39 protein-coding genes and 5 pseudogenes (1 of these 44 running past the window's edge) are annotated in these 57,671 nt (G+C 68.8%); 14 read left to right on the forward strand and 30 right to left on the reverse strand.

What is annotated here, in order from left to right; all coding sequences use genetic code 11:
* The 5 genes from ACIQTP_RS26295 to ACIQTP_RS26315 all read right to left on the reverse strand — a co-directional run.
* Nucleotides 1-154: the beginning of an alpha/beta fold hydrolase gene (locus tag ACIQTP_RS26295; RefSeq protein WP_403403818.1), read on the reverse strand. The gene continues 569 nt to the left of window position 1, outside the view; only the first 154 of its 723 coding nucleotides appear in the window; its start codon is at nt 152-154; its stop codon lies beyond the left edge, outside the window.
* A 51-nt stretch (nt 155-205) separates the two neighbouring features.
* Nucleotides 206-958 (reverse strand): TetR/AcrR family transcriptional regulator, encoded by a 753-nt coding sequence (locus ACIQTP_RS26300; RefSeq protein WP_402046467.1) that lies wholly within the window; start codon nt 956-958, stop codon nt 206-208.
* A gap of 290 nt (nt 959-1,248) precedes the next feature.
* Nucleotides 1,249-1,578 (reverse strand): NIPSNAP family protein, encoded by a 330-nt coding sequence (locus ACIQTP_RS26305; protein ID WP_403403821.1) that lies wholly within the window; start codon nt 1,576-1,578, stop codon nt 1,249-1,251.
* 70 nt (nt 1,579-1,648) lie between these two features.
* Complete coding sequence (locus ACIQTP_RS26310; RefSeq protein ID WP_403403824.1) at nt 1,649-2,068, reverse strand: SsgA family sporulation/cell division regulator; 420 nt, start codon at nt 2,066-2,068, stop codon at nt 1,649-1,651.
* Nucleotides 2,069-2,096: 28 nt separating this feature from the next.
* Nucleotides 2,097-2,351, reverse strand: coding sequence for a hypothetical protein (locus ACIQTP_RS26315; RefSeq protein ID WP_403403827.1), 255 nt, complete (start codon nt 2,349-2,351; stop codon nt 2,097-2,099).
* Between the two features lie 483 nt (nt 2,352-2,834).
* On the opposite strand from ACIQTP_RS26315, the gene ACIQTP_RS26320 reads away from it, so the two are divergent.
* Together ACIQTP_RS26320 and ACIQTP_RS26325 are read left to right on the forward strand one after the other, a co-directional pair.
* The gene (locus tag ACIQTP_RS26320; RefSeq protein ID WP_403403829.1) at nt 2,835-5,297 is read left to right on the forward strand and encodes a SpoIIE family protein phosphatase; all 2,463 of its coding nucleotides are present in this window, start codon (nt 2,835-2,837) and stop codon (nt 5,295-5,297) included.
* Between the two features lie 81 nt (nt 5,298-5,378).
* On the forward strand, nt 5,379-7,853 hold the full coding sequence (locus ACIQTP_RS26325; RefSeq protein WP_403403832.1) for a SpoIIE family protein phosphatase: 2,475 nt from the start codon (nt 5,379-5,381) through the stop codon (nt 7,851-7,853).
* Nucleotides 7,854-8,320: 467 nt separating this feature from the next.
* Here the strand turns inward: ACIQTP_RS26325 and ACIQTP_RS26330 are convergent, their stop codons facing one another.
* Genes ACIQTP_RS26330 through ACIQTP_RS26380 form a run of 11 tightly spaced genes read right to left on the reverse strand, consistent with a single transcriptional unit; the run spans nt 8,321 to nt 20,478 of the window.
* The gene (locus ACIQTP_RS26330) at nt 8,321-10,135 is read right to left on the reverse strand and encodes an amino acid adenylation domain-containing protein (protein WP_403403835.1); all 1,815 of its coding nucleotides are present in this window, start codon (nt 10,133-10,135) and stop codon (nt 8,321-8,323) included.
* Nucleotides 10,136-10,151: 16 nt separating this feature from the next.
* Nucleotides 10,152-11,183, reverse strand: coding sequence for a TauD/TfdA family dioxygenase (locus ACIQTP_RS26335; protein WP_403403837.1), 1,032 nt, complete (start codon nt 11,181-11,183; stop codon nt 10,152-10,154).
* A gap of 32 nt (nt 11,184-11,215) precedes the next feature.
* A complete protein-coding gene (locus ACIQTP_RS26340; RefSeq protein ID WP_403403840.1) occupies nt 11,216-12,004 on the reverse strand; it encodes a thioesterase II family protein in 789 nt (262 codons plus the stop codon).
* Complete coding sequence (locus tag ACIQTP_RS26345) at nt 12,001-12,207, reverse strand: MbtH family protein (RefSeq protein WP_403403843.1); 207 nt, start codon at nt 12,205-12,207, stop codon at nt 12,001-12,003. Before ACIQTP_RS26345 ends, ACIQTP_RS26340 begins: the two co-directional genes overlap by 4 nt.
* A gap of 59 nt (nt 12,208-12,266) precedes the next feature.
* A complete protein-coding gene (locus tag ACIQTP_RS26350; protein ID WP_403403846.1) occupies nt 12,267-13,112 on the reverse strand; it encodes a phytanoyl-CoA dioxygenase family protein in 846 nt (281 codons plus the stop codon).
* A 53-nt stretch (nt 13,113-13,165) separates the two neighbouring features.
* Nucleotides 13,166-16,099: an amino acid adenylation domain-containing protein gene (locus ACIQTP_RS26355; RefSeq protein WP_403403849.1), complete on the reverse strand. Its 2,934-nt coding sequence runs from the start codon at nt 16,097-16,099 to the stop codon at nt 13,166-13,168.
* Nucleotides 16,100-16,102: 3 nt separating this feature from the next.
* Entirely contained in the window at nt 16,103-17,707 is a 1,605-nt protein-coding gene (locus ACIQTP_RS26360) for an amino acid adenylation domain-containing protein (RefSeq protein ID WP_403403852.1), read from the reverse strand.
* The gene (locus tag ACIQTP_RS26365) at nt 17,700-18,029 is read right to left on the reverse strand and encodes a phosphopantetheine-binding protein (protein WP_403403855.1); all 330 of its coding nucleotides are present in this window, start codon (nt 18,027-18,029) and stop codon (nt 17,700-17,702) included. The genes ACIQTP_RS26360 and ACIQTP_RS26365 overlap by 8 nt, the downstream gene beginning before the upstream one ends.
* The gene (locus ACIQTP_RS26370; RefSeq protein ID WP_403403858.1) at nt 18,026-18,292 is read right to left on the reverse strand and encodes an acyl carrier protein; all 267 of its coding nucleotides are present in this window, start codon (nt 18,290-18,292) and stop codon (nt 18,026-18,028) included. The genes ACIQTP_RS26365 and ACIQTP_RS26370 overlap by 4 nt, the downstream gene beginning before the upstream one ends.
* Before the next feature lie 30 nt (nt 18,293-18,322).
* Entirely contained in the window at nt 18,323-19,687 is a 1,365-nt protein-coding gene (locus tag ACIQTP_RS26375) for an MATE family efflux transporter (protein WP_403403861.1), read from the reverse strand.
* Nucleotides 19,684-20,478, reverse strand: a complete 795-nt coding sequence (locus ACIQTP_RS26380) for a thioesterase II family protein (protein WP_403403864.1) — start codon at nt 20,476-20,478, stop codon at nt 19,684-19,686. Before ACIQTP_RS26380 ends, ACIQTP_RS26375 begins: the two co-directional genes overlap by 4 nt.
* An 89-nt stretch (nt 20,479-20,567) precedes the next feature.
* Here ACIQTP_RS26380 and fabD point away from each other — a divergent pair, with 89 nt between their 5' ends.
* Nucleotides 20,568-21,524 carry an ACP S-malonyltransferase gene (gene fabD / locus ACIQTP_RS26385; protein WP_403403867.1) on the forward strand — a complete coding sequence of 319 codons (957 nt, stop codon included), beginning with the start codon at nt 20,568-20,570 and terminating at the stop codon, nt 21,522-21,524.
* 89 nt (nt 21,525-21,613) lie between these two features.
* Here fabD and ACIQTP_RS26390 read toward each other — a convergent pair whose 3' ends face one another.
* From ACIQTP_RS26390 to ACIQTP_RS26410, 5 genes and pseudogenes are all read right to left on the reverse strand, one after another.
* Nucleotides 21,614-28,690 (reverse strand): amino acid adenylation domain-containing protein, encoded by a 7,077-nt coding sequence (locus ACIQTP_RS26390; RefSeq protein ID WP_403403870.1) that lies wholly within the window; start codon nt 28,688-28,690, stop codon nt 21,614-21,616.
* Between the two features lie 68 nt (nt 28,691-28,758).
* Nucleotides 28,759-32,247: an amino acid adenylation domain-containing protein gene (locus ACIQTP_RS26395; protein WP_403403873.1), complete on the reverse strand. Its 3,489-nt coding sequence runs from the start codon at nt 32,245-32,247 to the stop codon at nt 28,759-28,761.
* A complete protein-coding gene (locus ACIQTP_RS26400; RefSeq protein ID WP_403403876.1) occupies nt 32,244-34,862 on the reverse strand; it encodes a beta-ketoacyl synthase N-terminal-like domain-containing protein in 2,619 nt (872 codons plus the stop codon). Before ACIQTP_RS26400 ends, ACIQTP_RS26395 begins: the two co-directional genes overlap by 4 nt.
* A complete protein-coding gene (locus ACIQTP_RS26405) occupies nt 34,859-37,975 on the reverse strand; it encodes an AMP-binding protein (RefSeq protein ID WP_403403879.1) in 3,117 nt (1,038 codons plus the stop codon). The genes ACIQTP_RS26400 and ACIQTP_RS26405 overlap by 4 nt, the downstream gene beginning before the upstream one ends.
* 1,023 nt (nt 37,976-38,998) lie before the next feature.
* A pseudogene (locus ACIQTP_RS26410) lies at nt 38,999-39,223 on the reverse strand (hypothetical protein); the annotation flags it as partial.
* Here ACIQTP_RS26410 and ACIQTP_RS26415 point away from each other — a divergent pair.
* Nucleotides 39,213-40,704: pseudogene (locus ACIQTP_RS26415) on the forward strand (transposase); the annotation flags it as partial. The pseudogenes ACIQTP_RS26410 and ACIQTP_RS26415 overlap by 11 nt on opposite strands.
* 223 nt (nt 40,705-40,927) lie before the next feature.
* Nucleotides 40,928-41,161 (forward strand): annotated as a pseudogene (locus tag ACIQTP_RS26420) (winged helix-turn-helix domain-containing protein); the annotation flags it as partial.
* 232 nt (nt 41,162-41,393) lie between these two features.
* Here ACIQTP_RS26420 and ACIQTP_RS26425 read toward each other — a convergent pair.
* The 5 genes from ACIQTP_RS26425 to ACIQTP_RS26445 all read right to left on the reverse strand — a co-directional run bounded on the left by ACIQTP_RS26425 (nt 41,394) and on the right by ACIQTP_RS26445 (nt 45,805).
* Nucleotides 41,394-41,672 carry a hypothetical protein gene (locus tag ACIQTP_RS26425; RefSeq protein ID WP_403403882.1) on the reverse strand — a complete coding sequence of 93 codons (279 nt, stop codon included), beginning with the start codon at nt 41,670-41,672 and terminating at the stop codon, nt 41,394-41,396.
* Nucleotides 41,673-41,726: 54 nt separating this feature from the next.
* Nucleotides 41,727-42,749 carry a LacI family DNA-binding transcriptional regulator gene (locus ACIQTP_RS26430; protein WP_403403884.1) on the reverse strand — a complete coding sequence of 341 codons (1,023 nt, stop codon included), beginning with the start codon at nt 42,747-42,749 and terminating at the stop codon, nt 41,727-41,729.
* Between the two features lie 75 nt (nt 42,750-42,824).
* A complete protein-coding gene (locus tag ACIQTP_RS26435; RefSeq protein WP_403403887.1) occupies nt 42,825-43,664 on the reverse strand; it encodes an ATP-binding cassette domain-containing protein in 840 nt (279 codons plus the stop codon).
* Nucleotides 43,661-44,656 carry an ABC transporter permease gene (locus ACIQTP_RS26440; protein ID WP_054228398.1) on the reverse strand — a complete coding sequence of 332 codons (996 nt, stop codon included), beginning with the start codon at nt 44,654-44,656 and terminating at the stop codon, nt 43,661-43,663. The genes ACIQTP_RS26435 and ACIQTP_RS26440 overlap by 4 nt, the downstream gene beginning before the upstream one ends.
* Nucleotides 44,657-44,788: 132 nt before the next feature.
* A complete protein-coding gene (locus ACIQTP_RS26445) occupies nt 44,789-45,805 on the reverse strand; it encodes a sugar ABC transporter substrate-binding protein (protein ID WP_181648624.1) in 1,017 nt (338 codons plus the stop codon).
* 248 nt (nt 45,806-46,053) lie between these two features.
* On the opposite strand from ACIQTP_RS26445, the gene ACIQTP_RS26450 reads away from it, so the two are divergent.
* From ACIQTP_RS26450 to ACIQTP_RS26480, 7 genes and pseudogenes are all read left to right on the forward strand, one after another.
* Entirely contained in the window at nt 46,054-47,061 is a 1,008-nt protein-coding gene (locus ACIQTP_RS26450) for a carbohydrate kinase (protein ID WP_403403891.1), read from the forward strand.
* A gap of 196 nt (nt 47,062-47,257) precedes the next feature.
* Nucleotides 47,258-49,819, forward strand: coding sequence for a GH32 C-terminal domain-containing protein (locus ACIQTP_RS26455; protein ID WP_403403894.1), 2,562 nt, complete (start codon nt 47,258-47,260; stop codon nt 49,817-49,819).
* Between the two features lie 45 nt (nt 49,820-49,864).
* Nucleotides 49,865-50,158 carry a putative quinol monooxygenase gene (locus ACIQTP_RS26460; protein WP_403403896.1) on the forward strand — a complete coding sequence of 98 codons (294 nt, stop codon included), beginning with the start codon at nt 49,865-49,867 and terminating at the stop codon, nt 50,156-50,158.
* 142 nt (nt 50,159-50,300) lie between these two features.
* Nucleotides 50,301-50,573 (forward strand): hypothetical protein, encoded by a 273-nt coding sequence (locus tag ACIQTP_RS26465; RefSeq protein WP_403403899.1) that lies wholly within the window; start codon nt 50,301-50,303, stop codon nt 50,571-50,573.
* A gap of 60 nt (nt 50,574-50,633) precedes the next feature.
* The gene (locus tag ACIQTP_RS26470; protein ID WP_403403902.1) at nt 50,634-50,894 is read left to right on the forward strand and encodes a hypothetical protein; all 261 of its coding nucleotides are present in this window, start codon (nt 50,634-50,636) and stop codon (nt 50,892-50,894) included.
* Nucleotides 50,891-51,157, forward strand: a pseudogene (locus ACIQTP_RS26475) (ATP-binding cassette domain-containing protein); the annotation flags it as partial. The gene ACIQTP_RS26470 and the pseudogene ACIQTP_RS26475, both read left to right, overlap by 4 nt.
* Nucleotides 51,158-51,379 (forward strand): hypothetical protein, encoded by a 222-nt coding sequence (locus tag ACIQTP_RS26480; RefSeq protein WP_403404159.1) that lies wholly within the window; start codon nt 51,158-51,160, stop codon nt 51,377-51,379.
* Between the two features lie 314 nt (nt 51,380-51,693).
* Here the strand turns inward: ACIQTP_RS26480 and ACIQTP_RS26485 are convergent, their stop codons facing one another.
* The gene (locus tag ACIQTP_RS26485) at nt 51,694-52,200 is read right to left on the reverse strand and encodes a hypothetical protein (protein WP_403403905.1); all 507 of its coding nucleotides are present in this window, start codon (nt 52,198-52,200) and stop codon (nt 51,694-51,696) included.
* Nucleotides 52,201-52,441: 241 nt separating this feature from the next.
* Between ACIQTP_RS26485 and ACIQTP_RS26490 the strand changes: the two genes are divergently transcribed.
* Nucleotides 52,442-52,675, forward strand: coding sequence for an FG-GAP repeat domain-containing protein (locus ACIQTP_RS26490; protein WP_403403907.1), 234 nt, complete (start codon nt 52,442-52,444; stop codon nt 52,673-52,675).
* A 574-nt stretch (nt 52,676-53,249) separates the two neighbouring features.
* Nucleotides 53,250-53,369 (forward strand): annotated as a pseudogene (locus ACIQTP_RS26495) (IS5/IS1182 family transposase); the annotation flags it as partial.
* 387 nt (nt 53,370-53,756) lie between these two features.
* Here ACIQTP_RS26495 and ACIQTP_RS26500 read toward each other — a convergent pair.
* The 3 genes from ACIQTP_RS26500 to ACIQTP_RS26510 are packed head-to-tail and all read right to left on the reverse strand — an operon-like array spanning nt 53,757 to nt 57,312.
* A complete protein-coding gene (locus tag ACIQTP_RS26500; protein WP_403403910.1) occupies nt 53,757-56,102 on the reverse strand; it encodes an ABC transporter permease in 2,346 nt (781 codons plus the stop codon).
* Nucleotides 56,099-56,791, reverse strand: coding sequence for an ABC transporter ATP-binding protein (locus tag ACIQTP_RS26505; protein ID WP_403403913.1), 693 nt, complete (start codon nt 56,789-56,791; stop codon nt 56,099-56,101). Before ACIQTP_RS26505 ends, ACIQTP_RS26500 begins: the two co-directional genes overlap by 4 nt.
* A complete protein-coding gene (locus ACIQTP_RS26510) occupies nt 56,788-57,312 on the reverse strand; it encodes a PadR family transcriptional regulator (protein WP_403403916.1) in 525 nt (174 codons plus the stop codon). Before ACIQTP_RS26510 ends, ACIQTP_RS26505 begins: the two co-directional genes overlap by 4 nt.
* Between the last annotated feature and the right edge of the window lie 359 nt (nt 57,313-57,671).

Consider the following 57,671-nt stretch of genomic DNA (forward strand, 5'->3'; position numbering starts at 1 on the left):
CGTACTCCTCTTTGGTGGAGCCGAAGCCGCGCGGCCGGGGCGTGCCGAAGCCGGGCAGATCCCAGGCCTCGACGTCGCTCCGGATCAGGTGTCGGCGCACGCCGTCCCACACACGGTGGGTGTCGGGGACGCCGTGGACCAGAATGGCGGGCATGACTGAACTCCCTTGTCACTGAAGAAAAACAGCATGTCTTGGCTTTGGTCCTCACTGCTCTTTCAGGTCGAAACCGGCCGCCAGGTCCGAGACGGGATTCTCCGGGGGCTCTCCTTCGCAGCGTGCGGCCGGTGGTCGGAGTTGACGGGGGATACGTCCGGAGGCGCGCGGGGAGCTCTGCGGGGGCCGGCCGTCGCGTCCACCGGCGGGATCGGCCGTGAGCCGGCTTTCCATGCCGCTGATGATCGTGTCCAGCACCAGGCGGAACATCCGGTCCTCGCCAAAACCCTCGTTCGTCGGGCCGCCCTCGCCGGAGGCGGGCGTGGCGGGCTGGAGGTTCGACCACCGGTGGAGCGCGCCGTTGAGCTCGGCGATCAACACGCCGATGACGACGGCGCACACGAGGGCGGCGAGCTGCGGGATATCCGACTGCGGAACCCCTGCGGCGTCCAGCACGGCGGTGAGCGCGACCCAGAAGGGATCTTCGGGCTGGATGAAGTCCGGCTGGCTGAACGAGTAGGCCATGAGGTTGGGATGGCGGTGTGCCAACGCCCGGAAATCCGTGGCAAGCAGGCGCATGCGCTCCTGCCAGGGGGCGTCCTCCAGTGTCACGGTGCGGAACCGGGCGCCGACCATGCTCGCCACGCCACGCACCAATGCCTCCTTGTTCGGCACGTGGTGGTACAGCGACATGGGGTTCGCGTCCAGCGCGGCTGCGAGTTTGCGCATGGTGAGCGCCTCGACCCCGTCGGCGTCGATGAGCCGCAGGGCGGAGGCGCAGATCCCTGCCTCGGTCAGAGGCACATCCCTCTTCCGAGTACCTCTGGGGGTACGCTTCGCTCTTTCCATACGGTGTATGTTATCAAGCCGTAGGCCGGCGAGGGGGGCTCGCCGGCCGTGGTGGCGGTCACTCCTGCGGCCCGATGTACGGGCACCCGAACGGGCGGGACGGGCCGTGATTCCCGTCCCTTGAGGTCGCCTGCGGTCCGTGGTCGGGCGGGCCGAGGCTGCGGCGCACGAGGAGGCACCCAACCCATCCGGGAAGGCCTCTCCCAGGACGCGAGAGCCGCAGACTTCGATGGGCTCGGTATCCGTCACCGCAAAGGCGAGTCGGCGGTGGGTGTCAGCACGGACTCGGCGACGCCGACGATCTGACTGATGTCGAAGCCCTCCATGTCCGCACGGAATTCGGGGCTGGAGAGGTACGCCTCCAGCCGCTCCTGAACGTCGTCGGCGTCGCGGTAGGAAACGAGGGCGTACAGCTGGGGCGCCTCACTCCCGGCGGCCGAAGGCACCGTCCAGACACCATGTGTGGCGATCCTGTGCTTGGCCATACCGGGAATGTGCTTGGCCCAGATGTTCTCGTAAGCGACGAGCGCCTCAGGGCCGCGCAGCGTGTAGACACGAAGCTGGTACTGGGACATGAATACTCTTTCCTTCTCTTCTGCCGCTGGGACAAAGGTCCCCAGCGGCACGGCGGTTGGGAGGCTTCTCTCAGCCTTTCGCGAACAGGTTTGCCAGTTCGGGCTCCCAGTCGATGTGCCCGGACTCGGTACCCCGTGGCACCAGCGCCTCCGTGTCCTCCAGGAAGGTCCTGACGTCCCGCACGGGCACCTCGAGCAGGGCGGTGCCCGCCGAAGACCCGAGGACGATGTACATCGCTTGGTCACCAGGGGCGACGCCAGGCCAGACCCGGACGTCCCCGCACCCGGCGGAGCCGGTCAGAGCATCGGCCAGAAGGTCACGCCCCAGAACCCATTCGACCGGCCCGCCGGTGTCGGCGAAGAAGACGGCACGGACGACATAGGGATCAGCGGGCTCGTACCGCAGGCTCATGCGCATGGACAGCGAATAGGTGCGCGAGATGACGAGTTCTACGGCCACCCCCTGCATGACGGTCTTCAAAGACTCCATCGATTTCCACTCCCGCGCGAGCGGGCGTTCAGCGACCGCTGATCTCGTCCGGGCCGTCGCAGTGCCAGCCATGGATCTCGTCCCAGGAGTAACCCAGTTCGAGCAGGAAGCCGACACCGTGGTCCCAGCGGTAGTCGCCGACATCGACACTGACGGCCGGACGCTGGACGTGCGCGGATGCGGAAGTCGCGGCCGAAGCCGTACCCCCGGCACCAAGAACAGCGGCACTCGCGACCGCCACGGAGCAAGCGGTGACGGCAACGCGCCTCGTGAGCTTCTTCATGATCTTCCCTTCCCGATGGGTGCGATCTGCACCGGGCGACCGCATCAGGCGATATGCGACACCTGGCATGGCCGGGCAACTTTTCCATACGGCGTACGGAACTACCCTCCCAGGTTTACCATACGTCGTATGGAAATGTCGAGGTGGCAAAAATGGTCCGCACGGCCTGCCCCACGCACGAGATCGGCAGCTCACCTCACGGTCACATCGGTGCGTTTGATCAGTTCCGGGGGGATTGACGATAAAGCCGTCGTATCTGACTATTCCATCAGAAGTGGACAAAGTGGTCCAAGGTCGGCGGACGTCGTGCCGATAGATCGCTGAACCGTCGACGAGGTCCGCGCCATGTCGCCCGCTCAGCGCGGCAGGTCCTCCCGGGGCGATCCTCACCCCCCAGCCAGCGCCGTTCCACCACGGCCACCGATCGGGCCGACGCTGCACCCGCCGACGCTGTCTCACACCCACACCGACGGGAAGAACCGGATGACGAACGCCGACCACACGCCACTCACCGAACCGGTGAGTCCCCGAGAGACGCCCGATGCGGCAATAGCGATGCTCGATGCGGAGGGGACCGTGGTGGGGTGGACGCACGCCGCCGAGCAGCTTGTCGGGTACTCGGCCAGGGAAGTGGTGGGCCGGTCCGCCGCACACGTGCTGCCGCCCGCCGAGAACGCCCCGAGTGCTTCGGCGTTCGCCGAGCAGTGCCATGCCCAGGGTGGCTGGTCCGGCACCGTGACGGTCCGCCACCGCGACGGCCACGCCATCAGAATGACGCTGCGGATCTCGCTGCTGTGGGGTCAGGACGCCGGCACCCGGTGGCTGGTGTCCGTGACGGACATAGGCACCCTGTCCTCGGAGGCATCCAACGGAGCTGTGCGGGAGTCGCTCCTGGCCCACGCACCGATCGGCATCGCCGTCTATGACCCGCAGCTGCGCTGTACCTGGGTCAACGACGCCATGGAGCGCCACGACGGCACTCCTCGCGAGCGACGGTTCGGACGCCGCCTGCGGGACTCACTGCCCGCCGTCGAGGCCGAAGCGCTCGAGGTGGTGATGCGGCAGGTGCTGGAGAGCGGCACCACCATGGTCCACGAGTACCGGGCGTGGTCGTCGACGGACCGGCGCCGGGAGCACGCGTTCTCGGCCTCGTTCTTCTGCCTCCAGGACGCGGACGGCACGGCGCTGGCAGTGTGCTCCATGAGCGTGGACGTCACCGGCAACCGGCGGGCGCGCGAGCGCCTTGCCATCCTCAGCGAAGCCAGCACGCGCATCGGCAGCACCCTCGAGGTCATGCGGACCGGGCAGGAACTGGCCGACCTCGCCGTACCCCTGCTGGCCGACCACGCACTCGTCGATCTGATGGAGTCGGTTCCGTTCGGCGTGGATCCCTCGGCGGGGACCGGCAACGCCAACGGCCGCCCACCTGTGCTGCGCCGTGCCGGGGTGGCCTCCGTCGACCCGAGCATCCTCAAGTTGCCATGGGTGCGCGAAGAGGTGATCCGCCCCTTCCCGACCTCGCTGTTCGCCACCGCCCTGCGCACGGGCAGGTCTTACCTGGAATCGGTGCTGGACACCTATTCAGGGCCCTGGGTCAGTCACGACCCGGTGCGGACGCAGAAGTTCCGCGACACCGGCGTCCACTCTCTGATGGTCGTACCCATCCGGGCGCGGCGCTGTGTGCTGGGACTGGCCGTCTTCGGCCGCTCCGAGGAATCGACGCCTTTCCAGGAGGACGACCTCCTCCTCGCCGAGGAGCTCGTCACCCGGGCCGCGCTCAGCCTGGACAACGCTCTCCAGTACGCCCGTCAACGCACGGCGGCCCTGACGCTCCAACGCGACCTGCTCCCTCACCATGTGGGCGGCGGCGCCGCCCTCGATGTGGCCTCGCGCTACGTGCCGGCCGACTTGGACCACGGGGTGGGGGGTGACTGGTTCGACGTGATCAAGCTGTCCGGCGCCCGGGTGGCCCTCGTTGTCGGAGATGTGGTCGGCCACGGCATCAACGCGGCGGCGACGATGGGCCGACTGCGCACCGCCGTCCGCACGCTCGCGGACATGGAGCTGCCTCCCCACGAACTGCTGGCGCACCTCGACGACACGGTCAGGCGGCTGAGCGAGGAAGACACCGACGCTTCGGACCAGCTCCCCGCGGCGGTTGGCGCCACCTGTCTGTATGCCGTCTACGACCCGGTCACCCGGCGGTGCACGATGGCGCGGGCCGGGCATCCCCCGCCCGCGGTCATCGACCCGCAAGGCCACATCACTTTCCCCGACATGCCCGCCGGGGCCCCGCTCGGCCTCGGCCTCGGTCTGGTCCCCTTCGAGTCCGTGGAACTGGAAATGCCCGAGGGAACTCTGCTCGCGCTCTACACCGATGGGCTGGTCGAGTCCCGCGACGACGACATCGACGTGGGCCTGGATCGCCTGGGCGCCGCCCTGGCCGAGTCCCGTTCGTCGCTGGAAGACCTGTGCTCCCACGTGATCGGCACCTTGCCGACTCAGTCCCCGGCCGACGATGTCACCTTGCTCCTTGCGCGGACCCGCGGACTCGAACCGGCCCAGGTCGCCTCGTGGGAACTGCCGAACGAGCCGGCCGCTCTCCGCATCGCCCGACAGGCGGCCGCCCGTCAGCTCAGCGAATGGGGGCTTGAGCATCTGGTGGCCACCGTGAAGCTGATCGTCAGTGAACTGGTCACCAACGCCATCCGCCACGGCGGCGGCCCGATCCGCCTACGCCTCATCCAGCACCAGGTCCTGACCTGCGAAGTCTCCGACAGCAACACCAGCCACCCACGCCCCCGTCAGCCCCGCGTCTTCGACGAGCAGGGCCGCGGCCTTTTCCTCGTCGCGCAGTTGTCCCGCAGGTGGGGCTCCCGCTCCGCGACGGACGGCAAGGTCGTCTGGGCCGAACAGGACCTGCCCTCCAAAGCCGTTGCGGCGTGACGCGCTGCCGACCGGGCGGCCGACGGCCGCCACAGCATGCCGATCTCTCGAGCGGCAGGCTCTCGCGAAGGAAGTCACGTAATGGACCTAGAGAATGTCGGGAATGCCTGCTCGGCCGGCGCCTCCCAAGGATCGAGGGACGTATGCGGCTCCGGTCCCGGCGGAGGGTTGTACGCCTTCGACGGGCCGGCGGCCGCCGTGCTCGACCATCGAGGCGCGGTGGTGCGGTGGACAGGGGCAGCAGAGGAGCTGACCGGGTTCCGCGCCGAGGAGGTCTGTGGCCGCCTCGTGCGGGAACTGGTGGCCGACCTCCCGGACGACCCGCGCGAGGCGGAGATGCCGGCGTCCGGCCGGGTACGGCTGTGGCATCAATGCGGCGACACCATCGATGTCACCTTCCGGACCACCAAGGTGGGGTGCTCCGGCTCGGAGGAGGTCCTCGTCCTGGCGGCCCCTACACACCACGTCGCCGGCCACGAGCACGGCGCGGCGCTCCTGCGTGCACTGTCCGCACAGAACCGGATCACGATCGCCGTGTACGACACGGATCTGACCACTGTGCAGACGAACGCCACGCCGAACACTCTCGACGGCCGTCCGGTACAACCCGGCGCTCGGCTGAGCGACATGCTGTGCGCCGAGGACGCCGAGGATGCCGAGGGCCTCGAGGCAGTACTGCGCCAGGTACTCGAGACGGGTGCCCCAGTGGTCCGCAGAAGCCAGCAGGTGAGCTGGCGGCACGATCCGGCGCGACAGCACGCGCTGTCGCTCTCCGCCTTCCGTCTGGAGGACGCGCGAGGACGCCCCACGGGGGTCGCGGCCCTGTACCTGGACAACGCCGACCAGATGCGCGCGCGCCGGAATCTGGATCTCGCCCGTGAAGTGGCCGAGCGCGTAGGAAGATCCCTGGATGTCGTGCGTACTGCGCAGGATCTTGCGGAAGTCCTCGCACCCGCGTTCGGGGACCTCGCCGCCGTCGACCTCGCACACTCCGTTTTCGACGGGGACGAACCGTCGAAGCAGCTGGGCGGTGGAGACATGGGCAACGCGGCCCTCGCGTCGGCCGGCGCGGAGTGGCCGGCCGGCATCAAGCGCGGCGAGTCCATCCCACCCCTTCCCGACCACCCCCTGCTGCGCAGCTTCCGCCACGGCGAGCCAGTCGTCTTCGACCTTGACGACTTCATCGCCATGGTCAAAGACCCGCAGCTGATCGAGTATCTCGTCCCGAAGGACACCCATTCGATGATGGTGGCACCGTTGCATGCCCGCGGGCACACGCTCGGCGCCATAACGGCCTGGCGCTGCGGCCGATCCACCCCCTTCACCGAGGACGAGGCGGATCTCATGAAACAGATCGCCTCACGGGGTGCGCTCGCCATCGACAACGCTCGCCGTTACACACGCGAGCACCGGGCGGCCATAGCGCTGCAGCAGCGTCTTCTTCCGCCCGAAACGACCGACACTCCCGCAGCCGAGACCGCCGGCGTCTACCTGCCCGCAGGCGGGGGAGCGGACATCAGCGGCGACTGGTACGACGCCATTGCTCTGCCCTCTCTCCGGGTGGCCCTTGTCGCCGGAGACGTGGTCGGCCACGGCATGCCCGCAAGCGCCACCATGGGCCGCCTGCGCGCTGCCATCCAGACGCTCGCGGACCTGGAACTCGAACCGGACGAGCTGCTCACCCGGCTCGCGGACCTGGTCCAGCGCCTCGCGGCCGAAGCCCCGTCCGGCGACCGCGACATCGTCGGCGGCACGTGCCTGTACGCCGTCTACGACTCGGTCACCAGGCGCTGCGCCATGGCCAGTGCCGGGCACCCGCCCCCCGTCCTGGTCCGGCCGGACGGGACCGCCGAAGCAGTCGGGATCTCCCCGGGGCCACCACTCGCCCTGAGCGGCATGCCGTACGAGACCACCGTGATCGACGTCGAGCCGGGCAGCGTGCTCGCCCTCTACACCGACGGCCTGGTCGAACGGGGCGATCGCGACATCGGCCAAGGCCTGCCACGCCTGACAAAGGCCCTCGCCGTGCACTGCCGTCCGGATCGTGCCCTGGACGAAACCGGCCGAGCTCTCCTCGCCGACCTGGCGGACCAGGCCTCGCGCGACGACGCGGCCCTGCTGCTGGCGCGCACCCGCGCCGTCCCAGCGGCGGACACCGCTCACTGGGAGATCCCGGCCGATCCGGCCGCCGTCTCCAAAGCCCGAGAGTGGATAGCCCGCCAACTCACCGTGTGGGGCCTTGACGACCTCCTCTTCACCACCCAACTCATCGTCAGCGAACTGGTCACCAACGCCATCCGCTACGGCCGTCCGCCGATGGACCTCCGTCTGATTCGCCACCACGTCCTGGTGTGTGAGGTCACCGACTCCAGCAGCACCCAACCCCGCCTGCGGCGTGCCCGCACAACCGAGGAGGGAGGACGTGGCCTGTTCCTCGTCTCTCAACTCGGCGGACGGTGGGGCTGCCGCCATGGCCAGAACGGCAAGACGATCTGGTCCGAGCAAGGCATCCAGGACCCTGACCGTCACGAAATCGATGCTGTTGGTGATCTCTAGGCCGTGAGTCCTTGGCAGAGCCGCTGGAAGTGACCGGGGGGTCGTGGCAGGGAAGCCGGTGTGGTGCCGGGCGGGAAGCATCCGCTGAGTCGGACGATGGTGGTTCCGGCGGCTGAGAGCACGTGCTGGACGTGTGTCTTTGCCAGGCCGCGGTAGCGGCAGTGGCGCAGGCCATGAGCCGTGAAGTTCACCAACAGCATCCGAAATCGCGGTCAGAGCCAAGACATGACCGCCGACATCGATCGGTCTCCAGGCCCCTGGGCGGCGCAGGTCAGTGGCCGGCGCTGATCTGGCCGCTGGTCATTGCACTACGAGATCATGCGCCTTCGGAACCGGCATGACACGTTCGTCCCCTTACCCTCCCGAGCTTCGCGAGCGTGCGGTGCGCATGGTTGTGGAGAACCGCCCGAACGATCCGACCGAGTGGGCGGCGATGAAGGTGGTCGCAGCCAAGGTGTAATCCAGTCTCACCCCACCGACTGGTCATGTGCCAAGGAATCGATGTGCCGTGCGAGGTCATTCAGCCGAGGCGTGGCGTACACCGTCTTGATCGGCAGATGCAGCCCCAGTTCGGCACGGACCTGGGCAACCAGCTTGATGGCCAGCAGCGAATGGCCGCCGAGTTTGAAGAAGTTGTCGTCCGAGCTGATGTGCGGAACGCCCAGGACTTGCGACCAGACCCTCGCGATGAGTTCTTCCATGGGCCCGTCCAGCTGGGTGCTCCCCGGTCGAGTGGCCGCAGGAGAGGGCAGCGGCAGCGCGCCTCGGTCGAGCTTGCCGTTGGCGTTGACCGGGAATGTGCTGACCTGCATGAGGGCCGACGGCACCATGTACGCCGGAAGCCGTTCGGTCAGATGAGCGCGGAGCGCCGGCTCGTCGACCGCGTTCCCCGCACGATAGTAGGCAACGAGCCCGGGCCCGCCGGGGAGGTCATCCCGATACGCCACCGCCACCTCGGTCAGCCCCGGATGACGGGCCATGACCGACTCGATCTCGCTGAGCTCTATCCGGTGACCGCGCAGTTTCACCTGACCGTCGGCACGTCCGAGGTATTCCAGCCGGCCGTCGGGCAGGCCGCGGCACCGGTCTCCCGTCCGGTACATCCGCTGCCCGGGGGCCTCCACGTCGGCGACGAATCGCTCCGCCGTGAGGTCGGGGCGCCCGCGATAGCCACGGCCCACCCTTGAGCCCGTCAAGTAGAGTTCCCCCTCCTCACCGGGGACGACGGGGCGCAGCCGGTCGTCCAGTAGCCGCGCCCGCAGACCGGGCAGGACGGTTCCGATGTGCGGCCCGTGGTCGGACGTGATCCACCCCGCGGTCGCGTCCACCGTGCATTCCGTCGGTCCGTAGAGGTTGACCGCGCGCAGCCGCCCTTCCTCGACCAGTGCGGCGATGCGACTCCACAGCGCCGGATTGATGGCCTCACCGCCGACCAGCAACGTGAGAGCGGGGTCCGTTCGCCCGCCCTCGCATGGGGCCGGTGGGCCGAGGACCTCAAGGAGTGGGCCGAGATGGGAAGGCGTGATGTCCAGGTCGGTGAGGGCGGTCTCGTCGATCAGCCGGGCGAGAAGCGACGGGTCCGCCCGGGTCTCGTCGTCGATCAAAACCAGAGTGTCGCCACGGCACAGACGGACCCACTGCTGGACCGACGCGTCGAAGGAGGGCGAGGCGTTCCACCCGACGCGGCCCACGCCCGGACGAGCGATCCCCAAGTGTTCCAGTTCAGCCAGCAGCCCCGAGGCCGAGCCGCGGGTCACCTCGACACCCTTCGGGCGGCCGGTGGACCCCGAGGTGTAGATAACGTACGCGAGATTCTCCCCCCGGACCGGCACCGGTCGGTAGCTGTCGTCCCCACAAGCCTCCTCGGCCGGCGCGGCAGTGAGCGCGGTGAGCGGCACATGGCGAAGGTCACTGGCTGATGGCGTGCTGGCCTCGGATGCGATGATTACGAGATCCGCCGCGGCGTCCTCCACGAGATCGCGTTGCCGGTCCGTCGGCAGCCTCGGGTCGACCGGCACATACGCGGCGCCGGCGGTCAGTGTGCCGATCAGCGCGACGACCAGATCGGCCCCGCGCGGCAGATTCAGCGCCACCAGGCTCTCCGCCCCCACGCCGCGCTCGGCCAGACGGGTGGCCACCCGGGCCGCGGCGGCACGCAACGCCCCGAAGGTCAGACTCGTGTCGCCGGCTGTTACGGCGATACGGTCGGCGGGCACCTCGCTCAGACGGGCCAGCAGATCCTGAGGCGGTGCCACGGCAGGTGCGGTGTCGTTTCCGTGCACGGCGAAGTTCCTCCGGTCAGTTGTCGAGAGCCGTCGTCGACGGCGCGGTCACGGGGTGGCAGTTGTTGAGCCTGACCGGATCGCCCATGGCCACCACGATCCGGCGGTCTCCTCGAAAGGCCTCCCGGCCGTGTGCGCACAGGATGTTGTCCACGAGGAGGAGGTCGCCCGGCTGCCACTCCTCCCGGACCGTCACCTCGTCGTACACGGCGATGAGCGCCTCGACGTCCTCCCGGCTCAGACGGGACGCGTCTCCGAGGTAGGTGTCGAAGGGGAGGCCGTCCTCGCCGTACGTCTCGACGAGGACGTCGCGGACGTCCTCGTCCAGCGCCCACTGGTTCCAGAAGGCGAAGTGGTTGAACCACACCTTCTCGCCGGTGACGGGGTGGGAGACGACCGCGGACCGGCGCTGCTGTGTGCGCAGTGAGCCGTCGGCCAGCCACTCGTGACCGATCGTGTGGTCGTGGCAGTACGCCTCGACCACCGCCGGGTCCTCGGTGGAGAAGGTCTTCTGCCAGGGCAGGCCGGCGAGTTCGGAGTAGTTGCGCAGAAGCAGCCAGCCGGCGGCTTCGAAACGGGCACGCAGGTGCGCCGGTATCCGGCGCAGCGCCTCACGCATGTCGCCCACGGTCGTCGCGCCGCCCTCTTCGGGGGCGGTGATGCAGCCGAACAGCAGGGTGCCGGGGAAGTCCAGCGTGTAGCTGTTCTCGTTGTGCAACCGGATCGGTTGCATGGCGGGAAGATCGGTGGAGGAAAAGACGCCCTCGCCGAAATCGGTCCGGGGGGTGGCCTTCTCCTTGTAACCCGCAGACTGAGGTATCAGCACATCGCGCAGGCGCGCGAAGTCCGCGGTGTCGCGGACACCCAGCCCGCGCAGCATGAGGGCCCCTGATCGCAGCAACTCCTGTCTGATCTGCGTCCGGTGCGCGGACAGCCAGTCCACCGCTACGGTGATGTCGCGGCAAGGAGGCGTGTGGACGAGGGGCGGTGTCCCCGGCGCCCGGCGGACGTCGAGGTCGGTGGGCGCGACGCTGACGCGTCCTGGCATCGAACTACCTCCTGAGGATGGGCCGGTCGGGTTCACTCGTGCAGGGCGGGGGCGCCGTCGATCAGCGCCTGGACGATCGCGATGAACGCGTGCGGCTGCTGCTGGAAGTAGAAGTGGCCGCCCGGGAGGAATTCCGTCGACGTGGGACCGTCGGTCACCTCGGACCACCGCACGAGTGCCTCGGCCGGCACGATCGGGTCGTCCACGCCGCCGATCGCGAGAACCTGGCAGTGCAGTTGTGCCGTGTCGTCGGGGGACCGGTACCGGTCGTCGATGGCGAAGTCGGCGCGGATCGAGGGGAGGATGATCTCGCGGAGTTCGGGCTCGTTCAGGATGGTGTGATCGGTTCCCCCACGGGCTTCGATCGCGGCGACCAGTTCCTCGTCCGTGAGCATCTCCGCGTGCACAGGACTGGGGTTCGGCAGGAAGGGCGGCCGGCAACTGGAGGCGATCAGGGCACGCGGAGGCCGCCCCTGCCCGGTGAGTGCCCGGGTTATCTCGAAGGCGACGAGGGAACCCATGCTGTGTCCCAGGATCACCAGATCGTCGGTGTCGTCCGGCAGACACTGCAGCACCGGCTCGGCCAGCTCGCCGATGTCGCGCGGCAGAGGCTCGCTGAACCGGGCACCGCGTCCCGGGTACTGGCCGATCAGCAGCCGGACGTTCTCGGACAGCAACTCCCGCCACTGCGCGTAGTTGTGGGCGTTGCCACCGGCGTGGGGGAGCACCAGGAGCGAGCTGCCGTGGCCGGCCGTGCCGCCGTCCACCGCCCAGACCACATCGTCGGGGACGAGCGGAGCATGGTCGTCTCGGATGGTCATGGCGTACTCCTCGTGAGGCTCTCGGGACGCTGATCCGTCCAGTGCCGCGCCACGTACGCGAGACAGGACTCCCTGCCGCTCGGCGGGAGGGCGACGGTCCAACCCGCCGGCACTCCGGCGACGGCGGGCCACAGGGAATGCTGGTTCTCGGCGTTCACGAGCACTGCGAAGGTGCCGTCCGGGTCGTCGAAGGGGTTACTCAACGCGAGTCTCTCCAGTTGCTGTTGGGACCGGGGCGCACGGGCCGGGACCGTCGTCCGGCTCAGCCATCGGACGGTGACACGTCGGGGACGAGCCTGAGACGCCCGTCGCCGCCGGGAGTCGTCGCCGTGGAATCCCGTTCGACGAGGAATTCCGGGCGCGTGGGATTCGTGGGGGCGTTGCCGACCGCGTTGTACGTGATCAGAAGCAGGGCGCGGCGGTCCGCCGACAGATTGTTGGACGAGGAATGGACGATGCTGGGATGGAACGCGTGGAGGGATCCCGCCCGCCCCGTGATCAGGACTTTCCCGTGCTCGCGGGCAAGTGAATCCGCCCTGGCGCCGGTCACCGTGTAGGTGAGGTCGGCCGACACGTGCTGCAGCCAGCCGTTCTTCTCGTCCTCTCCCGTCATCGCGGGCAGATCGAGAAGTCCCAGGGTGTGCGATCCGGGAATGACCACAAGAGGTCCGTTGCCCTCGTGCACATCGTCCAGGGGTACGGCGATGTTGACCGCGTCGGGCCGCGGCATGCCGTCTTCTTCGCGCCAGAAGGCGAAGTCCTGGTGCCATGGCCAGGCGGCACCCTCGTGGGCCTGCTTGAGATTGACCTTGAACTGGTACACGTAGACCGGGCCGCCCAGCAGGGCCTCCGCCAGCGTCACCAGTTGCGGATGCCGTACGAGCGCCGCGCAGATGTCGTCGAAGGCATGGCATCCGTGCACGGCACGGACCGTCTTGCCGTCCTTCTCGTACACGACTTCCGGCCGGCGCCGGCCACAGATGGAGTCGATACGCTCGCGGAGCAGACCGACTGTCTCGTCGTCGAAACGATGAGGTATTTTGCACCAACCATCCCGGTCGTAATCCGATTTCAGATCAGAGATGGCCGGTTCGACTGCAAATGCCATGCTTGTGCACTCCGTTTGATTCGCGGGTGAATTCCTGGCGTTTCGGCGGGATCTCAGGACTGCGTCGCGGAAGACCGGGCGAGAGCGAGGCGGTCGACCTTTCCGCTGGGCGTGCGCGGGAACTCGTGTTCCACCGGCAGGTACACCGACGGGAGCATGTAGTCGGGAAGGGTTTCGGCGAGCACCCGGCGCAGGTCCGACGAGTCGGGACCCGGTGACGTGCTGGGCCGGTAGTAGGCGGCCAGCCGGGTGTCCCCGATGCCGACCGCCTGCGCGACGATCGCGGCGTCGGCGACCCCGGGTACGGTTCGCAACCGGGCCTCGACCTCGCCGAGTTCGACCCGGTACCCCCTGATCTTGACCATGCCGTCCTTGCGCCCCAGGAATTCGATGCTCCCGTCGGGAAGGAATCTGGCGACGTCACCGGTGCGGTAGAGCGTGCCGTCCCGGCCCGGAAGGGGGTGCCGGACGAACTTCTCGGCGGTCAGATCGGGACGTCGCCAGTAGCCGTGGGACACCGGGGGGCCGGAGACGCACAACTCGCCCGGCACTCCGGCCGGTTGCGGCCGCAGGCGTTCGTCGAGGATGTAGACCTGAGCGCCGTTGATGGGAAAACCTACCGTGGGCATGAGCGGCCAGGAGGCGGGGTCGCCGTCCAGGCGCAGGGAACTGACACTGTGCGTCTCCGTCGGCCCGTACTGGTTGAACAGCGTGCCACCGTCGAGTCGGGCGAAGAACTCCCGTATCGCCGGGGTGACATGGAGCTGTTCGCCCGCGGTGATGCACTCCTTGAGAGCGGGAGTCGGCAAATCCATCGCGGTGGCGTAGGTGGCGATGCTCTGCAGCGCCACGAACGGCAGGAAGATGCGCATCACCCGTTGTCCGGCGATGACAGACAACAGGGCGTCGTAGTCGGTGCGGTCCTCCGCGTCGATGACGACGAGGGTGCCGCCCGTCGACCAGGTGCTGAAGAACTCCAGGAAGGAGGCGTCGAAACTGAGTGCCGAGAACTGCAGCGTGCGGTCGCCCGGACCGGCCGCCGAGTCCCGGCACTGCCAGTCCACCAGGCCGGCCACCGCGCCGTGCGGCATCGCGACCCCCTTGGGAACGCCCGTGGAACCGGACGTATACATGAGATAGGCCAGGTCGTCCCGTCCCGCACCGGGCGGCTCGGTCTGTTCACCGACAGCCCCCGCAGGCCCTTGCCAGTCCTGCGGTTCGAGGACCCGGACCGTCTCGGGCACGGCGCAGCGGTCCCGGAGGGACGGCTGGGTGAGCAGCGTGTGCAGGCCGCTGTCCTGGATCATGTAGGCGAGCCGGTCCGGCGGATAGGCCGGGTCCAGCGGCACGTACGGCGCCCCCGACTTCAGCACGGCGAGGACGGCCATGACCATGTCGAGCGAGCGTTCCATCAGGATGCCCACGGCCTGACCGCGGCTGCCGGTCCGGCCGAGGGACCGGGCAAGGGAGTCCGACGCGGAGCCCAGCTCCTCGTACGTCAGTTGCCGGTCGCGCCAGACGGCGGCCGGAGCCTCAGGCGTCTTGCGGCGCTGCGTTTCGAACGCCTCGTGGACGAGGACGGGAGGCCGCGGGGCGGCAGGTGCCTGCGCCCAGGCCCCGGTCACCAGGGCCAGCTCCTCGGAAGGCAGCAGGACGAGCTCGTCGAGCGGCAGGTCCGAGTCCGCCATCGCCGACTCCAGCAGACGGCAGTACCGGTTCGCGATGCGTCGGGCGGTGTCGCGCTCGTACAAATCCGTGGAGTAGTCGAGGAACCCCCGGAAGCCGTGGGCGTCGGCCGCGAGGTCGAGGCACAGATCGAATTTGGTGGTGCCCGGGTGCACATACAGACGCTCGGCCGCGACGCCGGGCAGGTCCAGTCCCTTGTCATGACTGTCGTTGACGGCCACGACCACCTGGAACAAGGGGAACCTGCTGCGGTCCTCGCCGGTGACGGTCCGCCTCACCAGCTCCGAGAACGGCACCTCCCGGTACCGCATCAGCTCCAGTACCTCGCCGCGGGCCGACGTGACGAGGTCGCGGAAGGACATGCCGGCGTCCACGCTCACCCGCACGGGCATCAAGTCGCTCAGGCAGCCCACCAGCTTGTCCAGGTCCGCACCGCCGCGCCGCGAGACGGGAGTCCCCAGGACCACGTTGTTGCCGCTGCCGTGCCGGTGCACCAACGCGGTGGCGGCGGCGGTGAGGACGGTGAAGGGCGTGGTGCGGGTGGCTCGGGCGAACGCCCGTACCGCATCGGCCACCTGCGCGGGAACCCGGAACGGAACCCGTCCACCCCCGTGGCCCAGTTCCACCGGGCGCGGACGGTCGGGCCGGATGGTCGAGCTCTCCGGCAGGTCCTGGAGGCGGTCGCACCAGTGACGCAACGCGTCCTCGTCCACGGCACGGGCCCGCTGCCGGGCCGCGTACTGACCGAGCTGCAGCGCCGGCGGCCGAAGAACCCGCGGGCTTGGGAGACCGTCCGCGCGATGGGCACGGTAGAAGTGGCTGAACTCCTTGTCCAGGAGGGAGAGGGACCAGTCGTCCATCACGATGTGGTGGATCAGGAGGCAGACGACCCACTCGTCCGGACCCGCCTGCACCAGGGTGGCGCGCACGGGCCCTCGGGTGAGGTCCAGCCTTCCGGCCGCCAGCTCCTGTAACCGTTCCTCCAGGCCGCCTTGCGGACAGACGACCCGTTCCATGCGGCTGGGTGCCCCGGCGCCGACGAGCTGGCGAAGGCCGTCGGGCTCCATGACGAACCGGCTCCGCAACGCCTCGTGCCGCGCGACCAGTTGGTCAAGGGCCCACTCCACAGCATCCGGGTCGACGTCACCGCGCAGCCGGTGCGCCCAGAGCACGGTGTACCGTGAACGGCCTTCGGTGAAGGCGTCGTTGAGCCAGATCGCCTCCTGTTCACGGGTCAGTGGGTACGTCCCCGGGGGCTCGCCCGGTGCGATGCGGGAGACGTCTTCGGTGTGGCTGGTCACGATTCACTCTCCCTTCGTGCGTTCGGCGGTCACGGTCGCTCTCGGCCGCGCTGGGCGCGACCCGCGACGGACGAGGAGATTGAGAGCTGTGCGGTCGAGCTTTCCGTTCGGGGTGAGAGGGAAGCCGTCGACCACCCGGACCGCTGCGGGGAGGTGGTAGTCGGGTAGGAGCGAGACCAACCGCTCCCGGAGCGCCAGTGGATCGCTCTCCGTTCCTCCGGTGGCGAGCGGGGTGCCGGGGACGAGCGTGTAGAACAGGGCGGTCCCGGTGACGGAGCCGTCGGCGGCGGTGATCCCGACGACGGTGCTGCTGCGGACCCCCGCGACCGACGAGGCGAGGGCTTCGATCTCGACCGCCTCCACCCGGTGTCCGCGGACCTTCAACTGCCGGTCGGTGCGCCCGTGGAAGTGCAGCGTCCCCGCCTCGTCCAGGTGACCGAGATCGCCGGTGCGGTAGACCCGCACCTGCCTGCCCTCGAGTTCGACGACGACGAAGCTGCGAGCAGTCAGCTCCGGCTCGCCCAGGTATCCGAGCGCGAGCCCTTCCCCGGCCAGGTGGATCTCGCCGGTACGGCCCGGCGGACACGCCCGCCCGTCCGGGTCGAGCACGGCCACCGTGGTGAAGGGCACCGGGGTGCCCAACGGAATGCCGGCCTCCCGGTCGCAGTCCTGGATGCGCACCGGGTGCGACGTGGCGTGCATGCAGCTTTCCGCGGGCCCGTAGCCGTTGGTGACGGGGACCTCGGGATGGTGGCCGAGGAAGGTCCGCACATGGTGTGGGGAGAGCCGTTCGCCTCCCACGAACACCTGCCTCAGGCCGGTGAAGCACGTCGGGTCCTCGTCGACGAAGAGGTGGAACAGAGTGGTGGTCAGGCGCAGGGTCGTCGCGCCGTCCTGGATCAGGCGGCGCAGAGTCCCGGGCAGCAGGTGGTCGCCGTCCACGAGCATGGAGGTGCCGCCGGTCGTCAGCTGGCCGAACAGTTCGTACGCGTACATGTCCCACCACGGCGGCGCCGCCTGGGGCATGACATGGCCGGCGCCGAAACCAGGAGGAGGGACCTCGCGGAACATCCGGGTCATCGCCCGGTGCGCGAGCACCACACCCTTGGGCACACCGGTCGTCCCCGAGGTGAAGATCACCGCGGCGGGAGTGTCGGCCGTCACCTGGTCGGCAGGCTCGGCCCGGGCCCGGGCCGAAGCCGCCCTGTGCAGATCTCCCGGGCCCACGCGCAGGAGCGGGACCCGAAGCCCGGCCGGTGTGCCGTCCGCCACGACGAGCGTGTGCCGGTCGCCGAGCAGGTCGAAGACCGCACGTAGCCGCCGGTCGGGCCACCGGGGGTCGACGCCGGCATACGCCGCACCCCTTTTGAGGACCGCGAGCTGGAGGGCGACCAGTTCGGGCGAGCGGGGCAGCAGCAGCGGCACGATGTGTCCCGGTCCCACTCCGCGCTCGGCGAGTGCGGCGGTGTAGGTCTCCGCGGCGTCGTCCAGGGTGCGGTAGTCGATGCGCTCGCCCCGATGGATCAGCGCCGTCGCGGTGGGACGGACCACGGCCTGGTGGCGCACCGCGGAATGGACCAGCTCCAGAGGCCCGGCCGGCTCAGCCATGCGTGGCCTCCCGCCGCGACGACAACCACTCGACCAGGTCGCTGAGTACGTGGTGTTCGAAGACGTCGATTGGCTGGACGGGGACGCCGGTCTCCCGTTCGAGGCGGATGCACAACCGCATGGCCTGCAGCGACGTCCCTCCGAAGTCGTAGAAGCTGTCGTCCAGCCCCACCCGGTCGACCTCGAGCACCTCGGCCATCAACCTGGCCACGGTCGACGTCACCGCCTCTTCGGGCTTTCGGGGGGCGACCGCACGGAACTCCTCGCGCCGCTGCGTCTGCTCATGTGCCGGCTCCACCCCGGTACCGCCCCCGACGGTCACCGGCCCGCCTGTTCGGCTATGGCGGCGGCCAGCTCGGCCACAGACCTGTGCCGAATGATCAGCCGCATCGGCAGTCTGCTCCCGGTCTCCCGGCTCAGCGCGACCATGACCTGGACGGCGGTCAGGGAGTTCCCACCGGACAGGGAGAAGAAGCGGTCGTCATCGGTGAAGTCGCCGTGCTGGAGAACCTCTTCCCAGACCTTCCGGATCAGCGGCCGCAACTCGGCCGCCGTGAGGTGCGGGGTGTCCTGAGTCTCTGTCATGTGTTGTCGAAGTCCTTCGCTTGTCGTTGTCTACGCGGAAGCCAGAGCGTGATCCCGCAACCTGCCGCTACGCCGGCGGAAGAACCACGCCTGTCCGACGCACAACAGGGCGTTGGCGCATGCCAGGGCGGTCCACAGCGCCGACAAGCCGCCCGCGGCGGCGACTGGAACCGCCACCAGGGCGAGCACCCCGTAGCACACGGCGAAGACGGCGAGGCTCGGCACCGTGTCCTTGATGGCGATCAGCCCGAACCCGAGCACCGCCTGCAGCGCGTCCGTCATGACCACGACGAGGATGAGCGGGATCATCCCGATGACCAGGTCGCGGGGTTTCGGGTCATGGGTGAAAAGCGAGACCGCCGGGGACCGGAACAGGAAGACGACGAAGCCCAGCACGGCCACGGCCATCAGCGCCACCTTCAACGAGGCCGTCACCCCCCGCCGTACCCCGCCGACGTCGCGTGTCTTCAGGTACGGGGACATCAGGGGGATCGTCGCCTGCCCGATCGCGACGGCAGCGGTGAACATCACGTTCACCAGCGAGACGGAGATGCTGTGCGCGGCCGCGGTGCTGCTGCTCACCCGGGCGGCGGCGAAGGTGAGCACGCCGAGGACGGCGAACTTGATCAGCACGGTCGCGGCGAGCGGCAGTCCGACCCTGGCCAGGGCCAGCAACGCGCGGGCGTGCGGTCGCCCGAGTCCCAGCCGCCTGCCGACCAGAATCGTGGAGCGGCGCAGCGCCCAGTGCGCGATCGTCGCGCTGATCGCACTGGAGCACAGCATCGCGATACCAGCCCCCGGTGCCCCTAGACCGTTCCACGACCCGACGCCGCCCACCAGGACGATCGAGAGCACCACAGCAGTCGCCGTACCGGTCAGGCCCGCGCGCATCACCAGCCGCGACCGTCCCAGACCGACGAGGGTGGACGTGGCCGAATTGCCGATGGCGGCCACCAGCACGCTACAGGCGAGAAGCGCCGGCAGAACGCCCAGCTGCGCGAGGGTCGTGTCGGGAACACCGGACACCCGGCCGATGAGCGGTACAGCCCCCACCGCCAGGGCGCCGAGCAGTCCCGTGCTGACGCCCAGCCACATGCCGTCGCGCACCACGGGCAGGAGGGCGTCCGGGTCGTCGTCCTTGGCCGCGACGAACGGCATCACTCCGCGCATGGCGCCGGCGACCGTCGCCGTTGCCGGTGAGTAGATCGCCAGGGTGACACCGAGAGCGGCGAGCGAAGCCGTGCCGTGCCGGCCGAGCACGGCGGTGTCCACCAGCGCACCGGCCGATGAAGCGATCATGGTCACATAGAGCGGCAGTGCTGCCAGCGCGATGGTCTTGACCGGATTCTGCAAGGTCTGTTGCGGCATACCGCGGTGTTCCGTTCTCTCCGTCATCCCCGTGCCGTCCTCGCCGAGGACGGGTTCTCGGTAGCCGTACCGACATCGTGTGCCAGTTGCGCGGCGAATGTTCGAGTGTGCTCAAAAAGATAGAAATGTCCGGCCGGCCAGGACCTGAATGTCACGGACTCCTCGGAATACATGCTCCATGGCAGAACAAGGTCCTCGCCCGCCAAGGTGTCGAACTCCCCGAAATAGGCGGCGATCGGTGTGCGGATCGCCTTCTCGACACCCCGGTCATAGCGGTTCATCATAGTGAGGTCCATGCGGAGAATGTCAACCAGATATTTCATCAACTCCGGCTCGTCGAAAGCCTCCTGCGGAGTTCCCCCGGCCTCGCGCAGGAATTCCCTGAGCTGCTCGTCCGACCTCGGATCGCGAAATCTCCTGGAGTGGCCGGAGAGATGCGGGGCGGGACTGGCCGAGACGGCGAGCAGCGTCGGCGGCCGACCGGTCCGCTCCAGTTCCCGGGTGAGCTCGTAGGCGACCAGGGCGCCCATGCTGTGGCCGAGTACGGCATAGGGTCCGGGCGCCTTGTCGCGTACGACGGGCAGCAGCCGGGACACGGCCTCCTCGACGGTGGCGCACGCCTGTTGCCCCGCCGTGGCGCCCCGCCCGGGCAGTTCGGCGGCCAGTATCCGCCAGTTCTCGGGAAAAGCGGACACCAGTGAGAGATAGCCGGTGGCGGAACCGCCGGCGTGCGGCATGACGAAAAGCGTGAAGCTCTCTTTGTGTGATCCGCGTGAATCGAATCCGGAAAATCTGGTCAGATCTCTCAGCCTGGGCATTGCCAAGATTGTTTCCCATCCGTCCACCGGGTAGGGTGGACGATCGTGAGTTTGCCGCATGCACATATATCTCTCGACTGACGGAGGTTGTGTTGAGCAGAATCGCTTTCCTCTTTCCGGGACAGGGGTCCCAGACGCCGGGAATGGGCCTTGATTTGGTAGAGCGGTATCCGGACGTCGTACGCCCGTACTTCGAAACCGCCGACGAGGTCCTGGGAATACGGCTGAGCCGTCTCTGCTTCCAGGGCGACGCCGAAGAGCTCAGGGAGACCTCGGTGACCCAGCCGGCCGTCTACGTGGCCAGCCTGGCTGCCGCGGCCGTGCTCCGCGAGAAGGGGATCCGGCCCGCCGTGGTCGCCGGGCACAGCCTGGGCGAGTACACCGCCCTGGTCTGCGCCGGCGTCCTCGACTGGATCGACGGCCTGAAACTGGTGCGCAGGCGCGGCCAGTTGATGTCGGAGGTCAACCGCCGCACCCCCGGCCGGATGGCCGCGATCATCGGCCTCCCGGCGCCGCAGGTGCGCGACATGTGCGCGGAGGTCTCGCGCACGCTCGGCGTGGTCGTCGAGGTCGCCAACTACAACTCGGCCCGCCAGACCGTGGTCTCCGGGATCGTCCGGGGGATCGACGAGGTCTCCCGCCTGGCTGTGCGGGCAGGCGCGAGCCATGTCGCCGACCTCAAGGTCGGGGCCCCCTTCCACTGCTCCCTGATGGAGGACATCGCCGCTGAGTTCAGCCACAGCCTGGAAGCGGTGACCTTCTTCACCCCCGCCGTCCCCGTCGTGGCCAACACCACCGCGAGCTACGTGCACTCGGGTGCGGAGGCACGCGAGTTGCTGCGCCGCCAGCTTGCCGCACCGGTGCGGTGGCAGGAGACCCTGCGGCTGCTGGCCCGGGAAGAGGTCGAGGCCTTCGTCGAGGTGGGCCCCGGACGTACCCTGACCAACCTCAGCCGTGCCGAGCACCCGAGCCTGCCGGCCCAGACGGCGGGCACTGCCCGGCACATCGAGCAGGCGCTGGAGAAGCTGGGCTCCGTCGCCGTATGAGGGACGGGCGGCGGGCGCCGGCCCCGGCAGCGCTCGCCGCCTCACCCGGGCACGGTGCACGTGCTCGGGGAGAGGGCGGAAGGTGGCGGTCATGCGGCCATCCCGGTGGGGCTGAGCGCGCCGACGTATTCACCAGGCTCGAAGACGAGCGCGTACAGAGCCTGCCGGTACAGGGCGAGCACTCGTGCCTCACCCGGGCCGCCGCCGTGCCGGAACACCACGCGGAAGGCCAGCGGGTTGTCGACCACTGTGAGATGGAGCCGCCGTTCGGGAGCCATCAGGTCGGGGCCCACGTCGAGCAGCGGCTTCGTCCCGAGCAGGACGGGCTCGTCGTCGTCACGGGCGTAGTTGAACACCTCGGGCAGATCCAGGAATCCGGCGAGCCCGGGACGCGTCGCGGCCAGATCGGCGTACGGGACTGCGCTGACCGCCAGCACCTGGTCGACGACCTGCCGCGCACCCTCCAGAACCTGCCCCAAGGTCTGCTCCGTGGGCAACAGCAGCGGCATGGGCACGACGTTGGCGAAGGCGCCGACCGTCTTCTCGAACCGCTGGTGGAAGCGGCCGTCGAGCGGTACCGCCGGGCACACCGTCCCGGTGCCCCGCGACCACGACAGCGCCAGCGCGAACGCCGTCAGATGCAGCGTGAACGGCGTCGTGCGCTGCTGCGCACAGCGCGCCCGCAGCGCCTGCTGGAGTGCCGGGTCCGGCTGCCAGTCCGCCCGATGCTGTTCCACCGCCCGGACCGCTCCCGTGGCCTCCGCGGCGGGCAGGGGAGCCAGCAGGCGCCGCCACAGCTCCGCCGCGTTCGCTGTCCGTTCGTCGCCCGGAAGCCTGTTGCGCCAGGCGAGATACCGCAGGAAGCCGTCGTCCGGTGCGCAGCCGTCGGCCGGCCTGGAGTAGGCATCGCCCAGGGTGCGACACAGATGGTCGAGCCCACGGCCGTCGAGGGCCAACAGATGGACGGTGACCGCGAGCAGGGTGGGGCTGTCCGGCAGGTCCAGCGTGGACACCCGGACCAACGGCTCCCGGCGAGGATCGATCGACGTCCGCTGCCCCTGCTCGTACAGCCACGCGGCCGCGTTGGCCGGAGCGACGTGCGGGGGCAGTTCGTAGCGGGTCACGGTCGCGGCACCCGGCGCGTCAGCGGCGGCGAGCGCGGTGTCACTCGTGCCCACGACCCGGGTCCGCAGCGCGGCCTGGCGTTCCAGCAGAGCCGCCACGGCGGCCGTCAGCCGTGCGGCATCGAGCTGTTGCCCGGTGTCGTAGACGGCCGTCTTCTGCCGGTCGGCCCCGGGGCGGTCGACGAGCGCGGCCAGCCCGGGAGGCAGAGCGGTGTCCGCGTCGGCGGCGGGCAACTCCTCGTCCGGATAGGATGCGCCGAGCACCTGACGGCTCGACACCAGTCGAGCGACACGCTGAGCGGTACCGCACTGGTAGAAGTCCGTGATGGAGAGCCGGACCCCGAAGTCCGCACGGACCGCGTGGATCAGCCGGGTGGCCAGCAGCGAGTGTCCACCGGCGTCGAAGAAGTCGTCCCGCGGGCCCAGCTCGGGCGCTTCCAGGATCCGGCGGAACGCGTTCAGCACCCCGGACAGGATCTCGTCGTCGTGCTCGGGTAGCCCGTCGTTGGCCCTGGCCACCGAGGGCTGTGCGCCCGGGGCCGGCAGCCGGGCCGGGTCCACCTTGCCGTTCGCGTTCACCGGCAGCTGCTCGACCAGGGTGAACGTCGACGGCACCAGTGCGGCCGGGAGCGCCTCGCGTAGCCGGTTCCGGACCCGGCCGACGACATCTCCGGAGCTCGGCACGGGAACGAGATAGGCATCGATATGCCGATCGCCCTCGGCCCCGCGCACTACCAGAGCCACATCCGCCAGCCCGGGGTCCTCACGCATGACGACCTCGATCTCACCGATCTCCACGCGGACACCACGGATCTTGACCTGTTGGTCGGCCCGCCCGAGGAACGCGATGTCCCCCGACTGCAGAAGCCGCGTCCGGTCACCACTGCGGTAGGCACGCAGGCCTCCGGCGAGGCGGACGAACCGCTCGTCCGTCAGCGCCTGGTCGTCCAGGTAACCCGTCGCCACACAGGGGCCTGCGATGACCAGCTCACCGACACTGCCCCAGGGCACGGTCCCGCGTGCGCGTGACCCGACGATGTCCAGGGTGACGTTCTGCAGCGGCTTTCCGATCGGTGCGTACCGGGGCCACTCGCGCGGGGGGCCGGTGAAGACGAACGAGGTCACCACATGCGTCTCGGCCGGTCCGTAGTTGTTGATCAGCCGGCAGTCCGGAAGCCGCTCGAAGAAGCCCAGCATCGCTTCGCTGAGCCGCAGTTGCTCACCCGTGACGGCGATCTCCCTCAGGGAGGCGAAGGCGGTGGGGTCCTGCTCGAAACGGGCCGCCAGCGCCTGCATCAGCGACACCGGAACGATGGCCTTCTCCACCCGATGGCGGTTCACGAACTCGGCGAGCGTGTCGTGATCGTGCTTGGTCTCCTCGTCGACGATGTACAGCGAGCCGCCGGCGCACAGGGCGGCGAACGTCTCGTGGAAGGCGGCGTCGAAACCGAAGGACGCGAACTGCAGCCAACGGCGTGCCACCGTGTGACCCTCGGTCTCCCAGTGGATCAGATTGGTCAGTGCCCGGTGCGGAAAGTGGATTCCTTTGGGCTTGCCCGTGGTGCCGCTGGTGTAGGTCACATACGCGCCGCAGGCCGGGTCGACCCCGTCACCCACGGCCGCTCCGTCCCGCACCGGTACGTCGGACAAGGCCGGCATGAACATGAGCGGCTGCCCGAGTTCCCGTACGAAGGCCGCGTCCCGCTCGTCGGTGCACAGCGTCAGCACGGGCCCGCAGTGGTCGGCGATCGCGGCGAGACGCTGCCTGGGGTGGGACAGGTCGTAGGCGACCGGTGTACCGCCCGCGCGCAGCACTCCGAGCAGCGCCACCACCAGCCGCACATCACGCGGCATGGCCAGGCCCACCCGGGCCCCCGCGCTCACTCCGCGCGAAGCCAGGAGATCGGCCAGGCCGCCCGACAGGCGGGCCAGTTCCCGGTAGGTGAGCGTGTCGCGGCCGTCGCTCACCGCCACGCGGTACGGGTGGCGTTCGGCCTGCTGCGCGAAGACGGCGTGAACGGGAAGGCCGGGCACGTCGACAACCGGCCCGGCCAGCGCGGCCGCCGTACGCTCCGCCGTGTCGGCGGGCGCCACGGCGCAGGTGTCCATGGCCGTGTCAGGAGTCTGGCACAGCAGGTCGAGGAGGAACCCGAACGACTCCTGCCAGCCGGCCACCATGGCCCGCGTGAAGCGATCGGTGTCGTAGATGAGACGGCCGCCGATCGCGCCCTCGTCGTCGGTCCACCAGTCCAGGGACAGCTCGTAGGGGCTGGTCGCACGCTCGAACGGCAGCGGCCGCAGCTGTAGCCCGGCGGGTGGAGCCGGCGCCATACTGCCGGGGTTGAGCATGTTGAACAGCACCCGGAAGACGGCGGAGTCGTTGCGCTCGTCCTTTTGCGCGCGTTCCAGTTCCCGGGCGAGGACTTCGAACGGCAGGTCCTGATGGTCCATGGACCGGGCCACCCGGCGTGCCGTGTCCCGCAGCAGCGAGCGGAAGGTCTGGTTCTCGTCGATCCTGAACCGGATCGGCAGCGTGTTCACGAAGTTGCCGATGAGGTCGCGCGTCTCGATGCGGTGCCGGCCCGAGATGGGGCAGCCGACCACCAGGTCCCCCTGGTCGCAGATCCTGGACAGCAGCACGGCGAACGTGGTGAGAACGACCACGAAGGGCGTCGTCGACTCGGCCGCGGCGAGTTCGCGGACCCGGTCCGCGGTCGCCGACGGCAGGGTGAAGACCGACTTCGCCCCCTGATATCCGCGCTGAGCCGCGCGCGGGCGGTCCCCGGGCAGCTCCAGCGGTGTCGGAAGATCCGCCAACTCCTCTCGCCAGAAGACGAGTTGACGGTCCGCTTCGGCCGACTTGAGCCAGCGTGCCTCGGCCTTGGCGTGCTCCGCGGCGAGCCCGCGGATCTCCGGCAGGGACGGCTCCTCGCCGCCGGTCCGACGGTTGTAGAAAGCGTAGAGGTCGCTCAGCAGGATGCCCGTGGACGTGGCGTCCGCGACGAGGTGATGGACCACGAAGACGAGCAGGTGCCGCTCGGGGCCGGTACGCAGCAGCTGGGCCACGAACAGCGGGGCGCGGTCCGTGGCAATGGTGTTGTCGAGGAGCGCCGCGACAGCCGCCCGCAAAGACGTCTCGTCCTCGACCTCCACGAGGGGCAGTTCCACCGACACCTCCGGCACGACCACCTGCACCGGACGACCGGCGCGCCGGTGGAACGCCGTACGCAGCGTCTCGTGCCGTGCGACGAGATCGCGTACCGCCTCTCGCATCGCGTCGACGTCCAACTGTCCGCGCAGGTCCGCCAGGACCGGCACGTTGAACGCCTCGGCGGCCCCTTGGATCTCTCCCAGGAAGAGGAAGCCTTCCTGCAGCGAGGTGGCGGGTACGTCGTCGTCGGCCTCGGCGGTCTGCGGCAGCGGTTGCCATTGCCGGTCGCCCTCGTCCGCCATGGAGGCCGCGACGAGCCGGGCGAGTCTGCCGGGGGTGGGGTCCTCCATGAAGGACCCGAGCGGCACGCCGCGCTGCCAGCGGGCTCGCGCGAGCGCCACGATCCGCGTCGCGAGGAGCGAGTCACCGCCCAGGGAGAACAGGTCGTCGTCCAGCGACACGTCGGTCGTGCCCAGTGCCTCGGCGAAGATCTCCAGCGCGGCCCGCTCCAGGCCGGCGGCCGTACCGTCGCCCTGCGGCCCGGGTACTGCGGGCCGGACGGTCGTGCCGAAGTGACCGGCCTCCACCCAGTAGCGCCGTCGGTCGAAGGGATACCGGGGCAGCTCGGCGAACCTTCCCCGCCCCGCCGCCCGCACGAGCCGCGCCCTGTCCCGGACGAGCCCCGCCACCCATGCCAGCCCCAGCGACGCCGACAGAGCCTCATGGCCGGCGCTGACCTCCTTGGGTGCGGTGACGGTGACCGCCTCGGGAAACAGAGCGGCCGACAGGTTCGGCCGGTTGGGAAGCGGGAGGACGTCGACCACCGCCGGCACCCGAGGGGGCAGAGTCCGCTGTCCCGGCGCCGCGGCCTCAGCGCCGAACGCCACCGCGGGATCGGGCACGCGTCCGGCCGCGCAGACCTCGCTGCCGTCGGTCGTGTACCACGGAATCTCGGCGGGGTGGAGGACCACGTCGGCGAGGGCTCGGGTGGCTTCGACACCGCCCGCCAGGCCGCGAAGGACGCCGGACACGTCCGCAGCGGCCACCACCCCGCACAGTACGGCGGCCGCGATCCGGTGCCCTTCGGCAGCCACGACCGCACCGGGGCGCACTCCGTGCTCGGCCCACACAGCCGCGATCCCCAGGTCCGCCACCACGGCCAGGGCAGCGGGCGCCATTTCCCTCGCGCGGGCGGGTGACTGCCCGCTCAGCCGCTCCACCGCCTCACGGAAGGCCGGCTGCTGTTCGAGCAGCGAGTCGATCGCCTCGGCGGAGAGACGACCCTGGGCCAGGACGAACGCAGGATTCCGATCCTCGATCGCGGCATCGACGGCCTGCGCGTCCAGCACCACTGGTTCGTCGTCCCCGCGCCACAGCAGACCCCGCCGCAGCGGGTGGAGGGTACGACGGCTCGCGAGCGCGACGGCGACGTCGCGTGCCTCGTCGGCGCCGCACGTGCGGACACGCGCGAGCAACTGGTCCTGCAGGAGACTCAGGGAGACAGCGGACTTCGCCGAGAAGGGCAGCACCCGCGCGACCGCGTGGACCTCGTCCTGCCGTGAGGCCGCGGGCAGGGCCGGTGCCTCTTCCACGAGCACGTGCGCATTGGTGCCGCCGACACCGAAGGAGCTGACCCCCGCGAGCAGCGGCTCGGGCCCTGTCCAGCGCCGCAGCGTGGTGTTGACCCTGAACGGTGATGTGTCGAAGTCGATGTGCGGGTTGGTCCGCTCGCAGCCGAGTGACGGCGGAAGAGCCCGGTGACGCAGGGCCAGCACCGTCTTGATCAGGCCGGCGATCCCGGAAGCCGCGTCGAGATGCCCGATGTTCGACTTCACGGAGCCGATCGCGCAGTAGCCGACCCCGTCCGAGGTCTGCCTGAAGGCCTGGGTGAGCGCACTGACCTCGATGGGGTCGCCGAGCGGGGTACCGGTGCCATGAGCCTCCACATAGGAGACACGGTCGGCGGTGACGCCCGCCAACTGGTGCACCTCCGCGATCAGTTCCGCCTGCCTCTGCGGGCTCGGCGCGGTGTATCCGCTCTTGTGCCGTCCGTCGTTGTTCATGGCGCTGGCCCGGATGACGGCGAGGACCCGGTCGCCGTCCTCCAGAGCATCCTCCAGCCTGCGCAGCACCACGAGCCCCACCCCGCTGGAGAACACCGTGCCCCGGGCGTCGGCGGAGAAGGGACGGCAGTACGCGTCGGGCGAGGAGATGCCGCCCTCCGTGTAGCTGTAGCCGATGTCGTTCGGGTTGATGGCGGCACCACCGGCGAGGACCGCGTCCGCCTCGAAGTCCAGAAGGGCACGGCACGCGTGGTGCACGGCCGCCAGGCTCGACGAGCAGGCGCAGTCCACCGCGAGGGCCGGCCCGGTGAGCCCGAGACGGTAGGCGAGCTGCGTCGCCGTATAACCGCGATCGTTGCCCATCAGGACCCGATGAAAGCCGAGCGGCTCGATCACCTCGGGATGCGGCAGGAGATTCTCCAGCAGGTAGTCCGAGATGTTGACGCCGAGGTACACCCCGATCCGGCCGGGCGGGGCGGCCGGGTCGAGCCCGGCGTCCTCCAGCGCGTGCACCGCGGTCTCCAGCAGAAACCGCTGCTGGGGGTCGGTGACCGTGGCCTCCGCCGGCGTCATGCCGAAGTAGCCCGCATCGAACAGCGCCGGATCGGCGAAGCGCTTGCGTACGGCGACATGCGAGCGGTTCTCGGCCCGTTCGAGTCTGCCCGCCCGCCGCAACTCGTCCCGGGGGACCTCCTCCCGCGGGTCGATGCCGTCCCGCAGGAGTTTCCAGAACTCCTCGGCGGAGTCGGCACCGGGGAAGCGACAAGCCAGCCCTGTCACAGCGATGGCCTGCATGTCGTCGTCGAACCCGTGTCCGGCATCGCTCATGGTGCAAACCCCATCCGGTGAAGAAGAAGGTGAAGTCACGTTGACCTGCGTGCGTGTCCGCACCGGTGTCAGTCCGCGAAGCCGGCGTCGGGCCGCCCGAGGGCGTCCGCCCGGCGCCGCCGCGCCACCTGCTGCATCCTCTGTCGCCGGGTGGTGGCACCTGCCTGCCCGGCGCCCCCTTCACGCGGACCCGCTTGCTCCTGACCGGCTCGCGTCGAGTGGGTCGTGCCGTCGACGTGAGCCGCGTACGCGCGGACGCTCGGACAGCGGAAGAAGTCCACGATCTGGGCCTGCGGGTGGACAAGCCGGCGCACCTCGGCGAGCAGCCGAGGGACCAGGACGGATGAGCCGCCGACCTGGAAGAAGTCGTCCGCGGGCCCGACCTCGTCATCTCCGAGGACCGCGCGCCACACCGCGAGCAGACGCCTCTCCAGATCATGCGCGGGCTCCGCCGAGGTCTTGGCGGACCGGTGCAGCGGCACCCGCGGCAGCGCCTTGCGGTCGGTCTTGCCGCTGTTCGTCGTCGGCAGAGCCGTCTGGGCCACGAACACCGAAGGGACCATGGGACCGGGCAGCCGCTCCTCAAGAGCGGCACGCAGCCGTGTCTCGTCGAGCACCGCCCCCGCGGCGGGCACGTAGTGGGCCACCAGGGCCTGCCGCTCACCGTCCTGCTGCAGGACGACGGCACACTGCGCCACACCTGTGACCGAGTTGACGGCCTGCTCGATGTCCTCCAACTCGATCCGGTACCCGTGCAGCTTCACCTGGTTGTCCATACGGCCGACCAGCTCGAGTGTCCCGTCCGGGCGCAGCCGGGCCATGTCCCCCGTCCGGTAGACGGGACCGCCGACAGCGAGCGCAGGGCACGAGGGAAAACGCTGGGCGGTGAGCTCCTCGTTGCCCACGTACCCCCGGGCGACCCCGGCGCCCCCGATGACCAGTTCGCCGTACATCCCGACAGGCACCGGGTTGAGCCGCTCGTCCGCGATGTGCACGGACGTGTTGGCCAGCGGGCGGCCGATGAGCACCCGGTCGGGGTCCGCGGGCACCTCCCAGCTGGTGGACCACACGGTGGTTTCCGTGGGCCCGTACATGTTGAGCACGCGGGGGATGCCCAGCGCCTTGAGTCGACGCGCCAGCGTGAGGTCGAGGGCCTCGCCACCCACCATCAGCGTGGTCAGAGCGCCCAAGGCCTCCGCAGCCCGGGGCAGGCCGAGGACGGTGCGCAACAGCGTCGGGGTCGCCTGCATGGCGTTAGCCCCCGAGTCCAGGATGAGTTCCGGGATCGAGACGGGCGCGCTCCCCGACGTGTTCTTCGCCGCTTGCCGCAGCGTCTCCAGGTTCTCCGCCATGACCACGGGAATGCCCCGGGCCAGGGTCCACAGCAGTTCCACCACCGCGATGTCGAAGGTGGCGGCGGTGACGGAGAGCCACACCGTGCCGTCGGTCGGCCGGACCGCCTCGTCCAGCGCGACGAAAAGGTTGGCGAGGTTGGCATGAGTGATCTCGACACCCTTGGGCACTCCGGTGGAGCCCGAGGTGAAGATGGTGTACGCGGACTCGCAGGCCACCTGGGGCGCCATACCGTCGGGCGTGGCGAGCAACTCCCGTGCGTCCAGCCGCGGGCTCCGACCGTCCGGGCACCGCTCCCGGTAGGTGTCGTCGACGACGAGCGCCGCGCAGTCAGCCGTCCCGATCATGCTCTCCAGACGGCTCTCGGGCGCGGTGCCGTCCAAGGGCACGTAGACGAGCCCCGCCGACATGATGCCCAGGAGCACCATCACCAACTCCGGCGAGCGGGTCATCAGCACTCCGACTCGCTGCCCGGGCCGCAGACCCCGGGCATGCAGACCTGCCGCCGTGGCCCGCGCCCCACGGGCCACGACGGACCGGGAAGTCGAAGCGCCCCTGAACCGCAGAGCCGGGAGATCCGGTTCCTGGTCGAGACGGGCCAGGATGTCCTCGTGTACGGGACGGGAGGGGACGGGCCGTGCGGTCTCGGCGTTCCACCGCGCGATGCACGCCGCGCTGTCGTCGTCCATCAACCCCAGGCGCGCCAGCGGACCGTCCGGTGCCTCACACATGCGCTCCACCAGCCGCCGGTAGGCGGTGACCAGCCGGACGGCGTCGTCCTCGTCGAGCTGAGCGGTGCTGTAGGTCAGCAGCCCACGCAGTTCGCCGTCGACCTCGCGCAGCCGGAACATCAGCTCGTACTGGGCGGAGTAGGTGGGCACGGGAAACGGGGCGGCCTCGACCCCCGGCAGCTCGAACTCGCTCTCGGGGAAGGTCTGGAAGAGGAAGACCGTCTGGAACACCGGGGCATGGGCGCTGCTGCGCTGCGGTGCCGCGGCCTGCACGACCTGGTCGAAGGGCAGCTCCTGGTGGGCGAACGCCTCGTAGGCCGTCTTCCGGGTCATGGCGAGGAAGTCCCGCACACTCTGTGTCTCGGTGACATGGGTGCGCAGGCTGATCGAGTTGAAGAAGAGCCCGGGCGTGTTCTCCAGCTCGGGGTGCGGACGGTTGGCCAGCGGGCTGCCCACCACGACGTCGTCCATGCGTGCCATACGGGACAGCAGCAAGGAGTACGCGGCGACGAGCGCGCCGTACAACGTCGAGCCCGTCTCGGCGCACAGCGCGTGCACCTTGGTCAGGAAGGCCGTGTCGTAACCGAATTCGAGTCCGCCGGCCCGGTAGCTGGGGACCGTCTCACGCCGCCTGCCCGGGACGAGGTCGACGGGGGCGGGAAGGTCGGCGAGCGTCCGGCGCCAGTAGTGCCGCTGCCGCTCGGCGTGTTCGCCCGCCAGCCATTCCTCTTCCCAGGAGGCGTAGTCGGCGTACTGGACGGTGGGCTCGACGAGGCGGGGCGCTCGGCCTTCCACTCTCGCGCGGTACAGCTCGGCCAGCTCGCGCCTGAGGATGTCGGTGGACCAGCCATCGGAGATCACATGATGCTGGGTGACCAGGAAGATCCATGTCCGGGGGCCGGTGCGGATCAGGTCGAAGCGGCTCAGCGGGGCCTTCGACAGGTCGAACCGGGTGGACACGATGGAGCGCACCAGGTCCTCGACACCGTGTGCGTCGGCCTCGTGCTTCAGGAAGGCCGTCGGGCACTCCGGCGCGATCGTCTGCAGCAGCCCGCTGTCGCTCTCGGTCAGCGCGGTGCGCAGGATCTCGTGACGCCGGACCAGGTCGTCCACCGCCGCGTGCAGAGCGGCGACGTCCAGATCGCCCCGCCATTCCACGGCGAAGTACATGTTGTAGAGCGGCAGGTCGGTGGCGAACTGTTCGCTGAGCCAGAGCTGCTGCTGAGCGCGGGAGGCGGGCAGACGGCCACCCCGGTCGGCCCGTACCAGGCCCAGCGAGCGGCCCGCCTCGTCGTCCTGTGCCTGCTGAAGGAAGCGGACGATGTCTTCCTTCTTCTCCCGTATGGCCTGTTTGAGCTCGTCGGTCAGAGCGTGCGCGGGCCCGGACACCGACAGCTTGCCGTCCCGGGCACGGATACGGACCCCGATCCCGGCCAGCCGCTGCAGGAGTTCCGTCGTCGTCGCGGTCTTCACAGCTCGAATGTCCCCATCGTCTCTTCGTCTTCGGCAGCCGAAAGCGCGGTGTACAGGCGGGCCGAGGCGAGCCGTTCCTCGACCAGCTCGGCCATCCCGGCCGGCGTCTCGGCGTCGAGGAGGTCCCCCAGGGGCACCCGGACGGCGAACCGCTCCCGCAACCGGGTGATGATCTGCGCGGCCACCAGGGAGTGCCCTCCCAGGGCGAAGAAGTTCGCGTCAGGGGCGACGTCGCGCACACCCAGTACGGCCTCCCAGATGGCTGTGACCTCGGCCAGTACATCGGCATCGTCCGCGGCGGCGGGCGCCGGCGAGGAGACGGCGACGGGCGCGGACTGCCGCACCGGATCGACTGCCTCGGGGATGGCCCAGTGCCTCACCGGCTCGAACGGATAGCCGGGCAGCGCGGTGGTACGTGCCGCGGGGTCCCCTAGGGCGTCCCAGGCGAGGTCGGCCCCGCGTTCCCAGCAGTGCCCGAGGAGGGCCAGCCAGCTGTCCCAGTCGGCGAGCGCCGCCAGCACATCGGGACAGTCCTCGCGGCACTCCGCGACGGCTCCGTCCGCCTCCCCGCCTTCCATCACCACCGTCTGCGCCACCTCCAGGAAGCGGTCGGCGGACGGCACGGAGCCGACCGGGAAGGTCTCGTTCGTGGTCACACACCGCACGGCCGTGCGCAGCGGCGCAAGCCGTGCGGCTGCCAGATCCCGTTCCATGGACGTCAGTTCCCGCTCGCAGACGCTCAGGTCTCCGCCGCTTCGGACGACGTCGCGCACACGCTCAAGCCGCACCGCGCACCGCAGAGCCACATCCCTGTCCAGCGCGCCGGCGACAGCCGCGGCCGGGAACACCCCTGAGCCCGTGGCGACGAGCACATCCGGCACCACCCCGAGTCCGGTCAGCGTGGTCAGCGCGCCGTAGCCCAGGAGAAAAGCCCGTTCGCCACCGGACGAGTTCTCCAGTGCGCCCTCCGGCAGGTGCAGCCGGCCCAGCAGCGACGGCGCGGCACTCACCTGGCCGGTGAGGTCGACGGCCAGCTGGATCCGGCCCTGGGGGACGGGGGACGAGTCGTCCTTGAGCCTCGCCTGCAGCTCCGCCGGCGAGGAGGCGACGTAGGCCCGCCGTAGCTCCCGTGGGGCGCGACCCGCCTGAAGGGTGTGGGCGACATCCGCGCAGGCGGCCACCGCCGGCCCGGCGAGCACATCCGCAAGCCGCTCCCTCAGCCGCTGGAAGGCGGCCGGCGTATGGGCCGAGAGGGGGAAGAGATACGACCGCGTCGCCTTGGCGCCCACGGGAGCGGATCGGTCCGCCGCGGGAGCCGGCGTGTACTGGCCCAGCACGACGTGCGCATTGGTGCCGCCCACGCTCAGCGCGGTCACCGCTGCGCGACGCGGATGGGAGGCGTCCGACCAGGGCCGCCGCTCCGTGTTCACGTACAGGCCGCTTTCGCCGAGATCGACGGCCGAGTTGAGCCGGGTGTGACCGACCGTCGCCGGAATGACGCCCTCCCGGACCGCGAGGATCGCCTTGAGGAGGCCCGCCATGCCGGCCGCGCTGTCGAGGTGCCCCACAGAGGACTTGACGGCGCCCACCGCGCAGGGGGCGGTCACGCCGAGCTGTTCGCGAGCCTCCAGGAGGGCAGCCAGTTCGATGGGGTCGCCGAGCGGGGTGCCGGTGCCGTGCGCCTCGATGTAGCCGATCGTGCCCGGATCCACCTGCGCTTCGCGGAGCGCGGCCAGGATGACGTCCCGCTGGCCGCGCACGCTCGGGGCGGCGAAGCTCTGCCGGTCCGCTCCGTCATTGTTCAGGGCGGTGCCGTGGATGACCGCGTGGATGAAGTCCCCGTCCCGGACCGCGTCGTCCAGCCGTCGCAGGACGACGATGCCGATGCCGCTGCCGGGTACCGTGCCGTCGGCCGTGCGGTCGAAGGGACGCAGCGCCCCTCCGGGGGACATGACACCGCCGTCGTGCGCCACATAGCCGTGCTCGTGGGGTAGCTGCACGGACACCGCACCGGCCAGGGCCACATCGCAGTCATCGGCCAGGAGGCTCCGCCGCGCCAGATGGACGGCGGTGAGTGCCGTCGAACACAGGCTGTTGACGAAGATACTGGGGCCGCGCAGATCCAGGTGGTAGGAGGCCCGCAGCGGCAGCATGGCCGGCGTGTCCGACATCCCCCGGTGGCTGCTCGCGCCGCTGGCGGGGGCCGGCAGGAGGGAGCCATAACGGTTCTCGCCGCTGCCGCAGAACACCCCCACCCGGCGCCCGCTCGCCCGGCCGGCCCAGCCCGCGTCCTCCAGCGCATGCACCGTCTCCTCCAGGAAGAGCCGGTGCTGCGGGTCCATGACGGCCGCCTCGGCAGGGGAGATGCCGAAGTAGGAGGCGTCGAAGTGCTCGATCCCGTCCACGGCGCCCGACACGGGCACGTACCGCTCAAGGCCCCGCACACCGTCGGGCACACCCTTGGCCCGTGCTTCGTCGTCCGTGAGGGGAGCCAGGAAGGACGCGCCCTCCAGCAGATTGCTCCAGTACGTCTGCACATCGCGGGCCCCGGGAAGGCGGCAGGCCATTCCCACCACGGCGACGGGCTGCCGGTCGCGCTGCGTGCTCGTGCTCATACCCGCTCCCGAGGCGTGTGGTGGCGACTGCTCAGCGCGTCCGCGAGCGCCGAGATCGTCTGGTACTTGAACAGGTCGGTGATGGGCATGTCGGCGGAGATCTGCTCCTTCATTCTGCGGTGCAGCCTCACTGCGGTCATCGAGGTGCCGCCGAGCTTGAAGAAGCTCACGGAGTACGGCACTTGGTCCTCCGGCAGCCCGAGCGCCTCTGCCCACAATCGCGCGAGCCGCTGCTGCAGAGCGGCGCGCTGCAGGCCTTCGGCCACGGTCTCCTCACCGTCGACAGGGGCGGGCAGCGCACGCGTGTCGGCCTTGCCCATGGATGTGAGTGGAAGGCTGTCCAGATGCACGAGGTGATCCGGCAAGCGCTCGGTCGGCAGCCGATCCGCAAGGTACGCGTGGATCTCCTCGGTCGGGAGCCCGGCTGGTGCCACGACGTAGGCGACCAGCACGTCACGGTGCTCGGGATGCGCCTGCACCACAGCGTCAGCCACATGAGGGTGCTCCAGGAGCAGACGGCGGATGGCGGCCCCGACGCCCCGTGAGCCGCGGACATGCGACGCGTCGGCCTCGCGTCCGAGCAGTTCGAGCAGGCCGTCTTCGCGTATGCGGGCGAGATCGCCGGTGCGGTAGAGCCGCTGCGCCGGGACACCGGGTCGGATTCCGGCGAACGAAGCTGTCGCGAACCGTTCAGCGGTCAGCTGATCGCGATTGACATAGCCGGTGGCCACCGGGGCCCCGCCCAGGAGGAGTTCACCGACGAAGCCGGGCGGAAGAATCTGGCCACCCGCGCCTGTGACCCAGGCCTGAGCGCCGTCGATGGGCCGGCCGATCGGCACCACGGAGGTGACGTTGTCGTGTGGGGCACAGATGTGGAAGACGGCATCACCCGCGGTCTCGGGTGCGCCGTGCAGACTGACGACGCGTGCCGAGCTGGTACGGCTGACGGCGTCCACGACCGGCTGGTCCAGCGCTTCACCGTGGACGAAGATCCAGCGCAGTGCATCACAGCCGTCGAGGCCGCCTGCGGTGAGCACCGCTTTCAGGAACGTGGGCACGAACTGAGCCACGGTCACGTCGTGTCGGCGCATCGAGTCCAGGAGGCCTGCTGGATCCTGGTGGGTCGTCGCGGGAGCGATCACCACGGCGGCACCGACGGTCAGTGGAGCGAGGTACTCCCACAGTGACACGTCCGACGCCGGTGAGGTCCTGAAGAGGAAACGGTCCTGTGCCTGGAACCCGAACTGCCGCTGTTTCCAGGCGAGGTTGTTGGCGATCGCACGGTGCGGAACGACGACCGTCCTCGGCAACCCGCTGTTCCCGTCGACGGTGATCAGATACGCGGGGTCGCTCCCGTCGATGCGGGCCTCGGCGAAACCGGGCTCCGCCTGGGGCGTGTCCGGATCAACGGGGACGACCGGCAGCTGCGGATGTTCCGTGCCGTCCGCCACCACCGCTGCCACTCGGGCGTCCTTGAGCACGAACGCCCGCTGCCGCGTGGGGCGGCCCATGTCGACATGCAGGCCGGCGAGGCCACTGCGAAGCACCGCCAAGGCCGCCGTGACAAGCGCCGCTGAAGGGGGAAGGCACAGGGCGACCGTGCTGCCGGGAGGCAGGCCCAGACCGGCTAGGCGCGCCGCGAGGCGTCGGCTGCCCTGGTCCAACTCCCGATAGGTGATCTCCAAGCCGTCGGCCATGACGGCCACGGCCTCGGGTGTGGCTGCCGCACACGCGGCAAAGGCCGCCGGGACGAGAGGAGGGTGCGCCGACCCCGCCGCGGGAGAACCCTTCTCTGTGGGGCGGGGGTCGGACTCCGGGACCAGCCGCACTTCCTGGGCGGTGATGTCTTGGCCCGTGAGTATCTGCTCGAGCACTCGAGCAAAAGCGTGGGCCAGGCTTCGGGCAGCCGAAGGGGGACACAGACCTTCCCTGAAGTCCAGCCGTCCGGTGACCACCGAGCCACGCACGTTGACCGAGAACAGCAGATCCGCCTTCGCGTCACGAGGAAGGAGCGGGATTCGCTCGGCGACGACACCGGGCAGGGAGAGTCCGGAGTCGTCTTCCATGTCGTTGAGGGACATCACCACGGACAGGCCGGTTGCCAGGGACGGACTGCGGTCTCCTCTCAACGCCTCCCACATCAACTTCATCGAAGACCCTTGATGGGCGAGCAGTTCGAGAACGGAGTCCTGGACCTGGTCAACGTAATCGCGGAGTTCGAGCTTTTCCCTGCGGGGTGGCCGGAAGGGCAGGAGTTCGGAGAACAGGCCCACGACGTCCGGATACATCGACCTGCGCCAGTCGACGGCGGGATAGCCGATCAGGAGATCGTCGCTCCGGTAGAAGTGCTGAAGCGTGAGGGAGAACGATGCAAGGAGGGCTGAGAACGGTGTGACTGCCAGGTTGTCGCACTTCTTCATCAGATCATGGGGCAGCTCGACCGGAACCGAGGATGTGCGCTCCGGATGGTCAGACAGAGAGAAACCGTCCCAAGAATCGGGAAGGTGCTCGAACTGTTGAACATAATCTTTCCAGAATTCGGCGTACTCGCGGCCCTCGGCGGACTCGATGAGATCCCCTTGCGCGACGGCGTACTCGAAGTACCCGTCGCGCGGTGCATCGGTCAGGGCGTCGGTCTCTTCTGACAGGGCGGCTCGATATAACTCAGACAGGTCCGACGTGACAAGGGCGACCGACGGGGCATCCACCGCGACGTGATCCAGCACGAGCAGCAGAACCGCGTCAGACGGAGCGGAGCGGAACAGGTGTGCGCGCATCCGCAGAGGAGATTCGGCATCGAACGGCGCGGCAGCCGCGGCCGAAAGCATGCTTTCCCCACGTCCGTCGGGCACGTCACGCACATCCAGAACACACTCCGGCACTTCGTGGACAATCTGGTACGGAGTACCGTTGCGCTCCTCGACAAGGGAAGTGCGCAGAACAGGATGGCGGTGCAGGAGTCGGCGGATTGCGGATTCCAGGGTGGCCGCGTCTACGGCACCTCTGAGATGGTAAGCAACCGGAACGTTGTACGCATCGCTGTCCGGATCTAACTGCTGAGCTGCCCATACGGCCCGCTGTTGCTGCGTGGTGGGCCGGATATGTCCAGTCACAGACGGAGCCATTTTGAACCGTTCCTCGCCTTTGATCGAGCTTGTAGGTGATCATTTGAGGCAAGCTGTTTGGGTTATTCGAGTCACTCGATGGTTGTTGAGGACTGACAACCGAAGTGGTTTCACGCAGAAAATATACACAACTTGGCAACGCCAGGCCGACTTGTTTTGTCAGCGTCGACGGAATCTGATCCGGCAAATTTGGCGCGAAAGTCGTGGACGGATGAGCCGAATACGAGTGACGTCTGATTTCCAAGTACGCTGATGGGTCACTCGGGCATCAAAAAGGAGGCCGCGCCTCAGATAGGTTCTGGAATAAAAAAGCTCATTCGGCGGCAGGGCTGAATGAACTACAAGGGGTTTTCACGCTCGCCTTTCCCGTCCTGTCGTCATTTGATGGTTCTTGACTTAAACGGCTTCAGAAGCCGGCGGCCGAGGCGGAAGGCCCGCCTCGATGGTCACCACCCTATGCAGAGCTTCCATGCGGTCACGCCTTTCACGTGCGCCTCAGCGGTACAAGTTGAATCATGCACCGGAGGGGTGCTTCAACTCCCGCTACCAAGCGATGGCCGAAATCTTTGGCCGAGATCTTTAGCTTCAGTCGGCATCCATCGAAGCGTGCGCGACCCTTGGGGTCCTTCCTGCGCCACGCGAGACGGGGAGGTGTGGGCGCCAGGAGAACGGTCCTTCGGTAAGGCAAACACGTAGCGGAGAAACAAGCCGCAAAAGTCGAGCCATCGAAGAGTAAGACGAGTCTCTGTTGATCACCATGCTGGAGATTTGCGCAAACTCGGAGGATTCTGCAATTTATACCGTATGTCCATTACTTGCGATGGCTGGGACTCCTGGGTGTAGCCACTCTTTGTAGGGTCAAAACTCGCCATGGACACCTTGGATGCAATGGCTGAATCGGCCTGGTGGTGCCTCCATCACCGGGCAGACGGCAGGAGTTCCTGGTGATGGGCCACGAAGGTCCCGGTCAGGGACCCAGCAGGGTTGCCCTGTAAGGAATCGAGGGAGGCGCGGTAGGAGCGGGCGTAGACCCTGCTGTCCCGCAAAGCGACAATCTGAGTGCGGGACACGGTCTCTGCTGAACAAACTCGGCCACATGCCCGGATCATGGTCGAGCAGCCCCGCATACAAGAACGCCGGGAAGCGCGCCTTCAGGTATGCGCACCGCGGGGCCGGGACGGCGAAGGCGACCGCGTGCGCGCGGCAGAAGCCGTACACGCCGAAGGAGGCCACGGTCGTAGACGTCGACCAGGCCAAGGTCGACCGGCTCAACGCCGGCAACTGCCCCATCTACGAGGCCGGTCTTCCCGAACTGCTCACCCGTCACACCGCGAGCGGACGCCTGCGGTTCACCACCAGCATCGCCGAGGCTGCCGCCTTCGCCGAACTGCATTCCATCGGGGTCGATACTCCCATTGACGCCGACGGCCGCTCCTACGACACCGGCCAGGTGTACGGCGCCATCCGCCAGCTCGCGCCCCACCTCGACCGGCCGTGCACGATCGTCGGGAAGAGCACGGTCACCGTCGGCACCACCAGCCAGGTCACCGCGCTCGCCCAGCGTCTGGCCCCCGCTGGCCGACGAGTCGATGTGGTGTGGAACCCGGAGTTCCTCCGTGAGGGTCACGCGGTCGAGGACACTCTGCGCCCGGACCGCCTCATCGCCGGTCTCACCACAGCCGAGGCCGGGAAGGCGACCTCCCGCGGCCTGCTGGTCGCCGTCCTGCGCACCGGCCGGCGGAAGGTTTACGTGATCAACCCTATGGCCGCCGCCCGCTACCGCGATCGCCACTCTGTCTCGCGCAAAAGTCCGACCCCGGTGACGCCCTCGTGCTGGCGAACATCCTGCGCACGGACATGCATGCCCACCGGCCTCTGGCCGACGACACCGATCTCGCCCGCGCCATCGCCGTCCTGGCCCGGGCACAGCAGGACGCCACCTGGAACCGTCAGACATCGCCAACCAGCCCCGCTCGCTGTCGCGTGAGTACTACCCCGCCGCCCTGGCCGCGGTCGAGCCGTGGAAGAACGCCCCTGTGCCGTCCCGAGGCCCACGCCCTGCACAAGGCCGCCCCCACCCCCAACCGCGCGGCTCGCCTGCCCCGCATACAGCTCCAAGCCACCCTCAAGCGCGCCGGACGCCAGCGTGGCATCGAGGCGGAGGCCGACCGGTGGCAAGAGATCCTCCGCGCTGAGTGGGCCCACCAGCCTGCGCTCGTGGAGGACGCCCTCGGTGAGCAGATGCTGGCCCTGCTGATCCAGCTGGAGGCCGCCTGCACCGCCGCCGACCGGCTCGCGAAGGCGGTTGAGAGGTGTTCCCTCGGCACCCGGACGCTGACATCTACCTGTCCTTCCCCGGCCTCGGCGTCCAGCTCGGCGCCCGGGTGCTCGGCGAGATCGGGGACGACCGCACCCGCTTCACCGACGCCCGCGGCCTGAAGGCATACGCCGGCTCCTCGCCCATCACCCGTGCCTCGGGCAAGAAGTCGTCCATCACCCGCCGCTGGGTCAAGAACGACCGGCTCAACGCGGCCGGCTACCTGTGGGCCTTCTCCGCCCCCAACGCCTCACCCGGCGCCAAAGCCCACTACCGCCACCGCCGCGACGACTGCGGAGACTGGTACGCCGGCGCCCAGCGTCATCTGTTCTACCGCATGATCGGCCAGCTCTACCGCTGCCTCCAGCACACCGAACTGTTCGACGAACACACCGCCTTCCCCGCCGAACTAGTGCCGCGGCAGGCAACGTTTGCCCGTCAAGGAGCGGCGTCCGGTGCGTGCTCTCGGCGTGCCGGCCGGAGGCCCTCGTACTGGACGTACTTGGGTCTTCGGCTGGTGCGGCGAGAGTGCGTGCCGGGCGTCGCGACGGGGCGAACGTTGCCTGTTGCGGCGCTAGCTGAAGCCGATTGACACGCTAACCACCTGAGGTGTCTACAGCGTCTCCGGGGCCACCAGGTTGATGCACCGGCTCGGCTTCAGCCCGCAGGTGCCCGCGCGGCGGGTGGTCGAACGCGACGAGCAGGCAGTGAAGGTGTGGAAGGAGGCGACCTGGGCCGAGGTAAGAGAGCCAGGGCGGCCTGCGGAGGCTACATCTGCTTCGAGGACGAGGCAGGCTTCACCCGAAAGCCGCCCAAAGGACGCACGTGGGGCCGACGCGGCCACACGCCGGTCGTGACGGTCAGCGGGCGGCGCTCGGGACGCCTGTCAGTCGCCGGACTGATCGCCACGCGGCCCGGCTCCCGCACCCGACTCTGCCACCGCCTGCGCACCCTTCCCGCCGACAGGGTGTTGAGCGACTCTGAAGATGTGCATGAGTCGACGTGCTGGTTGTCGACGGAGTGGTGTGAAAGGACACCGGCGGCCGTCAGGCCGCCGGGGTCTTCGTGGTCACGGTGTCGCTTTCGTGGTCACTCTGTCGCGTGTGTCTCGGTGATAGCGAGGCGGGTGGAAGACTCGTCGACGATGTTCTTCTCGTCGGCGAACGCGGCGATGAGGGACTGAAGGGCGATGTTGTTGACCGAGCGGGGCAGGCCGCGGCTGGTGAGGTGGATCAGGTCGAAGGCGTCGTCGGAGAACAGCGGGTCGGACCGGCCGGCGATCGTCGGGTGGTGCTTGAAGTAGCTGGCCGGCTCCTCCTTCGTCACTGTCAGTCGAGGATGCGGAGTGACGCGGACAGCTGCGTTCACGGGCTCCCCTCCGCTCTTTGAGTGCTGCCTCCGATTCCGGCAGGGTCAAGCTGCCTACGGCTTGGGCGCGGGTTGCTCGCCCGAGCCGCGGACGATCAGCCGAGTGGGCACGGTGATGGTGCGGGTCCGGGTGCGGTCGCCGTCGAGTCGGGTCAGGGCGGTGGTCGCGGCTGCCCTGCCGAGTTCTTCCGCGTCCTGGGCGACGGCGGTCAGGGCGGGTTCGAGTGCTTCGGCGAGTGAGACGTCGTCGAAGGCGACGACGGCGACGTCCTTGCGTTTGCTGCGGGCGAGTTCGGCGACTATGCCCAGCGCCATGATGTTGTTGCCGGCGAACAGGGCCGTGGGCGGATCGGCCAGGCCGAGGAGCTGGGAGGTCGCGGTCTCGGCCCCTTGCTGGTCGTGGGCATTGGTGACCAGCGAGCGGTCGTAGGGGATGTCGGCTTCCTGCAGCGCCGAGCGATAGCCCGCCAGGCGCTCGCGGCGGGTGTAGAGCTTTACGGGCAGGTCGCCGACGAAGCCGATGCGCCGGTGTCCGTGGGCGATGAGGTGGGCGACGCCGTCGTGGGCTCCGGCGCGGTTGGAGCTGACGATGCTGTCCGTGGCGAGGCCGACTCCGGGTCGGTCGAGGAAGATCACTGGCAGTCCCGCCGTACGGTGGGGCTTGAGGTGGGAGTGGTCGGCACCGACGGACGGGACGACGATCAGGATGCTGACGCGGCGGGCGAGGAACTTGTCCGTCAGGGCGCGTTCGCGCTCGGGGTCGTCTGCGGAGGAGCCCATGAGGAGGGTCAGTCCGCGTTCGCGGACGGTGTCCTCGATGGCGCGGGCCACGGCTCCGAAGAAGGGGTTGGCGAGGTCGGGGATGACCAGGCCGATGGTGGTGTCCGGGCCGCCGACGCGGATGTTGCGGGCCATCAGGTTCGGCTGGAAGCCGAGCTTGGCCACTGCGGCCAGTACCTGTTCCCTGGTCTGCGGGGAAGCGGGTCCGTCCTCGTTGAGGACTCGGGAGACCGTCTTGGCGCTGACGCCGACTTCGCGGGCGACGTCGGCCAGGGTGGGGCGGCGGTTCGCTGCCATGGAGAAACCGTCTCCTGAGGGCTCTCGGTTCCGGCCGCGGCCTCGGCCGGAAACTGCGAGAGCGGGGTTGTGCTGTCAGGTGGCCTGGACTCCGGCGGCCTTCGCGGCCTTGGAATCCGCTACGACAGTATCTCCGGCCGCGTCGAGGGTGAGAGCGCCGGTCATGATGGCGACGACCTCGGCCATGGAGTAGTCGGAGGGCTTGATCACGGCAGCGCGCCGGCCGAGGCGGTGGACGTGGATCCGGTCGGCGATCTCGAAGACGTGGGGCATGTTGTGGCTGATCAGGACGACCGGCATGCCCTTGTCGCGGACCCGGCGGATGAGGTCGAGGACCTGGCCGGACTCCTTGACGCCTAGGGCGGCGGTGGGTTCGTCCATGACGACGACGCTGCGGGCCCAGGCGACGGAACGGGCGACTGCGACAGCCTGCCGTTGTCCGCCGGAGAGCGTCTCCACTGATTGTGTCAGCGAGCGCAGGCCGATCTTCAGGTCGGCCATGTGCTCGGCGGCCTCCTGCCGCATGCGCTTCTTATCCAGCATGCGGAAGACACTGCCGAGGACGCCGGGGCGGCGCAGCTCGCGCCCGAGGAACATGTTCGAGGCGATGTCCATGGAGGCGGCCACGGCGAGGTCCTGATAGACCGTCTCGATGCCGTGGGCGCGTGCGCTCTGCGGGCCGGAGAAGGTGATGGGTTCGCCGTTGAGTCGTATCTCGCCCGCATCGGGGGTCACCGCGCCGGTGAGGGCCTTGATCAGGCTGGTCTTGCCGGCTCCGTTGTCGCCGATGACGGCGAGGACCTCGCCGGGGAGCAGGTCGAAGTCGGCGCCGTCGATGGCGGTGACCTGGCCGTACCGCTTGACCAGCCCGCGGGCCTGCAGCACGGGTGTGGGGGAGGAGGAGTTGGCGGTCATCGGGCCTTCTTCCGGGAGAGCTGGTCGACGGTCACCGCGAGGATCACCAGGACGCCAGTGATCAGGGTCTGGTAGATGGAGGCGACGCCCATCAGCTGCAGACCGTTGCGGAAGACGCCGACGATGAGGACGCCGATGAAGGTGCCCAGGACCGAGCCGCGTCCGCCGAAGAGGCTGGTGCCACCGAGGACCACGGCGGTGATGCTGTCGAGGTTGTCGGTCTGCCCCGCCTGGGGGTCGCCGACTCCGGTGCGGGAGATGAGCAGCAGGGCGGCGATGCCGTAGAGGAGACCCGCCACGGTGTAGATGCCGATGGTCAGGCGGGAGGTGCGGATGCCGTTGAGACGCGCCGCTTCCTGGCTGTTGCCCAGGGCGTAGACGTGCCGGCCCCAGCCGGTGCTGCTCAGCGCGTAGGCGAGCAGGAGGAAGAGGGCGATGGTGACCAAGGAGCCGTAGGTGATGTCGGTGTGGCCGAGGGGGAAGGTCTTTCCGAGGGCGGTCAGCGGGCCGGGCAGGTTGGTGACCGTCTGCTCCTCGGAGTAGATGTGGGTCAGTGCGAACGCCACGTTGAGCATGCCGAGGGTGACGATGAACGGCGGCAGCGGGATCTTCTGCACCAGCAGCCCGTTGAGCAGCCCGAAGCCGCCGCAGACGGCGATGCCCAGCGCGATGGCGACGAGCGGGGGCAGGGAGCCCTCGGCGGCCATCTTGGCGATCACGATGCTGCCGAACGCCATTACGGCTCCGCAGGACAGGTCGATGCCCGCGGTGAGGATGATCAGGGTCTGTCCGATGGCGAGGGTGCCCACGACCATGACCTGCTGCACGATCAGCGAGAAGTTCCCGCCGGTCAGGAACTGGTCGGTCGAGACGGAGAAGAAGGCGCAGGCCAGGAGGAGGGCGACCAGGGGTCCGGTGGTCGGCGCCGTAAGCAGTCTGCGGGCCGTGGTCGGTGCTTTGAGCTCGGCGTACGGCGTGGTCGTGGCTGTCATGCGAAGTCCTTGTCGGAAGACAGTGGTCGTTGTCCTTCCTGGTCGGAGGACAAGAGGACGAGCGGGCGGCCGTCCCCCCGTCAGGGAGGGACGGCCGCCCCGCTGAGGGGGCGTACGGATCAGGCGGGTGGCTCAGCCCCAGCAGTTCTCCAGGCCGTAGGCGGTGTCCTTCGACGTGACGCCGTCCTGCGCCTTGTCGGTGATCAGCGTGACGCCGGTGTCGGTGTAACCGGACGCCTTCTTGCCGTCCTTGGCGTACGTCACGACGGCCTTGACGCCCTCGGCGGCCATCTTCAGCGGGTACTGCTGCGACGTGGCGGCGATCTTGCCGTCCTTGACGGCCTGGGTGCCGGTGCAGCCGCCGTCGACGGAGACGATCAGGACGTCCTTCTCCCGGCCCTTGGCCTTCAGCGCGGTGTACGCACCCAGGGCCGCCGGTTCGTTGATGGTGTAGACGACGTTGATGCCGGGCGCCTTCTGCAGGCAGTTCTCCATCGCGGTCTGGCCCTTGGCCTGGTCGCCACCCGTGTCCTGGGCGCACACGACGTCCTTGTCGGTGGCGCCGAAGCCCTTCAGGAATCCGTTGTGCCGCTGGACGCCGACGGAGACACCCGGTGCGAGGTCGAGGGCGGCTATCTTCGCCGTCTTGCCCTTCATGGCGGCCTTGGCGTACTCGCCGATCAGCTGGCCGGCCTTGAGGTTGTCGGTGGCGAAGAGGGCGTCGACCGCGCTCTCCGGCTCGGTCGGGGTGTCCAGGGCGATGACCAGGACGCCCTTGGCGCGGGCTTTCTGGATCGCGGGCACGATCGCCTTGGAGTCGCTCGGGGTGATCAGGATGCCCTTCACGCCGGCGGCGACCATGTTCTCGATGGCTGTGACCTGACCTGCGTTGTCCCCGTCGAACTTGCCTGCCGCGGTGGACAGTTGGGCGCCGTTCTCCTTGGCGGCCTTCTCCGCGCCCTCCTTCATCTTCACGAAGAACGGGTTGGTGTCGGTCTTGGTGATCAGACCGACCTTGACGCTGCCCGATCCGGTGCTCGCGGTGCCCGATCCCGATCCGGATCCACAGGCGGTCAGCGCGAGGGCTGCGACACCCGTACAGGCAGCGGCTCTGAGCAAGGGGGAGGGCAGACGAGAGATGCGTGACATGAACGACTCCTGCGGGATTGCGGGGCGAACGGCCGGCATCGGGGCATGCCGTCCCTCGGTGTCATCGTTGACTTATGTCATCGTTGACACTGCTTGGCGAGGATGATGGACTCCGTTCCCAGGCAACGTCAATGCCTTGCACCCGTCACAAATCGGCAACGTCCGCGGCCGTCGCCCGCCCGAAGCCGTTCAGCGGCTGCCCGGGACGTGCTTGTTTCTGTCCGCGCATTCCGAGAGAAGAGCAGCCCATGAGCCCGCGCCAGATCACCGTCCTGGGGGAGTGCGTCGCGGACGCCTTCACCGAACCCGCAAGCGTCCCGTACGAGCTCGCCCTGCGGGTGCTGCCCGGTGGCGGACCTGCGAACACGGCGGTGGCCCTGGCCAGGCTGGGTACCCCGGCCCGCTTCCTGGCACGCCTGTCCGGCGATGTGTTCGGCCGCCTGTTCCGGGCCCATCTCGAGGCGTCCGGCGTGGACCTGTCGAACGCCGTCGCGGCCGCCGAGCCCAGCACGCTGGCTGTTGCCGAACTGGACGCCGAGGGTCAGGCTGCGTTCTCCTTCCATGCGCAGGCCACGGCCGACTGGCAGTGGACCAGTGCGGAGCTGGTCGGCGTTGACCTGGCCGACACCGCCTGTGTGCACACCGGCTCGCTGGCCCTGGTCAAGGAGCCCGGAGCGGCCGTGCTGGAGGACTTCCTGGCTGCCGCCGCGCCTCGGGCCACGATCAGCATCGACCCCAACGTCCGCCCGCTCCTGGTGCACCCCGAGGTCTACCGCGCCCGGCTGGCGCACTGGTGTGCCCTCGCGGATGTACTGCGGCTGAGCGAGGACGACCTGGAACTCCTGCTGCCGGGCACGCCGCCCGAGCAAGCGTGCGGCATCTGGCACGCGGCAGGGGCGCGGCTCGTCGTGATCACGCGCGGTGCCGACGGCGCCTTGGCCTCGCTCGACGGCGAACGGGTCCAGGTGCCCGCCGTCTCGACGAGCGTTGCCGACACGGTCGGGGCAGGCGACTCCTTCACCGCCGGACTGCTGCACCGCCTTGGCGCTCGTGGGCTTCTGGGTGGCCGGCTGACGGAACTCCGCCTGGACGACGTCGAGGAAGCCTGCCGCTTCGGCACCAGCGTCGCGGCCCTGACCTGTTCGGTCGCCGGCCCCAACCCCCCGTGGCAGAGCCAACTGGCGCAGCTCGCCACGGCCGACCGAGCATGGCGGGCGAGCACGCCGCTCAGCGGGACATCGCGTCCGAACCGTTGACGCATTAGCCGGATTGCCTCCATCATCGGGCCACTCGATGTCATCGATGACACAAGTCAACGATGACACCCCTTGCCGATGCCGATGCCGATGCCGATGCCGTGGACGACGACGCCGGCAAGGGCGTCACTTTTCGGCCGGATCCGCGCCGGGCAGCAGGCTTCGCTGCGCGGACGGCCGCAGCACAGGAGACACCATGAGCTCTGGATGTGTATCCCGGCGTGCCCGCATACGGATGATCGCGGCGGTGGCGACCGTCTGCGCCCTGTCGGCGGCCCCGCTCGCCCCCCAGGCCGTAGCCGCCGACACCTCGCCGTACTCCGAGACCTACCGCCCCCAGTTCCACTTCACGCCGGACAAGAACTGGATGAACGACCCCAACGGTCTCGTGTACTTCCAGGGCGAATACCACCTCTTCTACCAGTACAACCCCAACGGCAACTCGTGGGGCGACATGTCCTGGGGCCACGCGGTGAGCAAGGACCTGGTGCACTGGAAGCAGCTGCCGCTCGCCCTTGCGCACGACGACAACGAGATGGTGTTCTCCGGCAGCGCGGTCGTCGACCGGGACAACACCACCGGCTTCGGCACAAAGAAGAACCCGGCCATGGTGGCGATCTACACCAGCTACAGCAAGGCCACGGGCATCCAGGCGCAGTCGCTCGCCTACAGCACCGACCGTGGCCGTACCTGGACGAAGTACCAGGGCAATCCCGTCATCGACATCGGCTCCAAGGACTTCCGCGACCCCAAGGTCCAGTGGTACGCGCCGGCAAAGAGCTGGCTGATGACGGTGTCGATGTCCGCCGAGCACAAGGTGCGCTTCTACTCGTCCAAGAACCTCAAGGACTGGAAGCTGCAGAGCGAGTTCGGGCCGGCGGGTGCGACGGGCGGCGTGTGGGAGTGCCCGGATGTGTTCCCCCTCGCGGTCGACGGGGACAAGAAGAAGATCAAGTGGGTCCTGGTCGTCAACATCAACCCCGGTGGGATCGCCGGCGGTTCGGCCGCCCAGTACTTCGTCGGCGACTTCGACGGCAAGAAGTTCACCGCCGAGGACAAGGGCACGTACACCCCGCCCACCGGCACGGTGGTGCAGGACTTCGAGGGCACGGACTTCGGTTCGTGGACGACCACGGGCAGCGCGTTCGGCCAGGCGCCGGCAGCCGGAGCTGTGGCGGGCCAGGGCACAATCGACGGGTTCGACGGCAAGGGTCTCGCCAACAGCTTCCACTCGGGTGACGGCACCACCGGCACCCTGACCTCGCCCTCTTTCACCGTCGACAGCAAGTACCTGAACTTCAAGGTCGGTGGCGGTCGGCACCCGCACGTGGACGGCACCGTCATGGAGCAGGGCCCGCCGCCCGCGGGCACGGTCCTCGCCGACTTCGAGGGCGGCACCTACGGCGACTGGACGACAACCGGGGACGCCTTCGGCACCGCACCGGCCACCGGCACCCTCCCCAACCAGCAGGAGGTCTCCGGCTTCCTCGGCAGCGGCCTGGTCAACAGCTACCTGAACGGCGACTCCACCACCGGCACCCTCACCTCGCCCGAGTTCACCCTCGACAAGGACTACGTCAACTTCCTGGTCGGCGGCGGCAACCACCCCGCCGGCTCCGACAATCCGACCGCGGTCGAACTGCTTGTCGACGGCAACGTGGTCCGCAGCGCCACCGGACAGGATGGCGAGGCACTCAACTGGGCCTCCTGGGACGTCAAGGACCTCGCCGGCAAAAAGGCACAGATCAAGATCGTCGACGACAACAGCGGCGGCTGGGGCCACCTCAACGTCGACCACATCATGCTCTCCGACACCCAGGCCCAGCCCGTTTCCCAGGAAACGTCCGTCAACCTGATCGTCGACGGCCAGGTCGTCCGCAGCGCCACCGGCTCCAACAGCGAAACCCTGGACTGGGCCTCTTTCGACATGCGCCCCTACGCCGGCAAGCAGGCGCAGATCCAGATCGCCGACATGAACACCGCCGGCTGGGGCCACCTCCTGGCCGATCAGTTCACCGCCGCCGACACCCCCGCGAAGTCCGTCGTCCAGCGCGCCGACTGGGCCGACTACGGCAAGGACTACTACGCGGCGGTGTCCTGGGAGGACGCGCCGGACGGCAAGCGGTACATGATCGGCTGGATGAACAACTGGGACTACAGCGGCGTGATCCCCACGTCACCCTGGCGCGGCGCGCAGAGCATCCCCCGGGAGATGGCCCTGCGTACGGTCGACGGCCGCATCCGGCTGACCAGCCGGCCCGTGAACAGCGTGACGTCCCTGCGGCAGGAACGCCCGGCGACCGCAGCCGGTGTCACCGTCAAGAACACCTCCAAGACCCTGATTGGCCCCGCGGCCCAGGGCAAGGCCCTCGACATCGAGGCGACCTTCTCCCTCAAGGATGCCGGTCGGTTCGGCCTGAAGGTGCGTACCGGTGCCGGGGGAGAGGAGACCGTCATCGGCTACGACACCACGACACAGGAGCTGTACGTCGACCGCACCCACTCCGGCGCTGTCGCCTTCAACAGCACCTTCCCCGGCGTCCAGACCGCGCCTCTGAAGGCGAAGAACGGCAAGGTGAAGCTGCGGATCCTCGTCGACTGGTCGTCCGTCGAGGTCTTCGGCGGCAGCGGGGAGGCCGTCATCACCGACCAGATCTTCCCCGACCCCTCCAGCCAGGGAGTGCAGATCTTCGCCGAGAACGGCTCGGTGAAGCTGGACCAGGCCCGCGTCTGGCACCTCGACTCCTACCGCGACTGACGCCGACTGTCCCTGACCGACTTCGACCACGGAGGACACCACACCGTGAACAAGACCCTGCTCGCCGAGTTCACCGCCCGCGAGGGAGCGCAGGACGAGGTAGCCCGCCTGATCCTGGAGTACGCCAAGAAGGTGCGCGAGGAAGAAGGCAACATCGCCTTCGACGTCTACACCAGGTCGGTCAACCCACGCGCCTTCTGGATCTTCGAGGTGTACCGCGACGAGGACGCCTTCCAAGCGCACTTGAAGGCACCGTACGGCAGTCCGTTCAACGCGGCGCTCGTCCCGCTGATCGAGGAAGACGCCTCGGTGCTGACCTTCCTCGATCCGGTGACCTGACCTGGCCTCGCCCGATCCGGTGACTGACGTCGGCCGGGCCCGCGCCGCGGGGCCGGTACCGGCGCATCGTCATGCCGCTGTCCGGTGCGGCGATCGCCACGGTGGCCCTCCTGGCCTTCCTGCCGATGCGGAACGCCTACCTGTGACCGCTGATGGTCGTCCAGGGCGAGGTGTCACCCGGTCGTGCGGCAAACCCCTGCTCCTGGTCGGCTACTTCGACTGCACCTGCTGGAACACCAAGAAACGCAGATGCCTCGCGACCGACCACGACATCGACGACGTCCGTCGCGAGCAACACGAGCAGGTACGCCAACTGACCCACGACAGCACGCTGCTGGCCGCAGCACATGTACTGGACTGCCGACTGCCCGGTGAGGACAGCGAGTGGCGCAAGATGGCCGACAAACCGCAGTAAGCACGCTCTTCCGTGTTCTGCAGCCCAGGTCCATCCGGACCCCGGCCCAAGCCCCCCGCGATGCGCACACAGACCAGCCCGCCACAATCCCCCCGCCATGCAGGCAGGCTGGCCTGGGTACAGACTTTTCCGCTGGGCTGGGGAGCTGTTGTGATCGAAATTGAAAAGCTGGCGAAGGTGTTCGGCAATCGAACCTTGTGGTCTGAAGTTGCCTTCACGGTAAAGCATGGCGAGATGATCGCCCTTATCGGTCCGAGCGGCTCAGGAAATCTACGCTCCTTAACTGTCTCGGCTTGCTTGAAAAGCCAAGTGCAGGGGTGATCCGCTATGATGGCGAGGATATAACCCGATTTGGTCAACGCGAGATCAGCCGGTTCCGTCGCGACACCCTCGGTTACCTCTTCCAGAACTATGCCCTGATCGAGAACGCCACCGTCGCTTCCAACCTCGAACTGGCCATCAAACCGCAACGGTCACTGCGAGACAAGTCGAATTCGGTTTTCCAAGAGGCCCTAGAGCGCGTCGGTCTGTCCGGGCGTGAAAAGGGGTAAATCCACCACTTGAGCGGCGGGGAACAACAACGTGTGGCCCTCGCCCGACTATTGGTCAAGCAACCAGCCCTCGTACTCGCGGACGAGCCGACCGGCGCCCTCGACCAAGCCAATGCCGCCATCGTCATCGACATTCTGCGCGAGATGAACGACGCGGGAGCCGCCGTGGTCATCGCCACTCACAACGACGACGTGCGCGACAGGTGCGACACCGCCTTCGCCGTGAAGAACTCCAAGCTGGTCAGCTGCCCATGAACGCTCCGAACCGAACCGAAGGCTGTCCCACGACTCCAGTTGCAGGAACTTGGGGAGGCCGCTGGCACTGATCGGGTGAGGGTGTCGGCGTCCGGAACTCACGAGGCTCCCGCGCCGTTGAAGGAGGTACTCGAATCCTCAACCCAGCGGTACGGGAGCCTCGTTGGTTCCCTAATACTCCAGCTCTAGATCGTGATCCTCATGTCTGGGCTTGTCGCTGATAGTGGATGGCCTGGGATCGAGCCTGGTGGAATCGAGCCGGTGGGCCGTGGCGTGGACGGGCCAGCCTTCTCGCCGGGCGGGGGCAGGGTCAGTCAGCGGTCGAGGTCGATCGTGAAGCGCCTCGTGCCCGGAGCGATCGTGTCGGCGTGGACCGAGCCACGAGCCCGGTCGAATTCCCCGGTGCCGCCGGTGATCCCGTTGTCGAACGAAGGGGGAGGGCCCGGGTTGAGAATGCCGAAGACCATCCCCTGCACGGAGAGCTGGCCGCCTGGGAGGTTGTAGGTCACGGCGCACTCCTCCGCTCCGTTGTTGTCGACCCGGGTGGTGGTGCAGATACCGCCGGTGTCGCCGACCTGGTTGCCGTGCTGGTCGAAGAGGATCGAGCGGAAGACGGTCCGATCGCCCTGGGCGGGGGCGCCGCCGGGGTTGACGGGGAAGCGCGTCTGCTGGGCGAGCCGGCCGATGAGTGTGATGACCCGGTCTCCGCCCTTGGTGTGGGCGGAATCGGTGTCCGTCGCGGCGGCCGCGACAGGGGCGCAGGCGAGAAGGGTAACCAGCGCAGTGGCCGAGCCGAGACAGGCTGCTCTGATGGGGCGCATCGTGTGACTCCTGAGGTTGATGCTCATGGGATGGTCAGGTGACGCATTCATAACCTCGGCTCTGCCGCCGCCGGGAACGTCCCGTCGCGACCCACCGGCAGATCCGACCAATCGGACCAACCCGGGACGAGAGACGACCCGACCGACCGGACGAGTCGCTCGGGCCCGGGCAACGGCCAAGGCAGGCAACGGCCAAGGCAAGTTCGGCGCCCGAAGGGACCTCGGCAGCGGCTGGAAGTCGATGGCCACCATCACCGCCACTGGTGACCTCAACGGTGACGGCCACGGCGACCTGATCGCCCGCGATTCCTCCGGCACCCTGTGGCTCTACCCCGGCACCGGCCACGGCACCTTCGGCACCCGTACGTCCCTGGGCGGCGGCTGGAAGTCCATGAACCGGAGCACGCCGGCGCGGGCCCGGCGCGGTCGGCAAGAGCCTGTTCAGTCTCGTCCGCGAGAGAGGGAACGCGATTGAGGGGGGCGGGGGGTCGGCTGTCGGAAGGCACTTTTCGCAGTTCTCGGGCGAAGGCGGTCGGGGTGTCGCGGCAATGCCCGCCCCGAGGTTCCGCCGGCCTTTCGGGCCGGTCAGGACTTGGTGCTCGGCCTCCTCCTGATGGGCAACCGGCTCGACTCGTTCGGCGGGCAGAAGTCGCGGGCTGGTGTCCGTCGTCGGTGTGCTCGTGGTGGTGCTTGGGCCTGTGCCGAGTCGGCGTCGCGTGGTGCTCATGGACGGGAGTCTGCCGTCAACCTGGCGCAAGCGACTCGCAAGAGAAAAACCCGCGTTGATCTTCGTGTGCAGGGGGCGCGCACGTGGAGGCGCGCACGCCTCCCAAGGCTCCCGGTCGGGGCGGCGACAAACGCCGTGCTCGTGGTGCCCCCGCCCGGCTGAAAGCCTGGCCTGCCCCGACTGCGACCCCCGCACAAGCGTCCCGCCGGTGACCCCTGCGAGCGCGCCCTGCCATCAGCTGCTCGCCGCAGTGGGCGACGCCGTCGGCACGAGGCGACCACCGAACAGCTGCCGGGTGCCATGCTGCACTACCGGGCCCTGTTCGACGAGCTGGATCATGCACGCCCGCCGACACGCACGCGACTGCGAACGGCTCGTCCAGCACTCCGAATCGCTGATCACCTGGGCCGCCATCACGCTCATGACCAGGGGAATCACCCGCCGAAGCTCTCGCAGGAGCGGACAGTCGGCATCCCGCGAAGCCGACCAGGACTGATCATTCTCAAGGTCAGGGCCATCACCTTGGCTTTGACGCGGCCCGAATCGTCGCCTGAGCCGGCCAGGCTGCTCGGCGCTGTGGGCGCTGTCGGCGATGCTCGATGCCTGCTCTGGGTGACTCAGCGAGCCGTTCGGCCGCAGAACTCTGCCTGGTCGCTGTCGGTAGGCTCCCGGCCGACGCCGTCTGATGGCGTGCTCGCCTCGACTGCGGATTCTGTTGTGCGCCGAGGTTGCCCTGACGGTGACTGTGCCGATGCCGACCGGGCTTGCCTGCGTGCAGGGGTGGGCTCCTCCTGGCGGGAGGAGCCCACTTCGGGGGATGTGTGAGGGGTTATTCCGTGCGCAGGCCTTCCGGGCGCATCATCCGCAGCAGCGGCGGCAGGCTGAGCAGCGTGACCACGCCGACCACGGCCGCGCCCACGCCGGTCATGGTCAGGACGCTCGCCCAGTCCATGGCCACCGGCGTACGGGTCATCTTCAGCAGCGCCGAGCCAAGGGTGATACCCACCGATGTGGCCAGTACGAGGCCGAGTCCGACCGGGAGGGCCGTCTGCCACAGTACCGACAGGGTCAGCGTGCGGCGCCGGGTGCCGAAGGCGACCAGCGCGGAGAGCAGCTTCCTGCGCTCGCGCAGCTGCTCCAGCTGGGACACCAGCAGACTCGCGCCGATCAGTGCCAGCACGAAGGCGGAGCCGACGAACAGGCCGGTGCGGATGGAGGTGTACTTGACGTCCTCCTGGGTCGCCGACCAACTGTAGGTTTGTGCCAGGGGGTCGATGCGGGCGACGACGTTGCGTACGTACTCCCGTGAGTCCGGCACCGACGGGTCCAGACGCAGGTAGACACCGTCCGAGAACACCGCGGGCGCGGCCTTTTGGGGCAGGGCGGCGGGAGTGACCAGCAGACTGGTGTAGTCCTGCAGTGAGTCCTTGCGCGCGTTCACCTCCCGAATGTTTGCCGGAACGGTCCAGGGCACCTCGAGGCGGCGTTCGGCGCCGTCGTATGACGGGTCGATGTAGAGCTGCCGACCGGGCTTCACCAGGGCGATTTCGGATGCGTTGCTGGGGTCCGAGTAACCGCTCCGCGTTCGCGTGATGAACACGTCACCGTCCTTGCAGGAGGGCAATGTGGCGAGTTCACGCAGGGCGGCGCAGTTACCCACGGTCAGGCCGTTGCTGTTCTCCGGGTTGCGACGTGCGTCCCCGTACTGGGAGCGGGCCAGGGCCACCGCGGCCCGGACCCCCTTGGTGCCGGTGAATTCGCGCTCGATGCCGGGCAGCGGCTTGGGGCCGCTGAAGTCGACCTGCATCTGGACCCGGCTGGGGTCCTTGCCGGTGCTCTTGGTGTACTGGCTCTGCGTTCCCGTGAAGAGCATCTGCAGCGCGATGGCCCCGGCCACCGCCACGGCGATGCCGTTGACCATGCGGGCGGCAGTGCCGCTACTCAACTGCAGTCGTCGCACGGCCAACTGCCAGGACAGCGGGCCCTTGCCGAGCCGGACGACGACCGCCTCCACGGCCCAGGGCAGCAGGGCGGTGATGCCGATCAGCAACATCAGGACGCCGCCGATGACGAGGTACTGGTTGAAGTTTCCGTTCTTGTGGCCTTGGCCGATCATCGGGTAGAGCATCGCGAGGCCGGCCAGAGTCGGCAGCAGCCGCCACCACAGCCGACGGCGGCTCTGCTTGGCAGCACGCACGACACCGAGGGGTTCGACGACCACGCCGCGCATCGCGAGCAACGTGACCAGCACCGCGGCGACCGGCACCGCCACCGCGACCAGCGCGGCAAGCGCGGGAGTGGGGTCGAGGTAGCTGGGCCAGACGCTCACGCCCAGCAACTCGCCGGTGCCCAGCTTCTGGCGGCCGAGCAAGAAGAAGCCGGTGCCCACGGCCAGACCGAGCAGAGCTCCTGCCAGCGCCTCGCCCGCCGCGATCCGCCGGGTCATCCCCCGGTCGGAGCCGACCAGGCGCAGCGCGGCGAGGCGGCGGTCGCGGCGTTCGCCGCCGAAGCGGACGGCGGCGGCGATGAACACGGCGACCGGCGTCAGCAGCACCACGAACACGACCAAGACCATGAGCAGCAGCACCGGGTCGCTCTTCTCGGGCGTCGCGTCCGGTTTGCCGAACTTGGCCAGCCGTGTCACCAGGGCGGAGTCCGTGAGCTTCAACCCCGAGGCGCCCGCGTAGTAAGCCAGTTCGTGCGAGCCGATCAGCCCGCTCTCGCCGATCGTGCCGGTGATCTTGTACGGCAGGCGCTCCCGCAGCAGTTTCGCGTCGTCCGAGTCCAGCAGGTCCTTGAGCGCGGGGGAGACCACCATCTCGCCCTTACCCGGGAAGCGGTCGACCCCGGGGGGCAGCGGCGCCCGCCTGCCCTCGGGTTCGACGAACCGGCCCCGGACGTCGTCGTCGTGCCAGGTGGTGTCGGCATCGGCGATCAGGAAAGTGTTGTCGGCCTTGGGCGGGACCGTCTGGGAGTACATGTTGGCGTAGCGGGCGTCCTGCACCTTGCCGCGGGAGGTGAACACGTTGGGCATCGCGGTGCACAACAGGAGCAGAGCCACGCCGAGGCCGACGCCGACCGCTGTCAGCGTCATTCGGACCCAGCCCTCGCGGCCGCCGGTGACGGCGAACCGGGCTCCCATGGCCAGGTCTCTGGACCACTGGCGCGGACTCATATGGCGCGCTCCATGTCCCGGGACTTGCCGTCGCGTACGACGATTTCGCGGTCGGAGTAGGCGGCCACCCGTGTCTCGTGGGTGACGAGGACGACGGCGGCGTTGGTGGAGCGGGCCGCACCGGTGAGCAGTTCCATCACGCGCTCACCGTTGTAGGAGTCGAGCGCGCCGGTCGGTTCGTCGGCGAACAGCACCCGGGGGCCGGTGACCAGCGCGCGGGCCACGGCGACGCGCTGGCCCTGGCCGCCGGAGACCTCGCCGGGCCGCTTGCCCTTCAGGTCGTCGACCTCCAGGTGTTCCATCCAGCCGAGCGCCGCCCGCTCGGCTTCCTTGCGGGAGGTGCCGTTCAGCCTGAGCGGCAGGGCGACGTTTTCCACGCAGGTCAGTTCCGGCACGAGCTGCCCGAACTGGAACACGAAGCCGAACTCGGAGCGGCGTAACGCGCTGCGCTGGGCGTCACTCATCGTCGTCACCTCGCGCCCGTTGTAGGTGATCGACCCGGAGTCGGGCGGCAGGATGGCCGCGAGGCAGTGCAGCAGCGTCGACTTGCCGGAGCCGGAGGGGCCCATGACGGCGACGACCTCGCCGGGGTGGATGGAGAACTCGGCGCCGTCGAGGGCATGGGTGTGCCCATAGGTCTTGCGCAGGTCCTGCGCGGTGAGCAGGGAACCAGGGGAAGAAGTCGTCATCGAGCTACAGCCTCACGGAGTTTGTCGAGTCGGGCGGCAGTCAGCTCCAGCCAGCGCAGGTCCGCTTCCAGGTGGAAGAGGGCGTGGTCGCAGATCAGCTGGTCCGCCAGATCGCCCTTGCGCTTGCGGTCGGTCAGGATGCGCATGCTGCGCAGGTGTTCGGAGCGTTGGGTGTCCAGGATGTCGGCGGCGTCCCGGTGGGTGAGCAGCGCGAGGACGACTTTGGTGTAGAGGGCCGACTGGAGGTATTCCTCCGGCTTCTGCGGGGTCGCGAGCCACCGCCCTACGTCGGTGATGCCGGCGTCGGTGATCGCGTAGCGCTTGCGCTCCGGGCCGCCGCCGGCCTCGATCCCGTCGACCTCGACGAGGCCGTTCTTCAGCAGCCGGGACATCGTCGAGTAGACCTGGCCGTAGTGCAGCGGTCGGTCGTGACCGAACGTCTCGTCGAAGGCCCGCTTCAGGTCGTAACCGTGTCGCGGGCCGGACTCCAGGAGCCCCAAAAGGGTGTGACCGATGGACATGACCCGCACTCTACACTCCATGTATACGCGGCGTGTATACGCAGAGTGTGTAGCTCATGGCGAGGGTGTACGACAGCGCAGGTGAGGGAGCCGGGAATTCGGATCGTCACGGTTCGGAAACGGGCAGTCAGAGGTCGTTTTCATCTGCTTTGGAAGTTTGGGGACTGATTCTCAGGGGGTGGAGTGGCGGTGCGGAAGAGGTAGCAGGTGTGGCTGGGGTTGGTGGGTCTGGAGGGGGGACGGGTGGGCGGGGTGCTGCTCGTTCCTGTCTCGTTCCAGGATGTCCGGCTTTCAGGGCTGCGTGCTTCCGTCGTCATCGCTGTGCGCCTGGGCGCACTCGGCCCGCGGCGATACATCAC

The sequence above is a fragment of the Streptomyces sp. NPDC090798 genome (assembly GCF_044768965.1).
GTDB lineage: Bacteria > Actinomycetota > Actinomycetes > Streptomycetales > Streptomycetaceae > Streptomyces.

Bases quoted from the DNA above. Each gene is read 5' to 3' on its own strand.
- ACIQTP_RS26305 (WP_403403821.1), bottom strand. From the start codon at position 1,578: ATGTCCCAGTACCAGCTTCGTGTCTACACGCTGCGCGGCCCTGAGGCG.
- ACIQTP_RS26310 (WP_403403824.1), bottom strand. From the start codon at position 2,068: ATGGAGTCTTTGAAGACCGTCATGCAGGGGGTGGCCGTAGAACTCGTC.
- ACIQTP_RS26315 (WP_403403827.1), bottom strand. From the start codon at position 2,351: ATGAAGAAGCTCACGAGGCGCGTTGCCGTCACCGCTTGCTCCGTGGCG.
- ACIQTP_RS26320 (WP_403403829.1), top strand. From the start codon at position 2,835: ATGACGAACGCCGACCACACGCCACTCACCGAACCGGTGAGTCCCCGA.
- ACIQTP_RS26325 (WP_403403832.1), top strand. From the start codon at position 5,379: ATGGACCTAGAGAATGTCGGGAATGCCTGCTCGGCCGGCGCCTCCCAA.
- ACIQTP_RS26335 (WP_403403837.1), bottom strand. From the start codon at position 11,183: ATGCCAGGACGCGTCAGCGTCGCGCCCACCGACCTCGACGTCCGCCGG.
- ACIQTP_RS26340 (WP_403403840.1), bottom strand. From the start codon at position 12,004: ATGACCATCCGAGACGACCATGCTCCGCTCGTCCCCGACGATGTGGTC.
- ACIQTP_RS26350 (WP_403403846.1), bottom strand. From the start codon at position 13,112: ATGGCATTTGCAGTCGAACCGGCCATCTCTGATCTGAAATCGGATTAC.
- ACIQTP_RS26360 (WP_403403852.1), bottom strand. From the start codon at position 17,707: ATGGCTGAGCCGGCCGGGCCTCTGGAGCTGGTCCATTCCGCGGTGCGC.
- ACIQTP_RS26370 (WP_403403858.1), bottom strand. From the start codon at position 18,292: ATGACAGAGACTCAGGACACCCCGCACCTCACGGCGGCCGAGTTGCGG.
- ACIQTP_RS26375 (WP_403403861.1), bottom strand. From the start codon at position 19,687: ATGACGGAGAGAACGGAACACCGCGGTATGCCGCAACAGACCTTGCAG.
- ACIQTP_RS26380 (WP_403403864.1), bottom strand. From the start codon at position 20,478: ATGCCCAGGCTGAGAGATCTGACCAGATTTTCCGGATTCGATTCACGC.
- ACIQTP_RS26390 (WP_403403870.1), bottom strand. From the start codon at position 28,690: ATGAGCGATGCCGGACACGGGTTCGACGACGACATGCAGGCCATCGCT.
- ACIQTP_RS26400 (WP_403403876.1), bottom strand. From the start codon at position 34,862: ATGAGCACGAGCACGCAGCGCGACCGGCAGCCCGTCGCCGTGGTGGGA.
- ACIQTP_RS26430 (WP_403403884.1), bottom strand. From the start codon at position 42,749: ATGGCAGCGAACCGCCGCCCCACCCTGGCCGACGTCGCCCGCGAAGTC.
- ACIQTP_RS26435 (WP_403403887.1), bottom strand. From the start codon at position 43,664: ATGACCGCCAACTCCTCCTCCCCCACACCCGTGCTGCAGGCCCGCGGG.
- ACIQTP_RS26440 (WP_054228398.1), bottom strand. From the start codon at position 44,656: ATGACAGCCACGACCACGCCGTACGCCGAGCTCAAAGCACCGACCACG.
- ACIQTP_RS26445 (WP_181648624.1), bottom strand. From the start codon at position 45,805: ATGTCACGCATCTCTCGTCTGCCCTCCCCCTTGCTCAGAGCCGCTGCC.
- ACIQTP_RS26450 (WP_403403891.1), top strand. From the start codon at position 46,054: ATGAGCCCGCGCCAGATCACCGTCCTGGGGGAGTGCGTCGCGGACGCC.
- ACIQTP_RS26455 (WP_403403894.1), top strand. From the start codon at position 47,258: ATGAGCTCTGGATGTGTATCCCGGCGTGCCCGCATACGGATGATCGCG.
- ACIQTP_RS26470 (WP_403403902.1), top strand. From the start codon at position 50,634: ATGCGCACACAGACCAGCCCGCCACAATCCCCCCGCCATGCAGGCAGG.
- ACIQTP_RS26485 (WP_403403905.1), bottom strand. From the start codon at position 52,200: ATGCGCCCCATCAGAGCAGCCTGTCTCGGCTCGGCCACTGCGCTGGTT.
- ACIQTP_RS26490 (WP_403403907.1), top strand. From the start codon at position 52,442: ATGGCCACCATCACCGCCACTGGTGACCTCAACGGTGACGGCCACGGC.
- ACIQTP_RS26500 (WP_403403910.1), bottom strand. From the start codon at position 56,102: ATGAGTCCGCGCCAGTGGTCCAGAGACCTGGCCATGGGAGCCCGGTTC.
- ACIQTP_RS26505 (WP_403403913.1), bottom strand. From the start codon at position 56,791: ATGACGACTTCTTCCCCTGGTTCCCTGCTCACCGCGCAGGACCTGCGC.
- ACIQTP_RS26510 (WP_403403916.1), bottom strand. From the start codon at position 57,312: ATGTCCATCGGTCACACCCTTTTGGGGCTCCTGGAGTCCGGCCCGCGA.